Raw genomic sequence first — 54089 nt, 5'->3', positions numbered from 1 at the left:
TCATTTCCTGATCGCCATGCCGCACATGGCCGATCCGAACTTTGCCCACACCTTGACCTACATCGTCGAGCACACGGCGAACGGGGCCATGGGATTGGTGGTCAACCGCCCGCAAGAGCTGAACCTGGCGGACATCCTTGAGCAGTTGCGCCCCGAGGTCGAGCCGCCACTGCTGTGCCAGCATGTGCCGATTTTCATCGGCGGCCCGGTGCAGACCGATCGTGGCTTCGTGCTTCACCCGTCGGGCCCCAAATTCCAGGCCACCGTCGATCTGGATGGCGTATCGCTGTCCACCTCCCAGGACGTGCTGTTCGCCATCGCCGACGGCGTCGGCCCGGAAAAAAGCCTGATTGCCCTCGGCTATGCCGGCTGGGAACCCGGGCAACTGGAAGCCGAACTGGCCGACAACGCCTGGCTGACCTGCCCGTTCGACGCCGACATCCTCTTCAACACCAGCAGCGAACTGCGCCTGGAAGCGGCGGCCAGCCGGCTGGGGGTCAACCTCAGCCTGCTCACCAGCCAGGCAGGACACGCCTGATGGCCCTGCGCTTGCTGCTGGGCTTCGATTACGGCACCAAACAGATCGGCGTGGCGGTCGGCCAGGTCATTACCGGCCAGGCCCGCGAGCTGTGCACCTTGAAGGCGCAGAATGGCGTGCCGGACTGGAACCAGGTCGAGGCACTGATCAAGGAGTGGAAACCCGACGCCGTGGTGGTCGGCCTGCCGCTGAACATGGACGGCACGCCCAGCGACATGTGCCTGCGCGCCGAAAAGTTCGCCCGCCGGCTCAACGGCCGCTACAACCTGCCCTTTTATACCCATGACGAGCGCCTGACCACCTTCGAGGCCAAGGGCGAGCGCCTGGTGCGCGGTGGACAGAAAGGCAGTTACCGCGACAATCCGGTGGACGCCATCGCCGCCGCCCTGCTGCTGCAAGGCTGGCTCGACGCCAACGCCGCCCTGTTCGAAACCTGATTTTTTTGAAAGCGCCGCCAAGGCGCTTTCTTTTAGCGATAAACCGAGTCACGAACACCGACCCGGAAACTGAAGGAGCCAGCATGAGCCTGCCCAATCCTGCCGAACTGATCAGCCAGATGGCGATTCGTCTCACAGCCCACCTGGAACAACGCGGCGTCAGCGAACCGCGCTACATCGGCATCCGCACTGGCGGCGTCTGGGTTGCCCAGGCCTTGCTCGATGAACTGGGCAGCGATTCGCCGCTGGGCACCCTGGACGTGTCCTTCTACCGCGATGACTTCAGCCAGAACGGCCTGCACCCGCAAGTGCGCCCCTCGGCCCTGCCATTCGAGATCGAAGGCCAGCACCTGGTGCTGATCGACGACGTGCTGATGAGCGGCCGGACCATCCGCGCCGCCATGAACGAACTGTTCGACTACGGCCGCCCGGCCAGCGTGACGCTGGTGTGCCTGCTGGACCTGGACGCCGCCGAGCTACCGATCCGGCCGAACGTGGTCGGCGCGACACTGACGCTGGCCGCCCATGAGCGGGTCAAGCTCTCCGGGCCGTCGCCGCTGCAACTCGAACTGCAAGACCTTGCCCTTTAACAGCCCTTGTAAGAGTCCATCGCGATGACGCCTCTCGAAACCAAGCGCCCGCTGCAGCTCAACGATCAGGGCCAGCTGCGGCACTTCCTGTCCCTCGACGGCCTGCGCCGCGAGCTGCTGACGGAAATCCTCGACACCGCCGACTCATTCCTCGAAGTCGGCGCCCGGGCGGTGAAGAAAGTCCCGTTGCTGCGCGGCAAGACCGTGTGCAATGTGTTCTTCGAAAACTCCACCCGCACCCGCACCACCTTCGAACTGGCGGCCCAGCGCCTGTCGGCGGACGTGATCACCCTCAACGTCTCCACGTCCTCGGCGAGCAAGGGTGAAACCCTGCTCGACACCTTGCGCAACCTCGAAGCCATGGCCGCCGACATGTTCGTCGTGCGCCACGGTGATTCCGGCGCCGCACACTTCATTGCCGAACACGTCTGCCCGCAAGTCGCGATCATCAACGGCGGCGACGGCCGGCACGCGCACCCGACCCAGGGCATGCTCGACATGCTGACCATCCGTCGGCACAAAGGCAGCTTCGAGAACCTGTCGGTGGCCATCGTCGGCGACATCCTGCACTCGCGGGTGGCCCGCTCGAACATGCTGGCCCTCAAGACTCTCGGCTGCCCGGACATTCGCGTGATCGCGCCGAAAACCCTGCTGCCCATCGGGGTCGAGCAATACGGCGTGAAGGTCTACACCGACATGACCGAAGGCCTGAAGGATGTGGACGTGGTGATCATGCTGCGCCTGCAACGCGAACGCATGACCGGCGGCCTGCTGCCCAGCGAAGGCGAGTTCTACCGCTTGTTCGGCTTGACCACCGCGCGCCTGGCCGGGGCCAAGCCGGATGCCATCGTCATGCACCCGGGGCCGATCAACCGCGGCGTGGAGATCGAATCCGCGGTGGCCGACGGGCCGCATTCGGTGATCCTCAACCAAGTGACCTACGGCATCGCCATCCGCATGGCCGTGCTGTCCATGGCCATGAGCGGGCAAACGGCCCAGCGCCAATTCGACCAGGAGAACGCCCAGTGAAGCTCAGCATTCTCGGCGCACGCGTGATCGATCCGGCCAGCGGCCTGGATCAAGTGACCGACATTCATATCGATGCCTGCAAGATCGTCGCCCTTGGCGCGGCGCCGGCAGGCTTCGCGGCGGTCGAGACCCTCGACGCCCAAGGCCTGGTCGCCGCCCCTGGCCTGGTCGACCTCAACGTCGCCCTGCGCGAACCGGGCTACAGCCGCAAAGGCAGCATCGCCAGCGAAACCCGCGCCGCCGCCGCCGGCGGTGTGACCAGCCTGTGCTGCCCACCGCAGACCAAACCGGTGCTGGACACCTCGGCCGTGGCCGAACTGATCCTCGACCGCGCCCGCGAAGCCGGCAACACCAAGGTCTTTCCAATCGGTGCACTGAGCAAAGGCCTCGACGGCGAGCAACTGGCCGAGCTGATTGCCCTGCGTGACGCCGGGTGCGTGGCGTTCGGCAATGGCCTGAACAGCTTCCGCAACACCCGTACGCTGTGTCGCGCACTGGAATATGCGGCGACTTTCGGCCTGACCGTCATCTTCAATTCCCAGGATCACGACCTGGCCGAAGGCGGTCTCGCCCATGAAGGGCCGACCGCGAGCTTCCTCGGCCTGCCGGGCATCCCGGAAACGGCCGAGACCGTGGCCCTGGCCCGGGACCTGCTGCTGGTGGAACAAAGCGGCGTGCGCGCGCATTTCAGCCAACTGACCAGCGCCCGTGGTGCGGCGCTGATCGCACAGGCCCAGGCCCGTGGCTTGCCGGTCACCGCCGACGTGGCGCTGTATCAGTTGATCCTGACCGACGAAGCGCTGATTGACTTCAACAGCGTCTATCACGTCCAGCCGCCGCTGCGCACCCGCGCCGACCGCGAGGGCTTGCGCGAGGCGGTGAAGTCCGGGGTGATCTCGGCCATCTCCAGCCATCACCAGCCCCACGAGCGCGACGCCAAGCTGGCACCCTTCGGGGCCACCGAGCCGGGCATCAGCAGTGTCGAACTGCTGTTGCCGCTGGCCATGACGCTGGTGGAAGACGGCCTGCTGGACTTGCCAACCTTGCTGGCGCGCTTGAGCAACGGCCCGGCCCAGGCCTTGCAGTTGCCGGTCGGGAAACTGGCCGTGGGTGCGGCGGCGGACCTGGTGCTGTTCGACCCCGCCGCGTCCACCGTGGCCGGCGAAGCCTGGCGTTCCAAGGGCGACAACTGCCCGTTCCTCGGTCACAGCCTGCCGGGCGTGGTGCGCTATACGCTGATGGATGGGCGGATTACCCACCAGGCCTGAAAAACCGCGCCGCTCCTATCGCGAGCAAGCTCGCTCCCACAGGGGATCTTCGGTGAACACAGGATATGTGAACACCTCCGAGCCAATGTGGGAGCGAGCTTGCTCGCGATGCAGGCGACTCGGTCTGTCTTACTGAAAAGCCCCACGCTTCTGCGCATTACGAATCGACACCTGGTCGTTCAGCGTCCAGAAGTCATACAGCACGCCCAGGAAAAACACCCCGCCGGTCAGCAGGTAGATGATCCCGCTGAGCCACTTTCCTTGATACATGCGATGCACGCCGAAGACACCGAGGAACGTCAGCAGAATCCACGCCACGGTGTATTCGATAGGTCCCGGGGTGAAACGCAGATCCGCTTCGCGGTCCATGGCCGGGATCAGGAACAAGTCGATCAGCCAACCGATGCCCAGCAAACCGAAGGTGAAGAACCAGATCGTGCCGGTCACCGGCTTGCCGTAATAGAAACGGTGCGCACCGGTGAAGCCGAGAATCCAGAGCAGATACCCGACCACTTTGCTGTGCGTGTCGCGGGTTGCGTCCTGCTGATAGCTGTTCATGAATGGCCTCTTTTGCCTCGATAGAAAAATTTGTTCGGACTTTTTGTGACTTTTGCGTGTCTCGCCGACAAGCGGTCCTGAGCGACTCGGACCTGTGAAACGCCCGTGTTACGGGGGTCTTGTCGGACAATCGGGTCAATTGTCGCAATTGTGCGGGGTTCAGGACGGGTTCCGGAACGACAAACGGCCTCAAAACGGCAAAAAAAGCTGTTATAAAGTTGCGCGCTAACCTTTATGAGCCTTGCCTAATGCGTCCATTTTTCAAGACATGGCTGACCATCTGCCTATTATTGCCACTGGCCGCCCACGCCACCAATCGTGAGCAACGTCTTCCCAACGTCAACGGCTACACCCCGAAATCCCATGTTTCTGCTCCAGGGAGCAAAAACAACCCAGGCACACCACGCCTGAGCACGGCCAACAGCAAGCTGGTTCCGCCCATGGCGACCAAAGCGAGCAGCAACGTGTTGAGCCGCGCCGTGAATGTACTGGGCACACCTTACCGCTGGGGCGGCAGTAGCCCAAGCAAAGGTTTCGATTGCAGCGGTTTGGTGAAGTACGCCTTCAACGACGCCACGTTCGACCTGCCTCGCACTTCCAATGCAATGGCTGCCGGTCATGGCGAGAAAGTCGAGCGCAAGGACCTCAAGCCGGGCGACCTGATTTTCTTCAAGCTCAAGAGCCGCCGGGTCAACCACGTGGCGATCTACCTGGGCAACGACCGCTTCATCCACGCGCCACGGCGGGGCAAGTCGGTGACCATCGACACGCTGAACAAGCCGTACTGGGACACCCACTACGTGGTTGCCAAGCGTGTCCTGCCGAAAGAACCGGGCGCGCTGCGCGTGGTTCAGCGCTGATCACCGCCTGTGGCGAGGGAGCTTGCTCCCGCTGGGCCTGTAGGAGCTGCCGAGCGAAGCGAGGCTGCGATCTTTCCTCTGACGCTTGAGTTTCAAGAAGATCGCAGCCTTCGGCAGCTCCTACAGTGCCCACCCTGCGGGAGCAAGCTCCCTCGCTAAAAAAGCGGTACTGCCTCCTGCCCTAGAAATTATCCGGCGTACGCGCCCGTTCCCGCGCATGTTCGCGGCTGATCAGCCCCTTGTTCACCAGGTCCTTCAGGCACATGTCCAGCGTCTGCATCCCCAGCGAGCCGCCGGTCTGGATCGACGAATACATCTGCGCGATCTTGTCTTCCCGAATGAGATTGCGGATCGCCGAGGTGCCGAGCATGATTTCGTGCGCCGCGACCCGCCCGCCGCCGATCTTCTTGACCAGCGTCTGGGAGATCACCGCCTGCAGCGACTCCGACAGCATCGAACGCACCATGGACTTCTCATCGCCCGGGAACACGTCCACCACCCGGTCAATGGTCTTCGCTGCGGAAGTCGTGTGCAGCGTGCCGAATACCAAATGCCCGGTTTCCGCAGCGGTCAGCGCCAGGCGGATGGTTTCCAGGTCACGCATTTCCCCCACCAGGATCACATCCGGGTCTTCCCGCAGGGCCGAGCGCAGGGCCGTTGAGAACCCCTGGGTGTCACGGTGCACCTCGCGTTGGTTGATCAGGCATTTGCGCGGCTCATGGACGAACTCGATCGGGTCCTCGATGGTAAGGATGTGATGGTGCTTGTGGCTATTCAAGTAATCGATCATCGCCGCCAGGGTCGTGGACTTGCCTGAACCTGTAGGCCCGGTCACCAGCACGAGCCCGCGTGGGGCCTCGGTGATCTTGCGGAACACCTCGCCCATGCCCAGGTCTTCCATGGTCAGGACTTTCGACGGGATGGTCCGGAACACCGCCCCGGCGCCGCGATTCTGATTGAAGGCGTTGACCCTGAACCGCGCCACACCCGGCACGTCGAAGGAGAAATCCGTTTCCAGAAATTTCTCGTAATCCACTCGTTGCCGGTCGTTCATGATGTCGTAGATCAGCTCATGAACCTGTTTATGGTCCAGTGCCGGCAGGTTTATCCGGCGCACATCGCCGTCGACACGGATCATCGGCGGCAGCCCGGCGGACAGGTGCAGGTCCGACGCCCCCTGTTTGGCGCTGAAGGCCAACAGTTCAGTGATATCCATAGCGCTCCTCAATTCCAGTAGAATGCCGCGAACCTCAGACCCGCTGGCCTTTCTTTATGACCACGATAGCAGACAACATTGCTCAGGTTAGATCGCGCATCCATGCGGCGGAGCAAGCCGCCCAGCGTGCCGCAGACAGCGTCCAGCTGCTGGCAGTGAGCAAGACCAAGCCCGCCCAGGCCCTGCGCGAAGCCTATGCCGCCGGCCTCAGGGACTTCGGCGAGAACTACCTGCAAGAAGCGCTTGGCAAGCAGGCGGAACTGACCGACCTGCCCTTGATCTGGCACTTCATCGGCCCCATTCAATCGAACAAGACGCGCGCTATTGCCGAACATTTCGACTGGGTGCACTCCGTGGATCGCCTGAAAATTGCCCAACGCCTGTCCGAGCAGCGCCCGGCCGAGCTGCCGCCGCTGAACATCTGCATCCAGGTCAACGTCAGCGGCGAAGCCAGTAAATCCGGTTGCACACCGACGGACCTGCCAGCCCTCGCCAAGGCCATCGCCGCATTGCCACGTCTCACGTTGCGCGGGTTGATGGCCATTCCCGAACCGACCGACGATCGCGCCGAGCAGGATGCGGCGTTTGCGGCCGTCCAGCGCCTGCAAGCCAGCCTGGACCTGCCCCTGGATACGTTATCCATGGGCATGAGCCACGACCTCGAATCCGCCATCACCCAAGGCGCCACCTGGGTGCGCATCGGTACTGCATTGTTTGGCGCTCGCGACTACGGTCAAACACCCAGCTGATCCATTCATCTCTTTATAAGGACCTGTCATGAGCAACACGCGTATTGCCTTTATCGGCGCCGGCAACATGGCCGCCAGCCTGATCGGCGGCCTGCGGGCCAAGGGCCTGGACGCATCCATGATTCGCGCCAGCGATCCGGGTGAAGAGACTCGCAAGCGGGTCAGCGCCGAGCACGGCATCGAAACCTTCGCCGACAATGCCCAGGCCATCGACGGCGTGGACGTCATTGTGCTGGCGGTCAAGCCGCAAGCGATGAAGACCGTCTGCGAAGCCCTTCGCCCGAATCTCAAGCCTCATCAACTGGTGGTGTCGATTGCCGCAGGCATTACCTGCGCGAGCATGAACAACTGGCTCGGTGCCCAGCCGATCGTGCGCTGCATGCCCAACACCCCAGCCCTGCTGCGCCAGGGTGTCAGCGGTCTGTATGCGACCGGCCAAGTGAGCGCCGGACAGCGCCAGCAGGCCGAAGAACTGCTATCGGCCGTCGGCCTGGCGCTGTGGCTGGAGACCGAGCAGCAACTGGATGCCGTCACCGCCGTCTCCGGCTCGGGCCCGGCGTATTTTTTCCTGCTGATCGAAGCCATGACCGCCGCCGGCGAGAAACTCGGCCTGCCCCGCGAGACCGCCGCCCAGCTGACCTTGCAGACGGCCCTCGGCGCTGCCCACATGGCGGTGTCCAGTGACGTCGATGCGGCCGAGCTGCGCCGTCGCGTGACGTCTCCGGCCGGCACCACCGAAGCGGCCATCAAATCGTTCCAGGCCGGGGGCTTCGAAGCCCTGGTGGAAAAAGCACTCGGCGCCGCCGCGCACCGCTCGGCCGAAATGGCCGAACAATTGGGCCAATAAGGAGCCATTCATGATTGGATTGAACACTGCAGCGGTCTATGTCCTGCAAACCCTCGGCAGCCTGTACCTGCTGATCGTGCTGATGCGCTTTGTGCTGCAACTGGTGCGCGCCAACTTCTACAACCCGCTGTGCCAGTTCGTGGTCAAGGCTACCCAGCCGCTGCTCAAGCCGTTGCGCCGGATCATCCCGAGCCTGTTCGGCCTGGACATGTCCTCGCTGGTGTTGGCGATCCTGGTGCAGTTGGCACTGATGGCGCTGACCCTGCTGTTGACCTACGGCACCACCGGCAACCCGCTGCAACTACTGATCTGGTCGATCATCGGCGTCACCGCGCTGTTCCTGAAGATATTCTTCTTCGCCTTGATCATCAGCGTGATCCTGTCCTGGGTCGCACCGGGCAGCCACAACCCGGGCGCCGAACTGGTGAACCAGATCTGCGAGCCGGCCCTGGCGCCGTTCCGTCGCATCGTGCCGAACCTCGGCGGCCTGGATATCTCGCCGATCCTGGCGTTCATGGTGCTCAAGCTGCTCGACATGCTGGTGATCAACAACCTGGCGGCGATGACCATGATGCCGGAGATTCTGCGGGTGCTGATCTAAAGCACGCTGCAGCTTTTCCTGTGGCGAGGGAGCTTGCTCCCGCTGTGCTCTGTAGGAGCTGGCGAAGCCTGCGATCTTTTGATCTTGATCTTGATCTTGATCTTGATCTTGATCTTGATCTTGATCTTGATCTTGATCTTGATCTTAATCTTTCGCTCACGACTCAATTGTCAGGGGAAAGATCGCAGCCTCGTTGCACTCGGCAGCTCCTACGCAGCGCCTACACAGCGCCTACACAGCTCCTACGGGGGGCGCTTCGCGCTGGAGCGCCAGCCCGGCCAGCGGGAGCGAGCTCCCTCGCCACAGATAGATCCAGTCGCCACAGGGTTTGCATCAGCGAACAATCAGCGCGGGCCTTTGCTTGCCGCTAACCCCAGCGGTCTTTAGACTTACGCCTCATTTCAACGCGAGCAGGGTCGATGCCAGCTGCCTTTCCCCCCGATTCCGTTGGTCTGGTGACGCCGCAAATGGCGCATTTCAGCGAGCCCCTGGCCCTGGCCTGCGGCCGTTCGTTGCCAGCCTATGACCTGATCTACGAAACCTACGGCACCCTCAATGCCACGGCGAGCAACGCCGTGCTGATCTGCCACGCCTTGTCGGGGCATCACCACGCCGCCGGCTACCACAGCGTCGATGACCGCAAGCCCGGCTGGTGGGACAGTTGCATCGGCCCCGGCAAGCCCATCGACACCAACCAGTTCTTCGTCGTCAGCCTGAACAACCTCGGCGGTTGCAATGGTTCCACCGGCCCCAGCAGTATCAACCCCGACACCGGCAAGCCTTTCGGCGCCGATTTCCCGGTGTTGACCGTGGAAGACTGGGTCCACAGCCAGGCGCGCCTGGCAGACCGTCTCGGCATCGCCCAATGGGCAGCGGTGATCGGCGGCAGCCTGGGCGGCATGCAGGCGCTGCAATGGACCATCACCTACCCGGACCGCGTACGCCACTGCCTGGCAATTGCCTCGGCACCCAAGCTGTCGGCGCAGAACATCGCCTTCAACGAAGTGGCGCGCCAGGCGATCCTCACCGACCCCGAATTCCACGGCGGTTCGTTCCAGGAACACGGCGTGATCCCCAAGCGCGGGCTGATGCTGGCGCGGATGGTCGGGCACATCACCTACCTGTCCGACGATTCCATGGGCGAGAAATTCGGTCGTGGCCTCAAGAGCGAGAAGCTCAACTACGACTTCCACAGCGTCGAGTTCCAGGTCGAGAGCTACCTGCGCTACCAGGGTGAAGAGTTCTCCGGACGCTTCGACGCCAACACCTACCTGCTGATGACCAAGGCGCTGGACTACTTCGATCCGGCGGCGAACTTCGACGATAACCTGGCGAAAACCTTCGCCAACGCCACCGCCAAGTTCTGCGTGATGTCGTTCACCACCGATTGGCGCTTCTCCCCGGCCCGCTCGCGGGAGCTGGTGGACGCGCTGATGGCCGCGCGCAAGGACGTCTGCTACCTGGAAATCGACGCGCCCCAGGGCCACGATGCCTTTCTGATTCCGATCCCGCGCTACCTGCAGGCGTTCGGCAACTACATGAACCGTATTACGCTGTGAGGACGCCATGAGAGCCGATCTGGACATCATCCAGGAATGGATCCCCGCCGGCAGCCGCGTGCTCGACCTGGGCTGCGGCAACGGCGAATTGCTGACCTGGCTGCGGGACAACAAGCAAGTGACGGGCTACGGGCTGGAAAATGACCCGGACAACATCGCCGAATGCGTGGCCAAGGGCATCAACGTCATCGAGCAGGACCTGGACAAGGGCCTGGGCAACTTCGCCAGCAACAGCTTCGACATCGTGGTCATGACCCAGGCCCTGCAAGCCGTGCATTACCCGGACAAGATCCTCGACGAAATGCTGCGCGTCGGGCGCCAGTGCATCATTACCTTTCCCAACTTCGGTCACTGGCGGTGCCGCTGGTACCTGGCGAGCAAGGGGCGGATGCCGGTGTCGGAATTCCTGCCCTACACCTGGTACAACACGCCGAACATCCATTTCTGCACCTTCGAGGATTTCGAAGAACTGTGCCGCGAGCGTGAAGCCAAGGTCATCGATCGCCTGGCCGTGGATCAGCAGCACCGGCACGGGTGGGCCAGCAAGCTATGGCCTAATCTGTTAGGTGAGATAGGCATTTATCGGGTCAGCAGCCCAGGCCTCGCCGATCATCAGGTCGCGGTGTGAACACCGGCCTTCCCAGGAGCACGACATGAAACGTCTAGGGTTGTTTCTCATCACCGCCTGCCTAAGCGTCGGCGTCATGGCCGCCGATGTCATCAAGGGCGAGCGCAAGGAAGTGTTCGGTGACGTCACCGTACACTACAACACCTTCAACTCCACCTTCCTCACCCCCGACATCGCCAAGGGCGCCGAGCTGATCCGCAGCAAGAACCAGGGCGTGATCAATGTCTCGGTGATCAAGGATGGCAAGCCGCTGATCGTCCAGGTCAGCGGCACGGTCAAGGACCTGACCAGCAAGACGGTCCCGCTCAGCTTCCGCCAGATCACTGAGCCAGGCGCGATTTATTACGTCGCCCAATACCCGGTGGACCAGCAGGAAACCCGCACCTTTGAAATCAAGGTGCAGATCGGCGACAAGATCAACACCCTCAACTTCAACCAGGAACTGTTCCCGGGCCAATGATCAAGCTCACCCAACTCGTGCTGGCCAGCCACAACGCCGGCAAACTCAAGGAACTCCAGGCGATGCTCGGCGGGTCGGTGCAATTGCGTTCGATCGGCGAGTTCAGCCAGGTGGAACCGGAAGAGACCGGCCTGTCGTTCGTCGAGAACGCCATTCTCAAGGCCCGCAACGCCGCGCGCATCTCCGGCCTGCCGGCACTGGCCGACGACTCCGGCCTGGCGGTGGATTTCCTCGGCGGCGCGCCGGGCATCTATTCGGCCCGTTACGCCGATGGCAAGGGTGACGCGGCGAACAACGCCAAGCTGCTCGAAGCCCTCAAGGATGTTCCTGAAGCCGAGCGCGGCGCGCAGTTCGTCTGTGTGCTGGCGCTGGTGCGCCATGCCGATGACCCGCTGCCGATCCTCTGCGAAGGCCTGTGGCATGGACGCATCCTCACCGAAGCCAGCGGCGAGCACGGTTTCGGCTACGACCCATTGTTCTGGGTGCCGGAGCGCAGTTGCTCCAGCGCCGAGCTGGGACCGGTCGAAAAGAACCAACTGAGCCACCGCGCCCGCGCCATGGCCCTGCTGCGCCAACGCCTGGGCCTGCAATGACCATCGACGCCCCCGCACCGCTGATCCACGGCGGCGCGCAAACCCCTCGGGCGCCACTGCCGGTGCTGCCGCCCCTGGCGTTGTACGTCCATATCCCGTGGTGTGTGCGCAAATGTCCGTATTGCGATTTCAACTCCCACACCGCCAGCCCGCAGTTGCCGGAAGAAGCGTATGTCGACGCCTTGCTGGACGATCTCGACCAGGATCTGCACGCGGTTCATGGTCGTGAACTGAGCTCGATATTTTTCGGCGGCGGCACGCCAAGTCTGTTCAGCGCCCAGGCCTTGGGGCGGTTGCTTCAAGGTGTCGAAGCACGCATTCCCTTCGCGTCGGACATTGAAATCACCCTGGAAGCCAACCCCGGTACGTTCGAGCAAGAGAAATTCGTCGCCTACCGGGCGCTGGGTATCAACCGCCTCTCCATAGGCATCCAGAGTTTCCAGCAGGCCAAGCTCGAAGCGCTGGGCCGGATCCACAACGGTGACGAGGCGGTGCGCGCCGCTGGCATGGCCCGTCAGGCCGGGTTCGATAACTTCAACCTCGACTTGATGCACGGCTTGCCTGACCAGTCCCTCGAAGACGCCTTGGGCGATCTGCGCCAGGCCATTGCGCTGAAGCCCACTCATTTGTCCTGGTATCAGCTGACGCTGGAGCCGAATACCGTGTTCTGGAACCAGCCGCCAACCTTGCCGGAAGACGACACGCTGTGGGACATCCAGGAAGCCGGGCAAGCGCTGCTGGCCGAGCACGGCTACGCCCAGTACGAAGTCTCGGCGTATGCCCAGCCCGGTCGAGCGGCGCGGCACAACCTCAACTATTGGAGCTTCGGCGACTTCATCGGCATCGGCGCCGGGGCCCACGGCAAGCTCAGCCATCCGGACGGGCGCATCGTGCGCACCTGGAAGACCCGCCTGCCCAAGGACTACCTCAACCCGGCCAAGCGCTTCCTGGCCGGCGAAAAGAACCTCGCCAACGAAGAACTGCCTTTCGAGTTCCTGATGAACGCCCTGCGGCTCACCGAAGGTGTAGCGGCGCAACTTTATCCGGAGCGCACCGGCCTGCCCCTGGAAAGCCTGGCCGAAGGCCGGCGCGAGGCAGAACAAAGTGGGTTGTTGCAGGTCGAACCGTCACGTCTGGCGGCGACCGAGCGCGGACAGCTGTTTCTCAACGACTTGCTGCAGAAATTTCTGAGCTGATCAACACAAGGAAATCGAATGGATCTGGTACTCGACCTGCTCGCCACCGTGTCCCGCTGGAGCCGCAGTAACTTGTCGGAAATTTCCCTGGCATTGGTAGGCTGCTTGCTGGTGCTGTTTGGTGCCGATATCAAGGGCTGGGTCGAACAACGCCTGGGCAGCATCGCCGGCGCGTTGCGCGTCCCGCTGATTGCCCTGCTGTGCATGATCGGCAGCGGCGCCGCGCTGATCTACGCCACCCCGTGGATCGTCCGGGGCTTGAGCCAGTTCAACAACTACAGCCTGGCGCCGGTGTTGCTGGTGGTGCTGGTGTTGATTGGCGTGGTGGCGGATCGGCGCTGAGCCAGCCGCAACCAAAAACAACTGTGGGAGCGAGCTTGCTCGCGATGGCGGTGTAACAGTCAACATTGATGTTGAATGTCATGCCCTCATCGCGAGCAAGCTCGCTCCCACAGGGGGTCCCATTTCACCATGGGTCTTCTGGTGTTTACGCCAACTTCTCGAACTTCAAATCCCAAACCCCATGCCCAAGCCGTTCGCCACGGCGTTCGAACTTGGTGATCGGCCGTTCGGCCGGGCGCGGTACGCACTTGCCGTCTTCGGCCAGGTTGCGATAACCCGGGGCGACGTTCATCACTTCCAGCATGTATTCGGCGTAGGGCTCCCAGTCGGTGGCCATGTGCAACACACCGCCGACCTTCAATTTGCTGCGCACCAGCTCAGCGAACGACGCCTGGACGATCCGCCGCTTGTGGTGACGACTTTTGTGCCACGGATCCGGGAAAAACAGCATCAGCCGATCGAGGCTGTTGTCGGCGATGCAGCGATTGAGCACTTCAATGGCGTCGCAATCGTAGACCCGCAGGTTGGTCAGGCCTTGGGTCAACACTCCGTTGAGCAATGCTCCGACGCCCGGGCGGTGTACTTCCACCCCGATGAAGTCCTGTTCCGGCGAAGCAGCAGCCATCTCCAGCAACGAATGGCCCATGCCAAAGCCGATTTCCAGCGAGCGCGGCGCCGAACGGCCGAAGACCTGGTCAAAATCCACCGGGGCATCGGCCAAGGGCAGGACGTAAAGCGGCGCGCCCTGCTCCAGGCCGCGTTGCTGGCCTTCAGTCATGCGCCCGGCGCGCATCACGAAACTCTTGATGCGGCGGTGTTGGCGCTCTTCGCCTTCTTCCGGGAGGACAGGCGTGTCGTTCGATTCAGTCATCAATGGCTCTTACTTGATCAGACCATCCAGCGGCGAAGACGCGCTGGCGTAGAGTTTTTTCGGCATGCGGCCCGCGAGGTAGGCCAGGCGGCCGGCGACGATGGCGTGCTTCATGGCTTCGGCCATCAGGATCGGTTGTTGGGCATGGGCGATGGCCGAGTTCATCAGCACCGCTTCGCAACCCAGCTCCATGGCGATAGTGGCGTCGGAGGCGGTACCGACACCGGCATCCACCAACACCGGGATCTTGGCTTCTTCGAGGATGATCTGCAGGTTGTATGGGTTGCAGATCCCCAGGCCGGTGCCAATCAGGCCGGCCAGCGGCATGACCGCGATGCAGCCGATTTCCGCCAGTTGACGGGCGATGATCGGGTCATCGCTGGTGTAGACCATCACATCGAAACCTTCCTTGACCAGCGTCTCCGCAGCCTTGAGGGTTTCGATCACGTTGGGGAACAGGGTTTTCTGGTCCGCCAGCACTTCCAGCTTCACCAGGTTATGACCATCGAGCAGCTCACGGGCCAGGCGGCAGGTGCGCACGGCCTCGACGGCGTCGAAGCAACCGGCGGTGTTCGGCAGGATGGTGTAGCGATCCGGCGGCAGGATATCCAGCAGGTTCGGTTCGCCCGGGTTCTGGCCGATGTTGGTCCGGCGCACGGCGACGGTCACGATCTCGGCGCCCGAGGCTTCGATGGCCAGGCGGGTCTCTTCCATGTCGCGGTACTTGCCGGTGCCTACCAGCAAGCGCGACTGGTAGGTACGACCGGCCAGGACGAAGGGCTTGTCGCTACGAACGATGCTCATGGGAAATCCTCTGTAGGGGTGAGGTTCTTGCGAAATGCTTATCGGCCAAATGCTGTGAAAACGTCGCGAGCGAAGGAAAGACAAGGCAAAAACAGGCGAGGATGCGGGGTTTACGGGTTGTAAATGAGCATTCCGAGCCTGTTTTTAACGCAGTATTTCCGAGCGCAGCAGTTTTCACAGCATTTGGGTTAGCCGCCGCCGATGGCGTGAACCACTTCGACGCTATCACCGTCGTTCAAGGTGGTTTCGGCGTGCTGGCTGCGCGGGACGATATCCAGATTGAGTTCCACCGCGACGCGACGTCCGGCGAGTCCCAGACGGGTCAGCAGGGCCGCAACGGTTTCACCGTCGGGCAGTTCAAGGGGTTCGCCGTTCAACTGAATGCGCATGCCGGATGCCGCCATCACTTTTTAGGGGCTGGCATTCTAGCCCGATCAGTCTGGGTGACCCAAGTCCCTTGGTCAGCTTCAAGCTTCATGCGGCAAGTTGCAGGCGCCAGGCCGCGATGCCCAGGCACAACCAGCCGATCAGGAAGGCCACGCCGCCCAGGGGCGTGATGATGCCCAGCTTGCTGACGCCGGTGAGGGTCAGCAAATAAAGGCTGCCGGAGAACAGCAGGATGCCGATTACAAATGAAACCCCGGCCCAGGTGACGATGCGACCGGGAATGTGCGTGGCCAGCAGCGCAACGCCCAGCAGCGCCAAGGTGTGGATCAATTGGTAGGTGACGCCGGTGTGGAAAATCGCCAGGTAGTCGGCGCTCAGGCGGTTTTTCAGGCCATGGGCGGCAAACGCCCCCAGCGCCACGCCGGTGAAGCCGAAAAAAGCCGCCAGCATCAGAAAGCTACGCAACATGGGAACTCCAATCAGACTCGGTGGGCAGGGTCTGTATAATGGCCCGCTCGACGGGTTCGGCCAAGCCATCTCTATGCTGCGTACATTGTTTCGACGATTCCTAAAAGCCCTGCTCTGGTTCGCCGTCGGCAGCGTTGTGCTGGTGCTGCTGTTTCGCGTGGTGCCGCCGCCGTTCACCGCGCTGATGATCGAACGCAAGGTTGAATCCTGGTTCGATGGCGAACCCATCGACCTGCAGCGCGACTGGCAACCCTGGGACCAGATTTCCGACAACCTCAAGGTGGCGGTGATTGCCGGCGAAGATCAGAAATTCCCCGAGCATTGGGGCTTCGACATCGGCGCGATCCAGGCTGCGTTCGCCCATAACGGACGCGGCGGTTCGATTCGCGGCGCCAGCACCCTCAGCCAGCAAGTCTCCAAGAATCTATTCCTGTGGTCGGGCCGCAGTTGGCTGCGCAAAGGCCTGGAGGCCTGGTTCACCGCGCTGATCGAAGTGTTCTGGCCCAAGCAGCGGATCCTCGAGGTGTACCTAAACAGCGTCGAGTGGGATGACGGTGTGTTCGGTGCGGAAGCGGCGGCGCGGCATCACTTCCGCACCAGCGCCGGCGCCTTGTCCCGGCAACAGGCCAGCTTGTTGGCGGCGGTGCTGCCCAACCCGCGCAAATGGAGCGCCAGCCGACCGAGCCCCTATGTGCTACGGCGGGCGGGTTGGATTCGTCAGCAGATGAGCCAGCTGGGGGGCGACGGTTATTTGCTGGAACTCGATCATGCGCGGCGGGCGCCTTGGGCGCAGTAGCCAAGGCACCCATACTCAACTGTGGGAGCGAGCTTGCTCGCGATGACAATTGAGCACTCAGTAGAGATGTCGACTGACCCACCGCCATCGCGAGCAAGCTCGCTTCCACAAGGGACCCGGGTCGAATCCAACACCGCGCACAAACAAAAAACGCCCCGATCATCACTGGTCGGGGCGTTTTGTTTGTGGCCGTTATCGCAGGTCAAGCCGCAATCGACACCTTGAGCTTGTTCATCGCGCTCTTCTCAAGCTGGCGAATCCGCTCGGCCGACACGTTGTACTTCTGCGCCAGGTCGTGCAGCGTGGCTTTTTCCTCAGCCAGCCAGCGCTGGTAGAGGATGTCGCGGCTGCGCTCGTCCAGCACTTCCAGGGCTTCGTGCAGGTTGGTGTTGGAGTTGTCACTCCAGTCGGCGTCTTCCAGTTGACGCGCCGGGTCGTACCGGTGGTCTTCCAGATAGTTGGCCGGCGATTGGAAAGCACTGTCGTCGTCCGCTTCCGCGGCTGGGTCGAAGGCCATGTCGTGGCCAGTCAGGCGGCTTTCCATTTCGCGCACCTCACGAGGCTCTACGCCAAGGCTTTCGGCTACGCGATGGACTTCCTCGTTGCTCAGCCAGGCCAGGCGCTTCTTCTGGCTGCGCAGGTTGAAGAACAGCTTGCGCTGGGCCTTGGTGGTCGCGACTTTCACGATGCGCCAGTTGCGCAGGATGAATTCGTGGATTTCCGCCTTGATCCAGTGCACCGCAAACGACACCAGGCGTACCCCCATTTCCGGGTTGAAACGCTTGACTGCCTTCATCAGGCCAACGTTGCCTTCCTGGATCAGGTCGGCCTGGGCCAGCCCGTAGCCGGAATAGCTGCGGGCGATATGTACGACAAAACGCAGGTGGGCGAGCACCATCTGCCGAGCCGCCTCAAGATCCTGCTCATAATAGAGACTCTCGGCCAGTTCACGCTCCTGCTCAGGCGACAGCAATGGAATGCTGTTCACCGTGTGCACATAGGCCTCTAGGTTTGCACCCGGGACTAGCGCATAAGCAGGTTGCAAAGAAGTGGTCATACGAAAAAACCTCCGACTCACATAACTCGTGCAGTTCAGCACTGCGAAAATTGACCGGGAACCGTAGGACAAGTTCCCACAAAAACTGAAAGGTCAATACGCGCAAAAAACACTATTTTGGAGCAAGCTCACGCAGGTGGCGTGCTACCGCAATCCATGCACCGATATAACCCAACAGCACCGCGCCAAGCAAGAGCGACAGACCGTCGGCGACTGGCACACCGGCCAGCGAGAAATCGCTGCCGTACAAACCGGCCAGACCCACTACCGCATCGTTCAGCCAATCCAGGCCGAACGCCAATACGCCCCAGGACAGGATCCCGGCACCGAAGCCATACAGCGCCCCCATATAAAGGAAGGGCCTGCGTACATAACTGTCCGTACCGCCGACGAGTTTAATCACTTCTATCTCGGTGCGGCGGTTTTCAATATGAAGACGAATGGTATTGCCTATCACCAAAAGTAATGCGGAAACCAACAGCACCGTCAGGCCGAAGACAAACCGGTCGCCGAGCTTGAGTATCGCCGCAAGACGCTCGACCCAGACTAAATCAAGTTGCGCCTGCTGTACCTTGGGCAATTCGGAAAGTCTTTGTCTTAATGCTTCAAGGGTGGGCTTGTCGACCTCATTCGGCGTTACCAGCACCACGCCCGGCAGCGGGTTTTCCGGCAGTTCCTTGAGGGCTTCGCCCAGGCCGGATTGCTGCTGGAACTCCTCAAGCGCCTGTTCGCGCCCCACGTACTCGGCATCGGCCACGCCCGGCATGGCCTTGATCTGCTCACGCAAAGCCTCGCCTTCGCCTGGCGTCGCATCCAGTTGCAAATAAAGGGAGATCTGCGCCGCACGCTGCCAGGACCCACCCAGGCGTTCGACATTATTCAGCAGTAATGACAGGCCCATGGGCAGGCTCAAGGCCACTGCCATGACCATGCAGGTAAAGAAACTGCCGATGGGCTGTTTGCCCAGGCGCCGAAGGCTATCGAGCAGGCTGGCGCGATGGCTTTCGATCCAGGCATGCAGCAGCGTGGCGAAATCCGGACCGTCGTCATCGTCGCGTTTCTTTTTCGGCGGCTGCGGATCGGAGGCCTTGGGTGCCACACGCTCGGCCACTTTAGGGCTTCGGGTTGCGCTCATACACCTGCCTCCCCGTCACCGATCAGGCGGCCGCGTTGCAAGGTGAGCATGCGATGACGCATGCGTGCGATCAGGGCCAGGTCGTGACTGGCGATCAGTACGCTGGTGCCCAGACGGTTGATGTCTTCGAATACGCCCATGATCTCCGCCGCCAGTCGCGGGTCGAGGTTACCGGTGGGTTCATCCGCCAGCAGCAAGGCCGGACGGTGGACAATGGCGCGGGCGATACCCACGCGCTGCTGCTGGCCGGTGGACAGGTCGCCTGGGTAAAGGTCGGTCTTGTCCGACAGGGCCACACGCTCCAGGGCCGAATCCACGCGCTTGTTGATCTCGGCCTTGGACAACCCAAGGATCTGCAACGGCAGCGCGACGTTGTTGAACACCGTGCGGTCGAACAACAACTGGTGATTCTGGAATACCACGCCGATCTGGCGGCGCAAGAAGGGAATCTGGGCGTTGCTGATGGTGCTCAGGTCCTGACCAGCCAACAGCAGCTTGCCGGTGGTGGGCCGCTCCATCGCCAGCAGCAGGCGAAGCAAGGTGCTTTTACCGGCGCCGGAATGGCCGGTGACAAACAGAAACTCGCCCCGACGGACCCGAAAGCTCAGCTCATGCAAGCCGACGTGACCGTTCGGATAGCGTTTACCGACCTGTTCGAAACGAATCATGAATGCTCCCGCTCGGCAAACAGTGCCTGGACAAAAGGCTCGGCTTCAAAGGTGCGCAAATCGTCAATGCCTTCGCCCACGCCGATGTAGCGAATCGGCAGGCCGAACTGCTTGGCCAGGGCGAAAATCACCCCGCCCTTGGCGGTGCCGTCGAGCTTGGTCAGGGCCAACCCCGTCAGTTCGACGGTCTGGTTGAATTGCTTGGCCTGGCTGATGGCGTTCTGGCCGGTACCGGCGTCGAGCACCAGCAGGACCTCGTGAGGCGCATCGGCGTCGAGCTTGCCGATCACCCGGCGGACCTTCTTCAATTCTTCCATCAGGTTGTCTTTGGTGTGCAGGCGACCGGCCGTGTCGGCGATCAGCACATCGATGCCACGGGCCTTGGCGGCCTGCACGGCGTCGAAGATCACCGAAGCGGAATCGGCACCGGTGTGCTGGGCGATCACGGGGATCTTGTTGCGTTCGCCCCACACTTGCAGCTGTTCGACGGCAGCAGCGCGGAAGGTATCGCCGGCGGCGAGCATGACCTTCTTGCCTTCGAGTTGCAGCTTCTTCGCCAGCTTGCCGATGGTGGTGGTCTTGCCGGCACCGTTGACGCCCACGACCAAAATCACGAACGGCTTGTTCTGCGAGGCCACCACCAGCGGTTTTTCCACTGGCTTGAGCAGGTTGGTCAGTTCGCCTTGCAGGGATTTGTACAGTGCATCGGCATCGGTCAGCTGTTTGCGCGCGACCTTCTGGGTCAGGCTCTGGATGATCACGGAAGTGGCCTCGACGCCGACATCGGCGGTCAACAGGCGGGTCTCGATGTCTTCCAGCAACTCATCATCGATGACTTTCTTGCCCAGGAACAGGCTGGCCATGCCCTCGCCGATGCTGGCGCTGGTCTTGGACAGGCCCTGCTTCAAGCGGGCAAAGAAGCCGACCTTGCTCTCTTCGGCGGGCCGCGGCGGTTCGGCCGGGACCGGAACCTCTGCTGGCTCTGGTACAAGTTCTGGAACCGGAGCCACGACCACGGCGCTCGGTGTTTCCTCCGGTTGCGTCGGGGCGGGAATTGGCGGGGTGACGTGGGGCGCCTGGGCGTCCTCCACCAGCGCGACCGGCTCTTCCGCCACGGGCAGGGTCAGCCAGGGCGTCTGTCCGGCGGGCGGGGTCAAGGGTTGCTCGAGCACCGGCTCAACCACTGGCTCGGCTTCATGCTCGGCCGGCTGCAATACCGGTTCGGCAATCGGCAGGACAATGGGCGCGGCCTCTTCGGCCGCCGGGGCTTCGGCGGGCTCGGGCTGCGGTTGTGGCTGTTCGGCAGCGGTTTCCTGCGGTTTCTTGCGCAGCCATCCGAACAGGCTTTTTTTCTCGCCAGCCGCAGCTGGGGTCTTCTTGTCGTCGTTGGAACCAAACATGGAGGACGGCTATCTCACGGTAGCGACGCGCCACGAGGGCGCCTCGGTGATAAATATTCGATGCTGAACAGACTGCGTTTCATCCAGCTTGTTCACGCGCAACAGATTGTCGAAATGTCGCCAGGACACCTCTTGGTCAATTTTTTCGAAGGACTGGTACGGCATCATCGGCGAAAACGCGGGGATCCACGAAAAAAACCAACGTTAATGCCCAGAACCCAGACAACCTTGGGCCGATAAAAGACCCGATAGGCGTGGCCGCCAGTAAAACGGACCGTTATCCTAGCACCTCCTCGCCTGCTGCGGCTAAGACCCGGCAGGCAGCCCAACAGGTTTAAACACGAATGAATGCTCTTGCCCGCTGCGCCGCTGGCCTGCTGCTCGGCACGGTCTGCCTGCCTTTTCCAGCCTTGGCTGCCGATCCACAACCCACCCACGAATTTACCCTCGACAACGGCCTGAAGGTCGTCGTTCGCGAAGACCATCGCGCGCCGGTGGTGGTATCCCAGGTCTGGTACAAGGTCGGTTCCAGCTACGAAACACCGGGCCAGACCGGTTTGTCCCATGCCCTGGAACACATGATGTTCAAGGGCAGCGAGAAAGTCGGACCCGGCGAGGCGTCGCTGATCCTGCGCGACCTCGGTGCCGAAGAAAATGCCTTCACCAGCGACGATTTCACCGCCTATTACCAAGTACTGGCGCGCGATCGCCTGGGCGTGGCCTTCGAACTGGAAGCCGACCGCATGGCCAGCCTGCGCCTGCCGCCAGAAGAGTTCAGCCGCGAGATCGAAGTCATCAAGGAAGAGCGCCGCATGCGCACCGATGACAAGCCGATGTCCAAGGCCTTCGAACGCTTCAAGGCCATGGCGTACCCGGCCAGCGGCTACCACACGCCGACGATCGGCTGGATGGCCGATCTGGATCGGATGACTGTCGAGGAGCTGCGCCACTGGTACGAGTCCTGGTACACCCCGAACAACGCCACGCTGGTGGTGGTCGGCGACGTGACGCCAGACGAGGTCAAATCCCTGGCCCAGCGTTATTTCGGGCCGATTGCCCGGCGCCCGGTGCCGGTCGCGAAAATCCCCCTGGAGCTGGCCGAACCCGGCGAGCGCCAGATCACCCTGCATGTGCAGACCCAACTGCCGAGCGTGATGCTGGCCTTCAATGTGCCAAGCATCGCCACCGCGACGGACAAGGCATCGGTTAACGCGCTGCGGCTGATCTCGGCCCTGCTGGACGGCGGCTACAGCGGTCGGATCCCGACCCAGCTGGAGCGCGGCGAAGAATTGGTGTCCGGTGGCTCGTCGAACTACGACGCCTTTACCCGCGGCGACACGCTGTTCACCTTGTCGGCAACGCCCAACACGCAGAAAAACAAGACCCTCGCCCAGGCCGAAGCCGGCTTGTGGCGCTTGCTTGAACAGCTGAAAACCACCGCACCGACCGCCGAGGAGCTGGAACGCGTCCGCGCCCAGGTCATCGCCGGCCTGGTGTACGAGCGCGACTCGATCACCAGCCAGGCCACCGCCATCGGCCAGCTGGAAACCGTCGGCTTGTCCTGGAAGCTGATGGACAGCGAACTTGCCGAACTGCAAAGCGTGACCCCGCAGGACATCCAAAAGGCAGCCCAGCTGTATTTCACCCGCTCGCGCCTGAGCGTTGCGCACATCCTGCCCGAGGAGAAAGCTCATGAGTGAGCGCAAATCATCGCGCCTGGTGCTGATCGGCCTGGTCTTGATCGCCCTGGTCGGCGCCCTGGCCTTTTACCTGGCACCTTCAAGCGCCCCCAAGGCCAGCCAGGCATTGGACAAGGCCAAGTCCAGCAGCAAACTGCAATCCCTGGCCGAACTGAACGACAAGGCGCCCAGTCGGCGCCAGCTTGACGTGCAGACCTGGAAAACCGCCGAGGGCGCCAAGGTGCTGTTCGTCGAAGCCCGGGAGCTGCCGATGTTCGACCTGCGCCTGACCTTCGCCGCCGGCAGCAGCCAGGATGGCGACGCCCCCGGCCTCGCCCTGCTGACCAATGCCATGCTCAACGAAGGCGTCGCCGGCAAGGACGTCAGCGCCATTGCCCAAGGGTTCGAAAGCCTGGGTGCGGACTTCGGCAACGGCGCCTACCGGGACATGGCCGTGGCGTCTCTGCGCAGCCTCAGCGCAGCGGACAAGCGTGAGCCGGCCTTGGAGCTGTTCGCCGAAGTGGTCGGCAAACCGACCTTCCCCGCCGACTCCTTCGCCCGGATCAAAAACCAGATGCTCGACGGCTTCGAGTACCAGAAGCAGAATCCCGGCAAATTGGCGGGCCTGGAGCTGATGAAGCGCCTGTACGGCGAGCATCCGTATGCCCATTCCAGCGACGGCACCGCCGACAGCATTCCGCCGATCACCCTGGCCCAGGCCCGGGCCTTCCATGCCAAGGCCTATGCCGCCGGTAACGCCGTGATTGCGCTGGTGGGTGATTTGTCCCGCGCCGAGGCCGAAGCGGTTGCCAGCCAGGTGTCCGCCGCGCTGCCCAAAGGTCCGGCCCTGGCGAAGACCCCGGCACCGGCGGAGCCGAGGGCAAGCATCGGCCATATCGAATTCCCGTCCAAGCAGACCAACCTGATGCTCGCGCAATTGGGCATCGATCGCGACGACCCGGATTATGCGGCCGTTACCCTCGGCAACCAGATCCTCGGTGGGGGTGGTTTCGGTACGCGGTTAATGACGGAGGTGCGCGAGAAGCGCGGCCTGACCTATGGCGTCTACTCCGGCTTCACGGCGATGCAAGCCCGTGGCCCGTTCATGATCAACCTGCAAACCCGTGCGGAGATGAGCGAGGGCACTTTGAAGCTGGTTCAGGACGTGTTCGCCGATTACCTCAAGAATGGCCCGACCCAGAAGGAACTCGAAGACGCCAAGCGCGAACTGGCCGGCAGCTTCCCACTGTCCACCGCCAGCAATGCCGATATTGTCGGCCAGCTCGGCGCCATGGGCTTCTATGACCTGCCGCTGAGCTACCTGGAAGACTTCATGCGTCAGACCCAGGAACTGACGGTCGAGCAGGTGAAGACCGCACTGAACAAACATTTGAGCACCGACAAGATGGTCATCGTCACCGCTGGCCCGAGCGTGCCGCAAAAGCCGTTGCCGGCCCCCACTGACAAACCTGCCGAGCAGCCGCTCGGGGTCCCGGAGCATTAATGGCCCGCCCATCCAATCCCAGCAAGAAACCCGCGCACAACGGCGTGAACCAGTTGCGCATCATTGGCGGCGAATGGCGCAGCCGGCGCCTGAGCTTCCCCGATGCCCCTGGCCTGCGGCCGACCCCGGACCGGGTGCGGGAAACCCTATTCAACTGGCTCGCCCCTTACGTGGCGGGCGCAAAGGTGCTCGACCCGTTTGCCGGCAGCGGCGCGCTGTTTCTCGAGGCGCTGTCCCGTGGCGCCGCCATGGGCCAGGCGCTGGACGCCAGCAACGTGGCGGTTTCCAGCCTGAAGGAACACCTGGGGACCCTGCGTTGCACCGTTGGCCAGGTGCAAACCGCCGATGCGTTGCGCTACCTCGACAGCCAACCGGCGACGGCCTTCGACCTGGTGTTTCTCGACCCGCCTTTCAACCAGAACCTGTTGCCGGCGGTCTGCGCCTTGCTCGAGGAACGTCAGTGGCTGGCCGAGGATGCCTGGATCTACACTGAAAGCGAAACCGCCCCGTCCACCCTGGGCTTGCCGGGCAACTGGCGCTTGCACCGCGAGCAGAAATCCGGACGGGTGTATTACGCCTTGTGGCAGCGTCTGACAAAGGACATTGGCTGAACGGCTGACCAGTGCATCGAGAATAATAATGATGTCCGCCGCATCTGAACGTTTCGCCCCGGCTCCGGGGCTCGGCAATCCACACCTGCAAACCTTGTGGGGCCCCTTGTGGCGCAAGACCACGCACATCGCTCGTCAACGCGAGCGCTTGTGGCTCGAGGATGGCGATTTCCTCGATCTCGACTGGTACGGCCCCCACAGCGCCGAAGCGCCATTGGTACTGGTGCTTCATGGGTTGACGGGCTCTTCCAACTCGCCTTACGTGGCCGGTTTGCAGCAGGCTCTCGATCGCCAGGGCTGGGCCAGTGCAGCCTTGAACTGGCGCGGCTGCTCGGGCGAGCCGAACCTGTTACCCCGCAGCTATCACTCTGGCGTCAGCGAAGACTTGGCAGCCGCCCTTGCTCATCTGCGAGCCCGGCGACCCTTGGCGCCATTGTTTGCAGTGGGTTATTCACTGGGCGGCAATGTGTTGCTCAAGCACTTGGGGGAAACCGGTAGCCGCAGCCAGTTGCAAGGCGCGGCGGCGGTCTCGGTGCCGTTTCGCCTCGACCAGTGCGCCGATCGCATCGGCCAGGGATTTTCCAAGTTCTACCAGGCGCACTTTATGCGGCAAATGGTGGCCTACGTACGCAACAAGCAACGCCAGTTCCTGCACGACGGACGTCATGAGGGCCTGGCAACCCTGGCGGCGCTTGGCCCGCTGGAGAACATGCGCACCTTCTGGGATTTCGATGGCCGGGTAACGGCGCCCCTGCATGGGTTTTCCGACGCCGCGGATTATTACCGTCGCGCCTCCAGCCGTTACTTCCTGGCGGATATCAGCACGCCGACCCTGGTTATCCAGGCCGCCGACGATCCGTTCGTGTTTCCCCACAGCCTGCCCGAACCCGGCGAGTTATCCGCCTCGACCCAATTTGAGCTGCACGCCAGGGGTGGGCATGTGGGGTTTGTCGATGGCACCTTGCGGTGTCCAGGGTATTACCTGGAACGGCGCATTCCGGATTGGCTGGCCAGCCTGGGTCGCGGGTGACTAAGACACGAATCTGCCCAAGGCCCATGTGGGAGTGAGCTTGCTCGCGATAGCGGCGTGGCAGGCGATGCAGATACGGGCTGTCAGGCCGCCTTCGCGAGCAGGCTCGCTCCCACAGGTTTTTGTGGTGTCCATGAATTCGCCACCTGGCGCGGATCCCATGTGGGAGCGAGGTCGCTCGCGATGGCTCTGGACAGCTGCTATTCGCCCTTCGCCACACCGCGCTGGGGATCATTGATCCACTCACTCCACGAGCCCGCGTACAACTGCCCCAAGGGATACCCCGCCAGGCTCAAGGCAAACAGGTTATGGCACGCCGTCACGCCAGAGCCGCAGTAGGCCACCAGCCCGGTCGGCGAGCGATCGCCCAGTTTTTCGGCGAAGCGTTGCTTGAGCTGGTCGACCGGCAGGAACCGCCCATCCGCGCCGAGGTTGTCGGTGAAGGCTGCGCATTGTGCCCCCGGGATGTGTCCGGCCACCGGGTCGATCGGCTCGACTTCCCCCTTGAACCGTGGCAGCGCTCGTGCATCCAGCAAGGTCATGCCAGGCTGGCCAAGGCGTTGCTGCAACGTGCTGGCATCGACCAGCAAATCCGCATCCGGCGTGCCACTGAAGGTCCCGGGCACCGTGGCAGGCGGATCCAGGCTCAGGGGCAAGCCGGCCGCGTGCCAGGCCTTGAGCCCTCCGTCGAGGAGATGGACGCCGTCCCGCTTGCCCAGCCAAGCCAGCAGCCACCAGGCCCGGGCGGCATAGGCACCGGGGCCATCGTCATACAGCACGATGTCACTGTCGTTGTTGATGCCCCAGGCCCGGAGGCGCGCGATCAAGGCGTCAGGACCGGGCAAAGGGTGGCGCCCGGTCACACCCTTGAGGACCGGCCCGCTCAAATCCCGCTCCAGGTCCGCGAACGATGCACCGGCAATATGGCCCTCGGCGTAACTGCGCTGGCCATAGTCCGGATCATCCAGGGCAAAACGACAATCGAGGATGACCAACCCGGGTTGCGACCGCCTCTGTTCAAGGGCCTGGGGGCTGATAAGTTGCGCGATGGGCATGGTGAGCTCCTGTGATTGAAACAAGGGAGGGCCGAACCTACTGCCCCTCCTCAAGGGTCTGGGCCAGCGGGACATAAAACTCTTTGAACAGATCATCCACCGCTTCACGGGCCTCGTCGGTCACAAAACCCGCCTCCAGCACCAGCACTTGATAGACACCGCGCTTGATCGCCTGCTCGCTCAGATGGCTGGAGTTTTCCCGGGTCGTGCAGAGGAAACGTACCCAGGAGGTCAGGATAATCCAGGCATTGAGGGTCAGGGATTCGATCTGCACCCGGTCCATCTTCAGGATACCGGCAGCGACGAAGCCTTCGTAGATCGCGGTGCCATGGATCAGGCAGCGCTGGGAGAACCGTCGATAGCGGGCCGCCAGTTCCGCGTCACTGTCGAGCAGATGCTCCAGGTCCCGATGCAAGAAACGGTAGCGCCACATCGCCGAGAGCAGTTCCTGCAGATAGAAGCGCTTGTCGTCCACCGTGGCCGCGCGGCCCTGGGGCGGGCGCAGGAAGCTGTCCACCAGGTTTTCGTATTCGCTGAACAGCACGGCGATGATCGCCTGCTTGTTGGGGAAATGGTAATAGAGGTTGCCCGGGGACATGTCCATGTGGGCAGCAATGTGATTGGTGCTGACACTGCGCTCGCCCTGCCGATTGAACAACTCCAGGCTGTTCTGCACGATGCGCTCGCTGGTTTTTATTCGTGGGGCCATGGCTTGGGCTTTAATTCAAAAGTCAGTGGGAGGCATCTTACGACCTATCGGTCACGGGATAAAACCCAAGCAATTTTACAGGTCCTCATTTGACTTTCTAGAGCATTAGCTCTAGAAAGCACCGACTCCAATAATAAATCCGGTGCCCACCATGCCCGCCGACGTTGCTTACCTGCACGAGTCCCAACAGCAACTGGAAGAGCTCCGGGCATCGTTCGATGCCCAGCGCCTGGCCTACGCAGCCCATCCGATGCCACCGGCTGGACAGCGCCTGCAATGGCTCAAGGCATTGCGCGAACTGTTGAGCCATGAACGGCAGGCGTTGATCAATGCGATCAGCCAGGACTTCAGCCACCGCAGCCCAGACGAAACGCTGCTCGCCGAGCTGATGCCGAGCCTGCATGGCATCCATTACGCCAGCCGGCACCTGAAGGGCTGGATGAAACCCTCCCGACGCAAGGTCGGCGTGGCGTTCCAGCCGGCGTCGGCCAAGGTCGTCTACCAGCCGCTGGGCGTTGTCGGGGTCATCGTGCCTTGGAACTATCCGCTGTTCCTGGCGATCGGACCGTTGGTGGGGGCGCTGTCGGCGGGCAACCGAGTGATGCTCAAGCTCAGCGAGTCGACGCCTGCCACCGGCTTGCTGCTCAAGCAACTGCTGGCCCGGATCTTTCCCCAGGACCTGGTGTGCGTCGTGCTGGGCGAAGCGGACGTCGGCGTTGCGTTCTCCCGGCTGCCCTTCGACCACCTGTTGTTTACCGGCGCCACCAGCATCGGCAAGCATGTGATGCGTGCCGCTGCTGAAAACCTCACCCCCGTTACCCTTGAGCTGGGTGGCAAGTCCCCCGCCATCGTGTCCGAGGATGTCCCACTCAAGGACGCCGCCCAACGCATCGCCTTCGGCAAGACCCTCAATGCCGGACAGACCTGTGTCGCGCCCGACTACGTGCTGGTGCCGCAGAACCGCGTCGGGGCATTCGTCGAGGCGTATCGTGAGGCGGTCCGTGGTTTTTATCCGACGCTGGCTGACAACCCGGACTACACCGCCATCATCAACGAGCGACAACTGGCACGGCTCAACGGCTACATCAGCGATGCCACCAGCAAAGGCGCCTTGCTGATCGAGCTGTTCGACCAGGGCCAGGGACGACGCATGGCCCATAGTCTGCTGCTCAACGTCACGGATGACATGACCGTCATGCAGGACGAGATCTTCGGCCCGCTGCTGCCGATCGTGCCTTATGCAGATTTGAACCAGGCGTTTGCCTACATCAATCAGCGACCTCGCCCGCTGGCGCTCTACTATTTCGGCTACAACAAGGCCGAGCAGGATCGCGTACTGACCGAAACCCATTCCGGCGGCGTCTGCCTGAACGACACCCTGTTGCACGTGGCCCAGGACGACATGCCTTTCGGCGGCATTGGTGCCTCGGGGATGGGGCACTATCACGGACACGAGGGGTTCCTGACCTTCAGCAAGGCCAAGGGCGTGCTGGTGAAGCAGCGATTCAACGCCGCGAAACTGATCTATCCCCCCTACGGCAAGCCTTTGCAGAAACTGATCCAGAAGCTGTTCATCCGCTGACAGAGCCTCCCAGGGGAATAACAAGAATGAACCCAAGCCTGACCGATACGCCCACCCTGTCGCGGCGGGGCTTGCTGCACTTGAGCCTCGGCGCCGGCGCGTTTCTCGCCACGGTCGGATTGGGGGCCACGTTGAGCGGTTGCTCCACCAGCCAGCCGGCCAGCGGCCTGGTGGCATTGCGTGACAGTGACCTGCCATTTTTGCGTGCGGTCATTGCGGTGATGCTGAACGGCGCCGTGACGGCGCAAACGCTCGACGCCGCCGCCCAAGCCACGTTGCAGAGCCTGGATCGCGGCCTGGCGCACCTGTCCCCGTCCATGCTCAAACTCACGCGCCAGCTCTTCGATGTGCTCACGCTGGGTATCACTCGCGGACCACTGACCGGGATCTGGGGTGCGTGGGAAAACGCCAGCGCCGAGGACATCCAAGCGTTTCTGGCACGGTGGGAAAACAGCTCGCTGAGCTTGTTGCGCCAAGGTCACGGCTCATTGCTGCAAATGGTGATGATGGCTTGGTACAGCTGCCCGGAATCCTGGGGCCATTGCGGATACCCAGGGCCGCCAGTGGTTTGAAAACCAAGCGAATACTGTGGGAGCGAGCCTGCTCGCGATAGCGGTGTGTCAGCTGACACACCGCAACTGATCCGACGCGTTCGCGAGCAGGCTCGCTCCCACCGGGATCTTCCTCGCAATCCATGACAACAAGGGAACCCTGGCATGCCCGTACCCGATCCATTTCGCGAAGGCCTCGCCCGTGGCTGGAACACCTACAACGGCGCGCAACTGGCCGAGGACCTCACGCTGGAAGCCGATGTGGCGATCATCGGCAGCGGCGCCGGCGGCGGTACCACGGCGGAGATTCTCAGTGCTGCCGGCTACAAGGTGCTGCTGATCGAGGAAGGCCCGCTCAAGACCAGCCACGACTTCAAGCTGCGCGAGGACCAGGCCTATACCAGCCTGTACCAGGAGGGCCTCGGGCGCATGAGCAAGGACGGCGCCATTACCATTCTCCAGGGGCGGGCGGTGGGCGGCACGACCCTGGTCAACTGGACATCGAGCTTTCGCACGCCTACGCAAACCCTTGAGCACTGGGCCGCCGAGCACAACGTCAAGGGTCACAGTGCCGCCGAGATGGCGCCTTGGTTCGAACGCATGGAGCAGCGCCTCGGTGTGGCGCCCTGGCTGATGCCACCCAACGCCAACAACGACGTGATTCGCAAGGGCTGCGAGCAATTGGGCTACAGCTGGCACGTCATCCCGCGCAACGTGCGCGGTTGCTGGAACCTGGGTTATTGCGGCATGGGCTGCCCGACCAACGCCAAGCAGTCGATGCTCGTCACCACGATACCGGCCACGCTGGACAAGGGTGGCGCGCTGCTTTACCTGGCGCGAGCCGAGCGTCTGACGATCAAGAACGACACCGTCGTCAGCCTCGAATGCCAGGCCATGGACGAGCGTTGCGTAGCGCCGACCGGGCGACGCATCACCGTCAAGGCCCGGCACTACGTGCTTGCCGGCGGCGGCATCAACAGCCCCGCCCTGTTGCTGCGCTCCGATGCGCCGGACCCTCACGGGCGCCTGGGCAAGCGTACGTTCCTGCATTTGGTGAACATGTCGGCCGGCCAGTTCGATGAAGTCATCAATCCGTTCTACGGCGCGCCCCAATCGATTTACTCCGATCACTTCCAATGGCAGGACGGTATCACCGGCAAAATGTCCTACAAGCTTGAGGTACCTCCCTTGCATCCCGCGCTCGCCGCCACGTTGCTGGGAGGCTTCGGCAAGGAAAATGCCGCGCACATGGCGCACCTGCCCCACACCCACGCCATGCTGGCGCTGCTGCGTGATGGCTTTCATCCCGACAGTCCCGGTGGTGCCGTCGAGCTGCGCAGCGACGGCACGCCGGTGCTCGACTATCAGGTTTCGCCCTATGCCTGGGACGGCCTGCGCCGAGCGTTCCACAGCATGGCCGAGATTCAGTTTGCCGGCGGGGCCAGGGCCGTCATGCCGATGCACAGCGATGCCCACTACGTGAAAAGCCTGGCTGAGGCACGGGTGATGATCGACGGGCTCGACCTCGCCCTCTACCGCACGCGCCTGGGCAGCGCCCATGTCATGGGCGGCTGTGCCATGGGCGAAGATCCAGGCTCAGCCGTGGCCGACAGCCTTGGCCGTCACCACCAACTGGACAACCTGTCGATCCACGACGGCTCGCTGTTCCCCACCAGCATCGGCGCCAATCCACAGTTGTCGGTGTATGGGCTGACGGCGAAACTGGCGTCGAATCTAGCCGAACGCCTGAAAAAGTCATGAAAATATGCATTATTCGCAGCGTCTATAGTTCGTTTCTACGCAACAGCCGACTTGGCCGACCGGGAAGGCTGCGATACCATCCGACTCCCCAACGCACTCCCGCCAGGACGACGCGATGAACCGAGTGTTGTACCCAGGTACCTTCGACCCTATTACCAAGGGCCATGGCGATCTGGTCGAACGCGCCTCGCGCCTGTTCGACCATGTGATCATTGCCGTCGCCGCCAGCCCGAAGAAAAACCCGCTGTTCCCGCTGGAACAACGTGTGGAACTGGCCCGCGAGGTCACCAAGCACCTGCCCAACGTGGAGGTGGTCGGCTTCTCGACGCTGCTGGCGCACTTCGCCAAGGAAAAGAACGCCAACGTGTTCCTGCGCGGCCTGCGCGCGGTCTCGGACTTCGAATACGAATTCCAGCTGGCGAACATGAACCGGCAACTGGCACCGGACGTCGAAAGCCTGTTCCTGACGCCGTCGGAACGCTATTCCTTCATTTCCTCGACGCTGGTTCGGGAAATCGCAGCGTTGGGTGGCGACATTACCAAGTTTGTCCATCCGGCCGTGGCCGACGCGCTGACCCTGCGTTTCAAGAAATAACCTGCCGGCGCTGCGAGTCGCCTCGCAGCAGGGCGCAGTCCATCGCGCCCGCGTGCACTGCGCTCGCCAATGCGGCACAATTGCGCCCATACGTTTTCAGATGCCCGGGCCCAATGCCCCGGCAGGAGCCTGCATGTCCCTGATCATCACCGACGACTGCATCAATTGCGACGTCTGCGAACCCGAATGCCCGAACGAAGCCATTTCCCAAGGCGAAGAGATCTACGTCATCGACCCGAACCTGTGCACCCAATGCGTCGGCCATTACGACGAACCCCAGTGCCAGCAAGTCTGCCCGGTGGATTGCATCCCGTTGGACGAGGCGCATCCGGAGACGGAAGAGCAGTTGATGGCGAAATATCGCAAGATTACTGGCAAGGCTTGAGTTTTTTGGCGGCCCTGCAGGCCCCATCGCGAGCAAGCTCGCTCCCACAAGTGGCCTGCTTCAGCCGCCCAGGGTGCAGACACAGCAGATCCCTGTGGGAGCGAGCTTGCTCGCGATGAGGCCATCAGCCGCGCTGAAGGCATCACTCCTGCCGCTCAAACCCCTCCCCGATACACCCCAGGCACCGCACGAAGGTAGCCTTCGCCGGATCCACCACCAGCGCCTTCCCCGCATCGCCAACCCCACCGCCCAGCGCGGTAAAAGGCAACGACACGACAAACGCCCCGGCACCCATCACGGTGGCAGCCAGCAACAACGGACGTGCTATCAGCAAATCGCCGATCATGGCGTAGGCCGGCGGATTCTGGATGGTGTAGCGCGGGTCACCGCTCTCGGTGTTCGCAAAGGCAGGCAAACTGGCACCCAGCGAGAGCGCCAGAACGATAGGTCGAAACAGATTCATGAGGCCATCCTTCGGCTAAACAGTCTGATAACTGACTATAGACCGTAGGACAAATCATCTCTGGCAGCGTGGACACCAGACACTGGCGCGCTGGCCCAGGCGGATTTCCCGCAGTCCCGTGCCACAGACTTTGCACAACGCCCCACCCCGGCCGTAGACGAACAGCTCCTGCTGGAAATAGCCCGGCTGGCCATCCCCGCCGATGAAGTCCCGCAGCGTGGTGCCGCCGCGCTCGATGGCATGGGCAAGGATGCGCTTGATCTCGATCGCCAGTTTCAAATAGCGCGCCCGCGAGATGCCTCCCGCTTCGCGACGCGGGTCGATCCCGGCGGCGAACAGCGCTTCGGTCGCGTAGATATTGCCCACGCCCACCACCACCGCGTTGTCCATGATGAACGGCTTGACCGCCATCGAACGCCCGCGCGACAGCTGGAAAAGCCGTTCGCCATCGAACAGGTCGGTCAAGGGCTCGGGGCCGAGGCGAATCAACAGCTCATGGTTGAGCGGGTCAAGACTCCAGAGCATCGCGCCGAAACGGCGAGGATCGGTGTAGCGCAAGGCCAGGCCGGACTCCAGCTCGATGTCGACATGCTCGTGCTTGGCGGCCGGCATGCCGACCTCAACCAGGCGCAAGTTGCCGGACATGCCCAGGTGGCTGATCAACGTGCCCACCTCGGCATTGATCAACAAATACTTGGCCCGGCGCTCCACCTGCACGATGCGCTGGCCCGAGAGCCGCACGTCGAGATCTTCCGGGATCGGCCAGCGCAGGCGGCGGTCACGGACCACTACGCGACTGACCCGTTGGCCTTCAAGATGGGGCGCGATGCCTCGGCGGGTGGTTTCGACTTCCGGCAGTTCTGGCATGGGGCTCTCGAATCAGGCGAACAGTGGCACTCAACGAGTGGCCAGGTCGCGGATTTCCTGTTTCTGGGTCTGGAAGTCATATTCCGACAACCCGATGTAATCGAGCACCAGCGGCCCGACGCAGTCCCACTCGTGATCGTCGGCCTGGTTGCCCAACACGCGATGGGAGGCGCAGATGTTCTCCGACATCTTGAGGATCGCCAGCAGGTTCTTCAGCTGGCTGTTATTGCGCGACGTTTCGTCACTGAAGATCGCCAGGGCGTTGTGGTGATTGGCGATGGCCTGGCTGACGTGATCCGGCAGGCGCCAGGATTTGGACGTGTAATAACCGACCACCGCATGGTTGGTGTTGAACACGCGGTTCTCGGTATCGACCACCCGGCACTCGGCGCTGGCATTGGCGTAAGCCTCCTCCAGCACGCTCATGTACGTGGGGAATTGCTTGAGCATCAGCGGTATGCCGCAATCATGGAACAAGCCCAGGGCATAGGCTTCGTCACCGTTCTGCAGGCCGACGCGCTTGGCGAGGGTCAGGCAGGTCATCGCCACATCCTGGGCGGTATCCCAGAAACGATTCAAGGTGACGATCGTGTCATCGTGCAATTCGCCCTTGATGGACTGCGCATTGATCAGGTTGATGATCGAACGGCTGCCCAGCAGGTTCACCGCGCGCTGGATCGAGGTGATCTTGTTGCTCAAGCCGTAATACGGCGAATTGACGATCTTGAGCAAGGCCCCCGAGAGCCCCGGGTCCTGGGAAATCAGCTTGGCGATGGTCTCAAGGTCCGGGTCGGGCATGTACTGCTCCATCTGCAAATCCACCATGATTTGCGGCTGGGGCGGGACACTGATGCCCTGCAGGGACTGTTGGATCTGTTCGGCGGAAAGCTCTTGGGACATGGGTATGCACTCTGGGCCAGGCAGGGATTCTAACGCTTAAAGCGCAATCCGATACACCGCCGGGTAGCTCGGCGGAACTTTCATTAAAGCCTCGGCTTCGGATTCTGTAGAGCCGACAGCCAAGCCTGCATACAGGCTTAGGTCGGCAGCCCACCCACTCAGCTTGAGGGATTTTTCATGCCTGGCTCCCTGAATGACAAACGCGTGGCCATCCTGGTGACAAACGGTTTCGAACAGGCCGAACTGACCGGCCCCAAGCAGGCGCTGGAGCAGGCCGGGGCCAAGGTGGAAATCGTCTCGGCCAGCGAAGGCCAGGTCAAAGGCTGGAACCATGACAAGCCGGCCGACGACTTCAAGGTCGACCTGACCTTCAAGGCCGCCAATATCGACCAATACGATGCCGTGGTGCTGCCCGGCGGCGTGCAGAACTCCGACACCATCCGCATCGACACCGACGCCCAGAACCTGGTCAAGGGCTTCGACGCGGTGGGCAAACCCATCGCGGTAATCTGCCACGGCGGCTGGTTGCTGGTGTCGAGCGGATTGGTCAAGGGCAAGACCATGACCAGCTACAAGACCCTCAAGGACGACCTGGTCAACGCCGGCGCGAACTGGGTCGACCAGGAAGTGGTCAAGGACGGAACCTGGATCAGCAGCCGCCAGCCCGACGACATCCCGGCGTTCAATCGCGAGCTGATCAGCGCGTTGTCCGCGTAAAGCCTGTTGCATCTGTTGCATCTGTTGCATTTGTTGCATCTGTTGCATCTGTTGCATCTGTTGCATCTGTTGCGCTGTAGGAGCTGGCGAAGCCTGCGATCTTTTGATTTTGATTTTTCGCTCGGGACTCAATGGGCAGTGGAAAGATCGCAGCCTCGTTGCACTCGGCAGCTCCTACGCAGCTCCTACGCAGCGCCTATACAGTGCCTGCGGCCAGGGAGAGTGTGCGCCCTCGCCGCATGTCCACCACAAGCCCCGCGATGGTTGCAACACGGTATACTCCCGCTCTTTTTTCCGGAGCGACGTCATGTCCCTGCCTAGCCTGCGCCTCAAAGCCAACGCCGACCGTCGCCTGCGCGCCGGCCACTTGTGGGTCTACAGTAACGAAATCGACGTGGCCGCCACCCCGCTGCACGGCTTCAAGGCCGGCGACCAGGCAATCCTCGAAGCCGCGGGTGGCAAGCCGCTGGGCATCGTCGCGATGAGTCCCAACAACCTGATCTGCGCGCGCCTGCTGTCCCGCGATGCGAAGCTGCCGCTGGACAAGTCCCTGCTGGTGCATCGCCTCAACGTGGCGTTGTCCTTGCGCGAGCGGCTGTTCGACAAGCCTTTCTACCGCCTGGTCTACGGTGACTCCGATCTTCTGCCGGGCCTGGTGGTCGACCGCTTCGGCGATATCCTGGTGGTGCAGATCGCCTCCGCCACCATGGAAACCCACAAAGACGACGTGATCGCCGCGCTGACCCAAGTGCTCAAGCCCAGCGGCATCCTGTTCAAGAACGATTCCGCCGCTCGTGACGCCGAAGGCCTGGAACGCTACGTCGAGACCGTGTTCGGCCTGGTGCCGGAATGGGTCGCCCTCGAAGAGAACGGCGTGAAATTCGAAGCGCCAGTCATTCAAGGCCAGAAAACCGGCTGGTTCTACGACCACCGCATGAACCGCGCACGCCTGGCGCCGTACGCCAAAGGCAAGCGTGTACTGGACCTGTACAGCTACATCGGCGGCTGGGGCGTGCAAGCCGCGGCGTTCGGCGCCAGTGAAGTGTTCTGCGTCGATGCTTCGGCCTTTGCCCTCGACGGTGTCGAGCGCAACGCCGCACTGAATGGTGTCGCCGAAAAAATGACCTGCATCGAAGGTGACGTGTTCGAAGCCCTCAAAGAACTGAAGGCCAGCGAAGAACGCTTCGACGTGATCGTGGCCGACCCGCCGGCGTTCATCAAACGCAAGAAAGACATGAAGAACGGCGAAGGCGCCTACCGCCGCCTGAACGAGCAAGCCATGCGCCTGCTCACCAAGGACGGCATCCTGGTCAGCGCTTCGTGCTCGATGCACCTGCCCGAAGACGACCTGCAGAACATCCTGCTGACCAGCGCCCGTCACCTGGACCGCAACATCCAACTGCTCGAACGCGGCGGCCAGGGACCAGACCATCCGGTGCACCCGGCAATCGCCGAAACCCGCTACATCAAGAGCATCACTTGCCGGTTGTTGCCTAACAGCTGAGGCCGGGCGGGGCCAGTGCCGTAGCGCTGTGCCCCCGACTGGCAACCAGATCGCAGCCTTGGCTGCGATTTTTTTTGCGCGTCCGAATAAGTGTGTAGGAACGCCCCCACGCAATTATCAGAACCGTCCTACTCAATCTCCCCGTAACCGACGGCCACGACGCACTAGGATTGAAAGGCCCTTCAGGTAAGCCTTGGAACGCCTCATGACTGATCCGCAAAACCGCCTGGCGGCCCGCAAGCCGGCCACTGTCGGCTTGTTGCTGACGCTGACACTGCTCGGTGTCTTTCCAATCGATGTCGTGCTGCCTTCGTTCCCTGCCCTGTCCGAGCATTTTGAACGTCCATCGTCGGACATTGCCCTGTCCGTCAGCCTGTTCGCGGTGGGTATCGCCCTTTCGCAACTGCTGGTCGGTCCGCTTTCCGACGTCATGGGGCGAAAAAAACTGCTGCTGATCGGGATTACCGTTTCAGCCGCTGGAGCAACAGGTTGCGTGCTTGCCGACGGTTACTGGTCTTTTTTGCTGTCCCGTATTGTCCAGGCCTTGGGGTGTGGCTTTTTCGTGCTGTCCCAAGCGCTGATCCAGGACCTCTTCACCGGCCAGGAACAGCAGCGATTGCGGATCTTCCTGGTCACCTGCGGGGGGATTTTCATTTCCGTTTCGCCACTGGCCGGCACCGGGTTGCAAAGCTGGATGGGCTGGCGTGGCAGTTTCCTGGTGTTCATCGCCTTGGCAATCGGCGCATTCATCGGCGCCAGTCGTTTACTTCAACGCTCTGTGGCAGGCAGCCCGCCCAGGCGCCTGGATTTCATCGCCGCCTATCGAAAGGTCTGCTGCGACTTCAATTTCATGGCCTATTGGTTAACCTCGGCGCTGGCTTTTGCCTGTCATTTTTCGTTTATCGTCATTTCACCGCTGGTCCTGATCGACCAGTTGCACCTCTCTCCCGAGGCTTTTTCCCTGGCGCTGCTGGGCTATGGGCTGGCCTATATCGGCGGGGGCGCGGTGGCGTCCGTGCTGAGCAATCGAATCGATCCACAGGCGCAGATCATCACGGGCCTGGGCCTGATCCTCGTCGCAGGCCTGCTGATGCTGGGACTCGCCAATCACCTGGGCTTGTCAGTCACTACTCTGTTGCTGCCCATGATCGTCTGTACCACCGGAACGACCATTGCCCGCGCCGCCGCCCACACCCAAGCCATGAATAGATTTCCCGGGCAGGCCGGCACATCCGCTTCGGCCGGCAGCGTGCTGATCTTCATCGTCGGCGGCCTGGCCAGCGCCGCGATCAGCCTCACCCCGCTGGACCTCCAGCTCACCCTGGCCCTGTGCCTGGTCCTGCTCAGCCTGCTGGGGCTGGCCCTCAATGCCCTGGTGCGGCAGCGTGGCAAGGCGTTGTTGGCCCGCTGAACCCTGCCAGTCGTCATCCCGCGCACGACATTGGCGCCCGATCAGCGCTTTGCGTCATTTCATCCTGACGCCAGCGGTGTAGAATCGTGGCATTCATCGCCATTCATCCCCGGCGGGTTTATGAGCTCATGCCGAGGCGCGCAGCGATCCTGCAAAGTCATCGGCCACTTCCGGACACACCGCCAATCCCGAGTGTTCCAGAGGTCAACAGAAGCTCACTTCCCCTTTGATATTTTGATTAGCCGCCCGGAGTGCTCCATGCCTGATTACCGCTCGAAAACATCCACCCATGGCCGCAACATGGCCGGCGCCCGTGCCTTGTGGCGCGCCACGGGGATGAAGGATGACGACTTCAAGAAGCCGATCATCGCCATTGCCAACTCCTTCACCCAGTTCGTACCGGGCCACGTCCACCTCAAGGACCTCGGCCAACTGGTTGCCCGTGAAATCGAACGTGTCGGCGGCGTTGCCAAGGAATTCAACACCATTGCCGTGGACGACGGCATCGCCATGGGCCACGACGGCATGCTCTATTCGCTGCCGAGCCGCGAGATCATCGCCGACTCCGTGGAATACATGGTCAACGCCCACTGCGCCGACGCCATCGTGTGCATTTCCAACTGCGACAAGATCACCCCAGGCATGCTCATGGCCGCCCTGCGCCTGAACATCCCGGTGATCTTCGTCTCCGGCGGCCCGATGGAAGCCGGCAAGACCAAGCTCGCCAGCCACGGCCTGGACCTGGTCGATGCCATGGTGATCGCCGCCGACTCCAGCGCCTCCGACGAGAAGGTTGCCGAGTACGAGCGCAGCGCGTGCCCGACCTGCGGTTCGTGCTCCGGCATGTTCACCGCCAACTCGATGAACTGCCTGACCGAAGCCCTGGGCCTGGCATTGCCAGGCAACGGTTCGACCCTCGCCACCCACAGCGATCGCGAACAGCTGTTCCTGCAGGCTGGCCGGACCATCGTCGAGCTGTGCAAGCGCTACTACGGCGAGAACGACGAGTCGGTGTTGCCGCGCAACATCGCCAACTTCCAGGCGTTCGAAAACGCCATGACCCTGGACATCGCCATGGGCGGTTCCACCAACACCATCCTGCACTTGCTCGCCGCTGCCCAGGAAGCCGAGATCGATTTCGACCTGCGCGACATCGACCGCCTGTCCCGTCACGTGCCGCAACTGTGCAAGGTCGCGCCGAACATCCAGAAGTACCACATGGAAGACGTGCACCGTGCCGGCGGGATCTTCAGCATCCTCGGCTCCCTGGCCCGTGGCGGCCTGTTGCACACCGACCTGCCGACCGTGCACAGCAAGACCATGGCCGAGGCCATCGTCAAATGGGACATCACCCAGACCACCGATGAAGCCGTGCATCACTTCTTCAAGGCCGGCCCGGCAGGCATCCCGACGCAAACCGCGTTCAGCCAGTCGACCCGCTGGGAGACCCTGGACGACGACCGTGAAAACGGCTGCATCCGCAGCGTCGAGCACGCCTACTCCAAGGAAGGCGGCCTGGCCGTGCTGTACGGCAACATCGCCCTGGACGGCTGCGTGGTGAAAACCGCCGGCGTCGACGAGTCGATCCATGTATTCGAAGGCAACGCCAAGATCTTCGAAAGCCAGGACAGCGCCGTGCGCGGCATCCTGGCCGATGAAGTGAAGGCCGGCGATATCGTGATCATCCGTTATGAAGGTCCGAAGGGCGGCCCGGGCATGCAGGAAATGCTCTACCCAACCTCCTACCTGAAATCCAAGGGCCTGGGCAAAGCCTGCGCCCTGCTGACCGACGGGCGTTTCTCCGGCGGCACCTCGGGCCTGTCCATCGGCCACGCCTCGCCGGAAGCGGCGGCTGGCGGCGCCATTGGCCTGGTGCGCGATGGCGACAAGGTCCTGATCGACATTCCAAACCGCTCGATCAACCTGCTGATCAGCGACGAGGAACTGGCCGAACGCCGCATCGAACAGGACAAGAAAGGCTGGAAACCGGTGGAAGTGCGTCCGCGCAAAGTCACCACGGCCCTGAAGGCCTACGCCTTGCTGGCCACCAGCGCCGACAAGGGCGCGGTGCGCAACAAGGCGATGCTTGACGGGTTGTAAGCGCCCCGAGCCGCAAACAAAAATGCCCCGCCAAGTGCGGGGCATTTTTTTGGGCTTCAGTTCGGCCCGTTGAGCCAAGTGATCTTCGTGGCGAGGGAGCTTGCTCCCGCTGGACTCTGTAGGAGCTGGCGAAGGCTCGGGCCGCGTTCGGACGATCTTTTGATTTTGATCTTTCGCGTGGAACTCAAGTGTCTTGGGAAAGATCGCAGCCTCGTTGCACTCGTCAGCTCCTACAGGGCAGCCCAGCGGGAGCAAGCGCCCTCGCCACGGGGTTCCTTGGTATGACCGTGGGGACAGGGTTTATTGGATATCTTCGGGCTTGACGATCACCCAGTTCTTGTCCGCCGTCACTGGCAATCCTTCCTTGGCCTGGGCCGCGGCGTGCTTGGCCATCATGCCGTTGATCTGAGTCATGTACTTGTCCTTGCGGTTGACCCACAAGTGGATGCCGCCCTTGGCCACGTCCACATCGTGGAACAGCATGTAGCCGTCGCTGCTCGGCGTATCGCCAGCCACCAGAACCGGTTTTTTCCATTCGTCGATGTAGGTCAGGATCGCGGCATGCTTGCCAGCCATCCAGGTCGCCGGGGTCCATAGATAGGGCGTGTATTCCAAGCCCAGGTTGGCCTTTTCGTCATACTTGCCGGCAGTGATCTGCTTGCGTGCCGTGGTCAGTTCACCGGTCTTGCGGTCCTTGAGCAGCGTGGTCACGCCGATCACGTTCTGCGGCTTGAGGTTGTAGCCGTACTTAGGATCCGAGGCGACCATGCGCACCAGTTCCTCGGAAGCGGCGGTCATGACATAGACCTCGATGCCGTTTTCCATCAGCTTGTTGTACAGCTCGGCCTGGCCGGTGAAGACTTTCGGTGGGTTGACGTTGTATTGGACTACCTTGTCGCCATCGTAATAGGTGGTCGGCACCGGCTTGCCGGAAGCCATCAATTCGTCGACGTAGCCCTTAAGCTCCTTGAGCGTGAACCCGGAGAACACCTGTGCCACCCACGGGTAGCAGACCATGTCGTCCACTTCGCACAGGCGATAGTAATAGCTGAACAGGCTTTCCTTGTGATCCGCGGTGTCCTTGAACGGCATCAGCTTCAAGGATGGATCGAGTTTTTCCCGAGTAATGAGCCCCTTGTTCTCCATGAACGGCAACAACGACTCTTCGAGGTCATAGCGGTAACTGGTGTTGTCCATGTCGAACACCGCGTAGTTACCCTTGTTGGCATTGGCCGCAATCATGGCCTCCAAGGCCTTGGCCTGTTCCGCCGGCCAGTGCTTGAGATCGGTGGCGAGCGCTTGGCCGGCGAGGCTCAGGCCTAAAGCGACAGCGAGCAAGTGAGGTACGAGCTTCATCGGCATTACTCCCATTTGATAAGAGTTCGACGCTAACAAATGCCTGTGACAGATCTCGCCTGTGGGCGACCGCTTGCGTCTCGATAACGGCAGCGGCATGTCCCTGAGCGCCAGTGGCTTATTCCAAAAGCGACAGTCAACATTCTTTTTTAGTATTAATTCTTTAGTTTTCAGACTGTTAGGCTTTTCGGCTCACAGTCGCGGCGCTTGGCGGCTGGCAAAGTCTTATCGGAGCTATTTCATGAATGTGCCGCTGATACTCAATCTGTTGGTGTTCATTGGGCTGCTGTTCGGCCTGGCGCAAACCCGCCACGGCACCTGGAGCCTGGCAAAAAAGGTATTGCTGGCGCTGGTGCTGGGCGTGGTGTTCGGCATCGCCTTGCATACGATCTACGGCGCAGGCAACCCGGTGCTCAAGGCCTCGATCGGCTGGTTCGACCTGGTGGGCAACGGCTACGTGCAGTTGCTGCAAATGATCGTGATCCCGCTGGTCTTCGCCTCGATCCTCAGCGCCGTGGCGCGACTGCATGACGCCTCGTCCCTGGGCAAGATCAGCGTCCTGACAATCGGCACGCTGCTGTTCACCACCGCCATCGCGGCACTGATCGGCATCGGCCTGACCAACCTGTTCGGCCTGACCGCCGAGGGCCTGGTGGCCGGCACCCAGGAACTGGCGCGCCTGCAAGTGATCCAGAGCGACTATGCCGGCAAGGTCGCCGACCTGAATATCCCGCAACTGTTGCTTTCGTTCATTCCGCAGAACCCGTTTGCCGACCTGGCACGAGCGAAGCCGACGTCGATCATCAGCGTGGTGATTTTCGCCGCGTTCCTGGGTGTCGCGGCGTTGCAGTTGCTCAAGGATGACGCCGAGAAAGGCCAGAAAGTGATCAATGCCATCGACACCTTGCAAGGCTGGGTGACGCGCCTGGTGCGCCTGGTGATGAAACTGACGCCGTACGGCGTATTGGCATTGATGACCAAAGTGGTCGCCGGCTCCAACCTGCAGGACATCATCAAGCTCGGCAGCTTCGTAGTGGTGTCGTACCTGGGGCTGGGCTTGATGTTCGTGGTCCATGGCCTGCTGGTATCGGCCGCCGGGATCAATCCGTTGCGCTTCTTCCGCAAGATCTGGCCGGTGCTGACGTTCGCCTTCACCAGCCGCTCCAGCGCCGCGACCATTCCGTTGAGCATCGAAGTTCAGACCAGCCGCCTCGGCATTCCCCGTGCGATCGCCAGCTTCAGCGCCTCGTTCGGCGCCACCATCGGCCAGAACGGCTGCGCCGGGCTCTATCCGGCGATGTTGGCGGTGATGGTCGCGCCGACGGTGGGCATCAACCCGCTGGACCCCGTGTGGATCGCAACGCTGGTCGCCATCGTGACGTTGAGCTCGGCCGGGGTGGCCGGGGTCGGTGGCGGCGCGACGTTTGCCGCGCTGATCGTGCTTCCGGCCATGGGCCTGCCGGTCTCGCTGGTGGCGCTGCTGATCTCGGTGGAGCCGCTGATCGACATGGGCCGCACCGCGTTGAACGTCAGTGGTTCGATCACCGCCGGGGCGATCACCAGCCAGGCGATGCAGCAGACTGACAAGGCGCTGCTCGATGCGCAGGAGCATGGGGAGTTGGTGCACGCTTGATTCGGCGGCGCCAGATAGATTGCCTTCGCGAGCGAGCTCGCTCCCACAGGGATCAGCACTGAACACAAATTTCATGTTCGCCAAAAATCCAATGTGGGAGCGAGCTTGCCCGCGATGCTTTTAGCGCTTTTCCCAGACTTCGAAACTGTAGGCCGGCTTGTCCCCTTCGGCCGGGTTCGGCTGGTTCGACACCCGCGTCCATTGGCTCGAATCGAATGCCGGGAACCACGCATCCCCTTCCGGGCTCAGCGCCACGCGGGTCAGGTACAGTCGATCGGCCTGGTCCAGCGCCTGCGCATAGAGCTGGGCCCCGCCGATCAGCATCAACTCATCCACACCCTGTTCCAACGCCCAGGCTTCGGCCCGTTCAACGGCGGCCTCAAGCGTGGAATAAACCTCCGCGCCGTCCAACACCAGGCCGGGCTGGCGGCTGACCACGATGTTCAAGCGACCCGGCAGCGGCCGACCCAGGGAATCCCAGGTCTTGCGGCCCATGATGATCGGCTTGCCCAGGGTGGTGGCCTTGAAGTATTTGAAATCCCCCGGCAAGTGCCAGGGCATGCTGTTGTCGACGCCGATCACGCGGTTTTCACCGAGGGCTGCGATCAGGCTTAGGGGAAGTGTTTTTTTCATGACCGCGAGGATACCAGAGGCCCGGACCGGCGCCACAGCGGTTATGCTCTTTGCTCATTCGAGCAACGGAAGCCCCCGTGACAGAACTGCAGAACCTCTGGTTGACCGAGACGATACGCCTGCGTGAAGAACACGCCGGCCCGCTCGAGGACCAGGAAGCCAATCGCCTGGCCCGCGCGGCAGGAGGCGATTTATCCACCCGCATCCGCCACCGCGCCCGCTGGCTGGCCGACCGCGATGGCCTTACCCAAGCCCTGCGCCATTGGCTGCAAGGGGCGCGCCTGGCACTGGTGGTATTGGCGGTGCTCGCCATCATCAGTGGCGCCGGCCTGGGGTTTGCCGCGCTCGGCGATGGGCGTGCGCCGGTCAATGTCTTCTGGGCCTTGGGCAGTCTGTTGGGGCTGAATCTGATTCTGCTCATCGGCTGGGCCCTGGGCTTGATATTCACCGGGGAACAAGGCGCCACGCTGGGACGCCTTTGGCTGTGGCTCAGCGAAAAACTCGCCCGCGATGCCAAGGCAGCCCAACTGGCGCCAGCCTTGTTGCTGCTGTTGCAACGGCACCGGCTCAACCGCTGGGCACTCGGCGCGCTGGTCAACGGTTTATGGCTGTTGGCGATGCTCAGCGCGTTGGTCATCGTCTTGCTGCTGATGGCGACCCGGCGCTATGGCTTCGTCTGGGAGACCACGATTCTCGGTGGCGAGACCTTTGTCGCCATGACCCAGGCCCTTGGTGCACTGCCGACCCTGCTGGGCTTCAGCGTGCCGACCGTCGAGATGATCCGCGCCAGCGGCGACGCCGCGTTGAATATCGAGAGCGCCCGCCAGGCCTGGGCCGGCTGGTTGGTCGGCGTCCTGCTGGTCTACGGCGGACTGCCACGCCTATGCCTGGCGCTGCTGTGCCTGTGGCGTTGGCGTCGTGGCCGCGCCAGCCTTCACCTGGACTTGAACCTGCCTGGCTACGCGCAGCTGCGCGAGCGGTTGATGCCCAGCAGCGAACGCCTGGGGGTCAACGATGCCGCGCCCGCGCAACTGCACCGAATCGACAGCCCCCTCGGCGCAATGGAAAGTAACGGCGCGTTGCTGGTGGCGATCGAGTTGGACGAACGGCCCTGGCCGCCGAAGCTGCCCGATTCCGTTAAAAACGCCGGCATCCTCGACAGTCGCGAGTCTCGCCACAAACTCCTGGAACAACTGTCGCGCTTTCCTCCCGCGCGCCTGGCGATTGCCTGTGATCCACGGCGCTCGCCAGACCGCGGCAGCCTGGCGTTGATTGCCGAACTGGCCCGCAGCGCCAGCGCCACCCGCGTCTGGCTGCTGCAGGCGCCGCCCGGCGAAGCCCTGGATGCCGAGCGCCTGGGGGACTGGCACAACGCGCTGCAACAACTGCAACTGCCGTTCGCCGACTGCGCCCCGATGAACTGGCTGGAGACCGGCCATGACTGAATCCTTCAAGCCTCTGAAGCTCGCGGTGGTCGGCCACACCAATGTCGGCAAGACCTCCTTGCTGCGGACCTTGACCCGCGACGTCGGCTTCGGCGAGGTTTCCCACCGCCCGAGCACCACCCGTCATGTCGAAGGCGCTCGCCTGTCGGTGGATGGGCAGGCGCTGTTGGAACTGTACGACACGCCGGGGCTGGAAGACGCCATCGCCCTGCTCGATTACCTCGAACGTCTCGAACGTCCCGGTGAACGCCTGGACGGCCCGGCGCGGCTTGCGCGCTTCCTCGACGGCAGCGAGGCTCGGCAACGCTTCGAACAGGAAGCCAAGGTGTTGCGGCAACTGCTCGCCAGCGATGCCGGGCTCTACGTGATCGATGCCCGCGAACCGGTGCTGGCCAAATATCGCGATGAACTGGAAGTGCTCGCCAGTTGCGGCAAACCGTTGCTGCCGGTGCTCAACTTCGTCAGCAGCGCCCATCATCGCGAGCCTGAGTGGCGCGAAGCCCTGGCGCGATTGGGATTGCATGCGCTGGTGCGCTTTGACAGCGTTGCCCCGCCCGAAGATGGCGAACGGCGCCTGTATGAAAGCCTGGCACTGCTGCTGGAAAACGCGCGCGAACAACTGGAGCGCCTGATCGCCGATCAACAGGCCCAGCGCCAGGCGCGCCAGCAGAGTGCAAAGCGCCTGATCGCTGAACTGCTGATCGACTGCGCCGCCTGCCGACGCAGCGTGGCCAGCGATGCCGATGTGGAACGCCAGGCCATCAGCCAATTGCGCGACGCTGTTCGCCAGCGCGAGCAACGCTGCGTCGAAGCTTTGCTCAAGCTCTACGCCTTTCGCCCCCAGGACGCAGCCGCCAGCGATCTGCCACTGCTGGACGGCCGCTGGGGTGATGATCTGTTCAACCCCGACACACTCAGGCAATTGGGCGTGCGGGTCGGTGGCGGGATCGCGGCCGGCGCGGCGGCAGGTGCCGGCGTGGACCTGCTGGTCGGGGGCCTGACCCTTGGTGCCGCCGCCTTGGCAGGGGCGATTGCCGGCGGCGCGCTGCAAACGGCCCGCAGCTATGGCAATCGGCTGATGGGCAAGCTCAAGGGCCAGCGTGAATTGACGGTGGACGACAGCGTGCTGCGACTGCTGGCCCTGCGCCAACGGCAGCTGTTGCAAGCCATCAACCAGCGCGGCCACGCGGCGATGGACAGCATCCGCATCGACTCGCCCCAGGACAAGACCTGGCGCGAAGGCAAGCTGCCCGAGGCGTTGGGCAAGGCCCGGGCGTATCCGCAGTGGTCCTCGCTCAATCCTGATCCACGACTGAGCCAAGCCGAACGACAGGAACAGATCCTGACCCTGGCGTCCCAGCTCTAGTCGTCCTGGCCGATCACTTCCAGTTGAATTGAAGGAAGGTATCAGCCAGACGCTGGACCAATCGATCATCTACACGGTCGATCACCCCGTCCTGGTTCACATCGTGGTGTATGTTCCACTCCAGCTTGCCGTCATTGTCGAAATCATAGGCGGCGTGCCAGGACACGAGACTGCGCTCGCTGGTGACGGCGCCGCCCTCGTGGAGCTCCAGACGCACGGTATCTGGCGTACCGTCGGCGTAGAAATCCTTGCAGAAGACCCGCAGGTAACGCCTCCAGACCGCGCCACGATTGAACCAGTTCAGCAGGAGGTAATGATTGGCGAAGCTTTCCAGCAAGCGTTCGTCGACTGTGTTTTCTTGTCCGTTGTTGGTGACGTCGCCCATTTTGTAATCAACCTTGCCGTCACCGTCGATATCCAGGGCGAAGGCTGTGTTGGAAAGTGTGGGGCGCACGCCAGGCTCGACTGCCTGGGAGAAATGCAGGAAAACAGTATCGGCCTTACCGTTGCGCAGACGATCCTGAGCGGTGACTTGTAGATAACGCATGGAGAATTCCCTTTCCGATTGAGGTCCGCAGACGCTACCGGGGAAACAAGGGAACCACCACGGAACCTTTCACCCAGACTCGTAGGATTCTTCGCTCTCAAAGGATGGAAAAATTAGTAGGTGGCCGTTATTCGCGTATCAACGCTTCAAAGGTTGCCAAGGCTGCCGCGGCTTCGGCCAACTCCAACTCGCTGAACACCTGAACGCCATTACGCCTGAGCAACGCCGCCGTCACGCCTTCGCCCGGCACCTTCACACCACTGAACGTGCCGTCATAAGTCAGCAGGTTGCCGCAAGACGGGCTGTTGGCCTTGAGCACAGCGATCCGGATGCCGTGTTCGCGCACCAGATCCAATGCCTGATGCGCACCGGACAGAAACTGCACGGTCACGTCCTCGCCGTCGGTGGTAATCACCGTCGCGTCGCCATCGAGCACTTGCGCGCCTTGCCCGCCAGGAATCTCCGCCGCCGCCCGGGGCGTGGGCAAGCCGCCGGCGACTTCCGGGCACAGGGGCACGATCCGGCCCTCGTCGAGCCATTGCTGGAGCTGATCGAACGGACCACTGGCGCCACCGTCGTAGCGTACGCGGTGACCGAGCAGGCAGCGACTGACGAGGATCTTTTCCATGATCAGAACAACTCGTTGCCGCGACGTCGGAACCAACCGGTCAACGACAGGCGATCACGGGTGGCCGGCAGGACTTCATGGGGGATGTCCCCGGAGAGAAACACCACCAGGCAGCCGCCCGTGGGCACCACGTCATGCTCCACGCCGTCATCCAGGTACATGCGCAATTGACCGCCGTGTTCCGGCAACCAGGCGTCGTTGAGATAGAGCACCGCCGAGACCATGCGCCGGTCATCATCGCGGAATCGGTCGACGTGCTTGAGATAGAACGCACCCGGCGGATACAGGGCAAAGTGGCTTTCAAAATCCTCCAGCCCCAGGAACAGCCCACGGTTCAAGGCCTCGCGCAGGCTGTCCATCAGCGCCAGGTACCGATCGCAGGCATCGACCTGGCCAGGCTCGATCCACTGGATGCGATCACCCCGGATACCCTCTCGAATCTCGGAAAAAGGCCCACGCCCGACGGCGGCCGGGGCCAGTTCACCTTCAACGGCACGCTGGCGGCATTCAGCCGCCAGGGCACGCGTCAGCGCATCCGGCAGGAAGATGTTCTGCTGCGACCAGCCGCGCTCGGCCAGGTCGTCGACGATACGTAACAGCAACGGATGATCAGAAGGTATTTGCATGGCGCGCATAGTATTCCTGTGCCTGCAAAACCGACAGCGCCGCGCAGCAGTTCAGCCACGCCAGATAGCACCGCCGTACGAACTTGATACGAATTCTCGACAAGTTCCCGTACCCCACGGAGAATAGTCCGCTGCTGACAGGAGTCCCTATGCGCCGTTTGCTTTTCTCACTGTTGATGTTCTGCGTTTTGCCCGCCTGGGCAGACAGCTACGACCAGTTGTACAAGGTCGCCGGCTGGCCGGAACAGCGGGCGCATTTCAATGACGCCTTGAGCGCCGCGCAGCAGCGGTACCAGAGCAGCCTGCCGCCGGCGGTGTTCCAGGCGCTGGTGAACAACAGCAATCAACGCTTCGCGCCCCAGGCCATGGATCAACGGGCCGAGGCCCAACTGCGCAAGGCACTTGCCGATCCGAACCCTGCCCTGAGCTTTTTCCAGACGCCGCTGGGCCGCAAAGTCGTCGCCGCCGAACTGCTTGCCACCCGCCGCGATCAATTGGCGAAAAACGCCAAGGGCCTGCCGAAGATGCAAGCCAGCGACAATCGCCTGCTGCTCATCGGCCACCTGGCCCAGGCCCTGCCCGCCCGTGAAGCGGGCGCCGAAGTCAGCCTGGCGATCGCCGGCGTGGCCGCCGACAGCCTGAGCTCGATGATTCCCGGCCTGCTCGGCGGTGGCCAGGCCCAAGGCATGCTCAACGGCCAACGCCAGCGCCTGATGGACCAGATTGGCGCGGACCTGAACAACACGCTGCTGTACGTCTACCGCGACCTGAGCGACACCGAGCTGGAAGAGTTTTCCACCTTCGCCGAGTCGGCCGAGGGGCGGGCGTATTACCAGGCCGCCTTGGCGGCGATTCGGGCGGGGTTGGCGGTGGGGCAGAACCTGGGGCAGTAGGGATTCAAAATCGCTATCGCGAGCAAGCTCGCTCCCACAGGGACTGAATGCACAGTTCCATTGTGGGAGCGAGCTTGCTCGCGATTGACTGTAGCCCAATCACCGCCGGATCCGGCTCATCCGCTTGGTCAAGAACGCAAACAACTCCTGCCGAATCTCCAGCGCCTCGTTCGCCAGGTGATGCCGTCCTTCGGGCAGCATCAAGACTTGCGGTCGATCGAACTTACCGCGCAACACCTGCAGGTTGTGCCGCCAATCCACCGTCATGTCTGCCTGCCCCTGCACGATCAGCGGCTGGCGCGAGCTGCTCGGCGCCGCCTCGATACGTTTGATCCATTGCGCCAATGCGCCGACCCATGCGGTGGGCAGGCGCAGCGGTTGCAGCGGGTCAGCCTGCAGGAATGGCAGGAAATCCGGATCGGTGGAGTTCTCGCTGAAGCGCCGGGCAATGCCGGTCACGAACGGCTTGAGCAGGTAATAACTGAGGCGTGACCAGCCCCAGGCCCGAGGCCGCACCAGGGGCGACAACAGGATGACCTGGCCCTGGGCCGGACTTTGCGCGCCCTGGTTGAGCACATGGTCCACCACGATCGCCCCGCCAGTGCTTTGTCCGCACAGGTGCCAGGGTTGCGGCAAATCCAGCGTTCCGGCTTCGGCCAGCAGGCCTTGCAGCGTCGCCTGGTAGTCAGCGAAATCGCCGATGCTGGCGCGCTCTCCACCTGACAGGCCATGGCCCGGCAAGTCGCAACTGATGACGACGAATTGCTGATCCAGTGCCCACTCGATCAGGTGCCGATACAGCCCCATATGGTCGTAATAGCCGTGGAAGAGGAACAAGGTCGCCACGGCTTTTTCCGGCCACCACACTTGCCCCACCAGTTCATACCCGGCGCGCTCGAAGCGCCCCAGGCCTCGGCGCAAGGTACGTGTCGGGAAATCCAGCCCATAGAAGCGCTGATAAGCCTGCGCTTGCGCAGAAAGGGGCTGCCATTGCGCCAGCGGTTGCAGGCTGGCGCGCAGCTGATCGGGGTCGAAAGAGGCAGGCATCAAGAGTCCAGGCAAAAGCGCATCGCGCGAAACAGGCTTTCTGAGCCTGCGATATTCATCTGTCGCGCCAGGCATGGCAAGCTACGCCGCTTCAGAGGATCGACTCCATGCGCTCGTCCCACCGCACGACCTTGCTTGCCAGCCTCATCGCCCTCGGGTGCGCCGCCGTGCTGTGGTTCGCCTACGACTGGTTCCAGGGGCGCTTCCTCAGGGCATTCAGCCAACATACTGCGGTGTTTTCCGGCGATCCTCTGCGCCTGCCGCCCGACCTGGCCGGCCCCGGCGCGATCCGCCTGGTGCATTTCTGGGATCCGGCCTGCCCGTGCAACGTCGGCAACCAGCAGCACCTTTCCGAGCTGATCGACAAATACGCCCCTCAAGGGGTCGAGTTCTATGCGGTTCAGAAAACCGGTAGCCAAGGCCACCTACCCACCCACCTGACCCACCTCAAGCCCCTGGCCGCGTTGCCCGGTTCGGGGCAGATTCCCGCCAGTCCCGCGGTGGCGATCTGGGACCGCGCTGGCAAGCTGGCGTATTTCGGCCCTTACAGCGAGGGCCTGACGTGCAACTCAAGCAACAGTTTTATCGAACCGATTCTCGAAGCACTAAGTGTTAACCGGGAAGTTAACGCGACGCATACCCTCGCGGTCGGCTGTTATTGCCCGTGGTCGACTTCGCATTGATCTAATCAAACTACGATACGTATTGACAATAGCCCACCCTCGCCGCGCAAAGTTGAGCGTTTACTCTGTTTTAGAGCGCTTGCTCAAAGTGACGGTTTCAGCTGAACCGTTTGTCGGATCCAATTTCTCCCAGCGCGCCCGATGCGCCTCATTTTTGCCTTCAAGCCCCAGGCCAGCCGGGTTGATCAGGGGTTTTCGAGGCCTTCGGACCGTTGAGCTGAATCGTTTAACAACCGCCGCCGCAACGTGAACTTTTCTTTAAACGCTTCTCTAAACCCGTACAGCAGATTGTTGATCACCTAGTCGGTTGCGCGGCGGCGCTATATATCGAGGAAGTTGTACACGCCTTTTCATCGTTTTACTTGTCGACCCTCCTAAACCAAACAAAAAATGGAATCGTCAGTGATGCAAAAGTTGCTATGCGCTGCACTTTCCACTTCCACCAAAGAGGATGCTCTCAACCTTGAGGCGTTTGCCCAGTGCGTGGCCCCGCTAGGGGTCGATGTGCTGTTGCGCGGCGAAACCGGCACTGGCAAGGACACCCTGGCGGAAAAGATCCACAGCCTGTCCGGCCGTTCCGGAAAATTCGTCGCCATCAATTGCGCCGCCATCCCCGAATCCCTGGCGGAGAGCCAGCTCTTCGGGGCCAATACCGGGGCATTCACCGGGGCCAGCCAGAATCGCGCCGGGTTCGTCGAAGCCGCGCACAACGGCACCCTGTACCTGGATGAAATCGACAGCATGCCGCTGGGGCTGCAAGCCAAGCTGCTGCGTGTCCTGGAGTCGAGGACGGTGCAGCGGCTGGGCTCGACCCAGAACATCCCGGTGGACATGCGGGTGATCGCCTCGGCCCAAAGCCCATTGGCGGACATGGTCGAACGCGGCGAATTTCGCCGGGATCTCTATTTCCGCCTGAACATCATCAGCCTCAAGTTGCCGCCGCTGCGCAGCCGCAAGGAGCGCATCGTGCCGCTGTTCCAGACACTTGTGCGCCGCGAAGCCCAAGCGCTTGACCGCCCCTATGTCGCGCCGTCACCCGCACTGTTGCGCCAGTTGCTCGGCTACGCCTGGCCCGGAAACATTCGCGAGCTGCAATCGGCCGCCAAGCGCTACGTACTCGGCCTCCCGGCACTGCCCCGCGCCGAGCAGCTGGAGCACAACAGCTCGACGCTCAAGCTGAAGGAACACCTGCAGCAGTTCGAAAAGATCCTCATCGAAGACTGCATGCGCCGTCACCATCACTGCATCGACAAAGTCATCGCCGAACTGGGCATCGCCCGGCGCACGCTGTATTACCGGATGAAGTGCCTGCAAATCTCGTCGAGTTGAGTGGATCGGTGGAACCGTTTGCGCAGCGGTCGCCACTTAACCGTCGAGACGTTCACGATCGTCTCGCCATTCCACAATCCGGAGATACGACTATGAGTTTCGGTGGAGCTTCTCTCGCCGCCTCCATGGCTGCCATGCAGCAGATGGACGCCACGTCGGCGGCGATGACGACCATGAAATCCCAATTCGACCAGAAGAAACTGGTCGCCGACACCATGAATGCCATTTCAGCGGAGTCGATGGACAGCGCGACCAAGGCCATCACCGCCATGGGGGAGGCGTCGAAAAACATACGATTCTGACCCTCTCGCTCCAGCCCCGCTCCGGCGGGGAACCTCACGTGCGATGAGAGGAGGCCCTATGCAGATCCATTCGCCCGACAGCCTTCACGTTCCCAGGGACTTGCCCCGCGACGACACGACGCAGCGCCCCACCTCGACTTCGGCGGGCCTGGCGAATCTGCTCGCCGAACATCTGGCGCTTCCGGGGGCGGGCAACCGGCTGCGCGAATCGCTCGTGCAATGGGGCAACGAGCACGGCTCGACAGGCGGCCAGTCCCGGCCAGGCCTGCCCAGCCCACAGGACAGACTGGCGGCAGAGACCGAAGCGCCTCTGCACCTGGTGCTCGAAGACATTCTTGAAGAGATCAACGGCGGCACCGGCTCCACGCTCGACGTGGACATCGATGACGCCTATTCCAACGAAGACCTGTTCAACGACCTGGCGCAGATGCTTGCCCATCGCCGGCAGCCCATCGGCGACAACGATGTCGACAGCCAGAGCGATTTCGGCAACGCCAACAACCCGTTCTGTGGCGCGCTGTTCGGCGCCTGGGAAATGGAGGGCGACCACGCCACGCGGCGCAGTCGGCATGACACGAGCCTGGCGCTGCTGCTCAAGATCATCGCGGTGCTGGGCCGCAGGAAACTGCTGACGCTGCTGGACGTCGACGAAGACGAAGGCCTGGCGCGTTATGAGCAAGACGACCTGGACCTGTTGTTCGAGGTCGCGGCATTCATGGACCAGCATCCGGGACGATATCCGCCACCGGCGAGCCTCGATGCACAGAAGTGGACGTGGACCGAACGTATTGCCTGTGGCGCATGGCTGGACGCCGGCGAGACGCGGTTGTTCCAACTCGCCCTGGAAGAACTGGACCTCGCCCTGGCCCGCCTGGCCGGCCAGCATGCCCCGCTGCAGCGCCGTGGTCGACGCAGCCGGGAAGAAATCGAGTTTCACCTGAGCGTCACCGGTAGCGCTCGCAATGTCTTGAAGCTGATGTACGCCTGAAGCCCACCCTGAAATTGGAGAAAATCCATGACCATCCAAGCCATCGACACGACCAGCGTTGCCTCCACCGCTGCCAAGCCTGGCAGCAGCCCCCACGCGCGAGCCGAGACCAGCGATGTCAGCTGGTTCAAC

The 54089-nt window shown here is 62.4% G+C and carries 59 protein-coding genes (2 of these 59 only partly in view); 38 read left to right on the top strand and 21 right to left on the bottom strand.

Annotation, left to right across the window (positions count from 1 at the left end; all coding sequences use genetic code 11):
• From M8Q45_RS26820 to M8Q45_RS26800, 5 genes are all read left to right on the top strand, one after another.
• Positions 1-538 carry the 3' portion of a YqgE/AlgH family protein gene (locus M8Q45_RS26820; RefSeq protein WP_249877060.1) on the top strand. It extends 32 nt beyond the left edge of the window, so only the last 538 of its 570 coding nucleotides appear in the window; the start codon falls outside the window, past its left edge; its stop codon occupies positions 536-538.
• Positions 538-975 (top strand): Holliday junction resolvase RuvX, encoded by a 438-nt coding sequence (gene ruvX, locus M8Q45_RS26815; protein WP_003177497.1) that lies wholly within the window; start codon positions 538-540, stop codon positions 973-975. The genes M8Q45_RS26820 and ruvX overlap by 1 nt, the downstream gene beginning before the upstream one ends.
• An 83-nt stretch (positions 976-1058) precedes the next feature.
• Positions 1059-1565 (top strand): bifunctional pyr operon transcriptional regulator/uracil phosphoribosyltransferase PyrR, encoded by a 507-nt coding sequence (gene pyrR, locus M8Q45_RS26810; RefSeq protein ID WP_249877059.1) that lies wholly within the window; start codon positions 1059-1061, stop codon positions 1563-1565.
• Between the two features lie 24 nt (positions 1566-1589).
• Positions 1590-2594, top strand: coding sequence for an aspartate carbamoyltransferase catalytic subunit (locus M8Q45_RS26805; RefSeq protein WP_003177495.1), 1005 nt, complete (start codon positions 1590-1592; stop codon positions 2592-2594).
• On the top strand, positions 2591-3862 hold the full coding sequence (locus M8Q45_RS26800; protein WP_249877058.1) for a dihydroorotase: 1272 nt from the start codon (positions 2591-2593) through the stop codon (positions 3860-3862). The genes M8Q45_RS26805 and M8Q45_RS26800 overlap by 4 nt, the downstream gene beginning before the upstream one ends.
• A 129-nt stretch (positions 3863-3991) precedes the next feature.
• Here the strand turns inward: M8Q45_RS26800 and M8Q45_RS26795 are convergent, their stop codons facing one another.
• A complete protein-coding gene (locus tag M8Q45_RS26795) occupies positions 3992-4420 on the bottom strand; it encodes an NINE protein (RefSeq protein ID WP_249877057.1) in 429 nt (142 codons plus the stop codon).
• A gap of 248 nt (positions 4421-4668) precedes the next feature.
• On the opposite strand from M8Q45_RS26795, the gene M8Q45_RS26790 reads away from it, so the two are divergent.
• Positions 4669-5280 (top strand): C40 family peptidase, encoded by a 612-nt coding sequence (locus M8Q45_RS26790; protein WP_249877056.1) that lies wholly within the window; start codon positions 4669-4671, stop codon positions 5278-5280.
• A 181-nt stretch (positions 5281-5461) separates the two neighbouring features.
• Here M8Q45_RS26790 and M8Q45_RS26785 read toward each other — a convergent pair whose 3' ends face one another.
• Complete coding sequence (locus M8Q45_RS26785; RefSeq protein WP_030137909.1) at positions 5462-6496, bottom strand: type IV pilus twitching motility protein PilT; 1035 nt, start codon at positions 6494-6496, stop codon at positions 5462-5464.
• 56 nt (positions 6497-6552) lie between these two features.
• Here M8Q45_RS26785 and M8Q45_RS26780 point away from each other — a divergent pair, with 56 nt between their 5' ends.
• The 9 genes from M8Q45_RS26780 to M8Q45_RS26740 all read left to right on the top strand — a co-directional run bounded on the left by M8Q45_RS26780 (position 6553) and on the right by M8Q45_RS26740 (position 13471).
• On the top strand, positions 6553-7245 hold the full coding sequence (locus M8Q45_RS26780; protein WP_249877055.1) for a YggS family pyridoxal phosphate-dependent enzyme: 693 nt from the start codon (positions 6553-6555) through the stop codon (positions 7243-7245).
• 28 nt (positions 7246-7273) lie between these two features.
• A complete protein-coding gene (proC, locus tag M8Q45_RS26775; RefSeq protein WP_030137911.1) occupies positions 7274-8092 on the top strand; it encodes a pyrroline-5-carboxylate reductase in 819 nt (272 codons plus the stop codon).
• Between the two features lie 10 nt (positions 8093-8102).
• A complete protein-coding gene (locus tag M8Q45_RS26770) occupies positions 8103-8693 on the top strand; it encodes a YggT family protein (RefSeq protein WP_030137912.1) in 591 nt (196 codons plus the stop codon).
• A gap of 419 nt (positions 8694-9112) precedes the next feature.
• On the top strand, positions 9113-10252 hold the full coding sequence (metX, locus tag M8Q45_RS26765) for a homoserine O-succinyltransferase MetX (RefSeq protein WP_249877054.1): 1140 nt from the start codon (positions 9113-9115) through the stop codon (positions 10250-10252).
• Between the two features lie 7 nt (positions 10253-10259).
• Positions 10260-10880: a methionine biosynthesis protein MetW gene (gene metW / locus M8Q45_RS26760; RefSeq protein ID WP_198796881.1), complete on the top strand. Its 621-nt coding sequence runs from the start codon at positions 10260-10262 to the stop codon at positions 10878-10880.
• A 25-nt stretch (positions 10881-10905) separates the two neighbouring features.
• Positions 10906-11340: a DUF4426 domain-containing protein gene (locus M8Q45_RS26755; RefSeq protein ID WP_249877053.1), complete on the top strand. Its 435-nt coding sequence runs from the start codon at positions 10906-10908 to the stop codon at positions 11338-11340.
• Complete coding sequence (gene rdgB / locus M8Q45_RS26750) at positions 11337-11933, top strand: RdgB/HAM1 family non-canonical purine NTP pyrophosphatase (protein ID WP_030137916.1); 597 nt, start codon at positions 11337-11339, stop codon at positions 11931-11933. The genes M8Q45_RS26755 and rdgB overlap by 4 nt, the downstream gene beginning before the upstream one ends.
• Positions 11930-13129, top strand: coding sequence for a radical SAM family heme chaperone HemW (gene hemW / locus M8Q45_RS26745; RefSeq protein WP_249877052.1), 1200 nt, complete (start codon positions 11930-11932; stop codon positions 13127-13129). The genes rdgB and hemW overlap by 4 nt, the downstream gene beginning before the upstream one ends.
• Before the next feature lie 18 nt (positions 13130-13147).
• Complete coding sequence (locus tag M8Q45_RS26740) at positions 13148-13471, top strand: DUF3392 domain-containing protein (protein WP_014340681.1); 324 nt, start codon at positions 13148-13150, stop codon at positions 13469-13471.
• 145 nt (positions 13472-13616) lie between these two features.
• On the opposite strand, the gene trmB is transcribed toward M8Q45_RS26740, so the two are convergent.
• The 4 genes from trmB to M8Q45_RS26720 all read right to left on the bottom strand — a co-directional run bounded on the left by trmB (position 13617) and on the right by M8Q45_RS26720 (position 16001).
• On the bottom strand, positions 13617-14342 hold the full coding sequence (trmB, locus tag M8Q45_RS26735) for a tRNA (guanosine(46)-N7)-methyltransferase TrmB (RefSeq protein ID WP_030137918.1): 726 nt from the start codon (positions 14340-14342) through the stop codon (positions 13617-13619).
• 9 nt (positions 14343-14351) lie between these two features.
• Positions 14352-15146, bottom strand: coding sequence for a thiazole synthase (locus tag M8Q45_RS26730; protein ID WP_249877051.1), 795 nt, complete (start codon positions 15144-15146; stop codon positions 14352-14354).
• 188 nt (positions 15147-15334) lie between these two features.
• A complete protein-coding gene (gene thiS / locus M8Q45_RS26725) occupies positions 15335-15535 on the bottom strand; it encodes a sulfur carrier protein ThiS (RefSeq protein WP_249877050.1) in 201 nt (66 codons plus the stop codon).
• A gap of 85 nt (positions 15536-15620) precedes the next feature.
• The gene (locus M8Q45_RS26720; RefSeq protein ID WP_249877049.1) at positions 15621-16001 is read right to left on the bottom strand and encodes a DUF423 domain-containing protein; all 381 of its coding nucleotides are present in this window, start codon (positions 15999-16001) and stop codon (positions 15621-15623) included.
• Between the two features lie 73 nt (positions 16002-16074).
• Here M8Q45_RS26720 and mtgA point away from each other — a divergent pair, with 73 nt between their 5' ends.
• Positions 16075-16797 (top strand): monofunctional biosynthetic peptidoglycan transglycosylase, encoded by a 723-nt coding sequence (gene mtgA / locus M8Q45_RS26715; protein ID WP_249877048.1) that lies wholly within the window; start codon positions 16075-16077, stop codon positions 16795-16797.
• Between the two features lie 202 nt (positions 16798-16999).
• Here the strand turns inward: mtgA and rpoH are convergent, their stop codons facing one another.
• The 4 genes from rpoH to ftsY all read right to left on the bottom strand — a co-directional run bounded on the left by rpoH (position 17000) and on the right by ftsY (position 21057).
• On the bottom strand, positions 17000-17854 hold the full coding sequence (gene rpoH / locus M8Q45_RS26710) for an RNA polymerase sigma factor RpoH (protein ID WP_030137921.1): 855 nt from the start codon (positions 17852-17854) through the stop codon (positions 17000-17002).
• 112 nt (positions 17855-17966) lie between these two features.
• Entirely contained in the window at positions 17967-18989 is a 1023-nt protein-coding gene (gene ftsX, locus M8Q45_RS26705) for a permease-like cell division protein FtsX (RefSeq protein WP_030137922.1), read from the bottom strand.
• On the bottom strand, positions 18986-19657 hold the full coding sequence (gene ftsE / locus M8Q45_RS26700) for a cell division ATP-binding protein FtsE (RefSeq protein WP_030137923.1): 672 nt from the start codon (positions 19655-19657) through the stop codon (positions 18986-18988). The genes ftsX and ftsE overlap by 4 nt, the downstream gene beginning before the upstream one ends.
• Positions 19654-21057 (bottom strand): signal recognition particle-docking protein FtsY, encoded by a 1404-nt coding sequence (ftsY, locus tag M8Q45_RS26695; protein ID WP_249877047.1) that lies wholly within the window; start codon positions 21055-21057, stop codon positions 19654-19656. Before ftsY ends, ftsE begins: the two co-directional genes overlap by 4 nt.
• 344 nt (positions 21058-21401) lie before the next feature.
• Between ftsY and M8Q45_RS26690 the strand changes: the two genes are divergently transcribed.
• Genes M8Q45_RS26690 through M8Q45_RS26675 form a run of 4 tightly spaced genes read left to right on the top strand, consistent with a single transcriptional unit; the run spans position 21402 to position 25881 of the window.
• A complete protein-coding gene (locus M8Q45_RS26690; protein ID WP_249877046.1) occupies positions 21402-22757 on the top strand; it encodes a M16 family metallopeptidase in 1356 nt (451 codons plus the stop codon).
• Positions 22750-24240 (top strand): M16 family metallopeptidase, encoded by a 1491-nt coding sequence (locus M8Q45_RS26685; protein ID WP_249877045.1) that lies wholly within the window; start codon positions 22750-22752, stop codon positions 24238-24240. Before M8Q45_RS26690 ends, M8Q45_RS26685 begins: the two co-directional genes overlap by 8 nt.
• The gene (gene rsmD / locus M8Q45_RS26680; protein ID WP_249877044.1) at positions 24240-24851 is read left to right on the top strand and encodes a 16S rRNA (guanine(966)-N(2))-methyltransferase RsmD; all 612 of its coding nucleotides are present in this window, start codon (positions 24240-24242) and stop codon (positions 24849-24851) included. Before M8Q45_RS26685 ends, rsmD begins: the two co-directional genes overlap by 1 nt.
• Positions 24852-24882: 31 nt before the next feature.
• A complete protein-coding gene (locus M8Q45_RS26675) occupies positions 24883-25881 on the top strand; it encodes a hydrolase (protein WP_249877043.1) in 999 nt (332 codons plus the stop codon).
• Between the two features lie 200 nt (positions 25882-26081).
• Here M8Q45_RS26675 and M8Q45_RS26670 read toward each other — a convergent pair whose 3' ends face one another.
• Entirely contained in the window at positions 26082-26936 is an 855-nt protein-coding gene (locus M8Q45_RS26670) for a sulfurtransferase (RefSeq protein WP_249877042.1), read from the bottom strand.
• Positions 26937-26973: 37 nt separating this feature from the next.
• The gene (locus tag M8Q45_RS26665; RefSeq protein ID WP_030137930.1) at positions 26974-27645 is read right to left on the bottom strand and encodes a TetR/AcrR family transcriptional regulator; all 672 of its coding nucleotides are present in this window, start codon (positions 27643-27645) and stop codon (positions 26974-26976) included.
• A gap of 151 nt (positions 27646-27796) precedes the next feature.
• On the opposite strand from M8Q45_RS26665, the gene M8Q45_RS26660 reads away from it, so the two are divergent.
• The 5 genes from M8Q45_RS26660 (at position 27797) to M8Q45_RS26640 (ending at position 32519) form a co-directional block, all read left to right on the top strand.
• Positions 27797-29227 (top strand): coniferyl aldehyde dehydrogenase, encoded by a 1431-nt coding sequence (locus tag M8Q45_RS26660; RefSeq protein WP_249877041.1) that lies wholly within the window; start codon positions 27797-27799, stop codon positions 29225-29227.
• 26 nt (positions 29228-29253) lie between these two features.
• Positions 29254-29799 (top strand): twin-arginine translocation pathway signal protein, encoded by a 546-nt coding sequence (locus tag M8Q45_RS26655; RefSeq protein WP_249877040.1) that lies wholly within the window; start codon positions 29254-29256, stop codon positions 29797-29799.
• A 144-nt stretch (positions 29800-29943) separates the two neighbouring features.
• Positions 29944-31539, top strand: a complete 1596-nt coding sequence (locus M8Q45_RS26650; protein ID WP_249877039.1) for a GMC family oxidoreductase — start codon at positions 29944-29946, stop codon at positions 31537-31539.
• Between the two features lie 115 nt (positions 31540-31654).
• Entirely contained in the window at positions 31655-32134 is a 480-nt protein-coding gene (coaD, locus tag M8Q45_RS26645) for a pantetheine-phosphate adenylyltransferase (RefSeq protein ID WP_007897855.1), read from the top strand.
• A 133-nt stretch (positions 32135-32267) separates the two neighbouring features.
• Entirely contained in the window at positions 32268-32519 is a 252-nt protein-coding gene (locus M8Q45_RS26640) for a YfhL family 4Fe-4S dicluster ferredoxin (protein ID WP_003206534.1), read from the top strand.
• Positions 32520-32661: 142 nt separating this feature from the next.
• Here the strand turns inward: M8Q45_RS26640 and M8Q45_RS26635 are convergent, their stop codons facing one another.
• The 3 genes from M8Q45_RS26635 to M8Q45_RS26625 are packed head-to-tail and all read right to left on the bottom strand — an operon-like array spanning position 32662 to position 34749.
• Positions 32662-32982 carry a multidrug transporter gene (locus tag M8Q45_RS26635; RefSeq protein WP_249877038.1) on the bottom strand — a complete coding sequence of 107 codons (321 nt, stop codon included), beginning with the start codon at positions 32980-32982 and terminating at the stop codon, positions 32662-32664.
• A 54-nt stretch (positions 32983-33036) separates the two neighbouring features.
• Positions 33037-33849, bottom strand: a complete 813-nt coding sequence (gene mutM / locus M8Q45_RS26630) for a bifunctional DNA-formamidopyrimidine glycosylase/DNA-(apurinic or apyrimidinic site) lyase (RefSeq protein WP_249877037.1) — start codon at positions 33847-33849, stop codon at positions 33037-33039.
• 30 nt (positions 33850-33879) lie between these two features.
• Entirely contained in the window at positions 33880-34749 is an 870-nt protein-coding gene (locus M8Q45_RS26625) for an HDOD domain-containing protein (RefSeq protein WP_249877036.1), read from the bottom strand.
• A 177-nt stretch (positions 34750-34926) separates the two neighbouring features.
• Between M8Q45_RS26625 and M8Q45_RS26620 the strand changes: the two genes are divergently transcribed.
• The 4 genes from M8Q45_RS26620 to ilvD all read left to right on the top strand — a co-directional run bounded on the left by M8Q45_RS26620 (position 34927) and on the right by ilvD (position 40481).
• Positions 34927-35466: a type 1 glutamine amidotransferase domain-containing protein gene (locus tag M8Q45_RS26620; RefSeq protein ID WP_249877035.1), complete on the top strand. Its 540-nt coding sequence runs from the start codon at positions 34927-34929 to the stop codon at positions 35464-35466.
• A 307-nt stretch (positions 35467-35773) separates the two neighbouring features.
• Complete coding sequence (locus tag M8Q45_RS26615; RefSeq protein WP_249877034.1) at positions 35774-36970, top strand: class I SAM-dependent rRNA methyltransferase; 1197 nt, start codon at positions 35774-35776, stop codon at positions 36968-36970.
• 205 nt (positions 36971-37175) lie between these two features.
• Positions 37176-38381: an MFS transporter gene (locus M8Q45_RS26610; RefSeq protein ID WP_249877033.1), complete on the top strand. Its 1206-nt coding sequence runs from the start codon at positions 37176-37178 to the stop codon at positions 38379-38381.
• A 258-nt stretch (positions 38382-38639) separates the two neighbouring features.
• Positions 38640-40481: a dihydroxy-acid dehydratase gene (gene ilvD, locus M8Q45_RS26605; RefSeq protein WP_249877032.1), complete on the top strand. Its 1842-nt coding sequence runs from the start codon at positions 38640-38642 to the stop codon at positions 40479-40481.
• Between the two features lie 300 nt (positions 40482-40781).
• On the opposite strand, the gene M8Q45_RS26600 is transcribed toward ilvD, so the two are convergent.
• A complete protein-coding gene (locus tag M8Q45_RS26600) occupies positions 40782-41837 on the bottom strand; it encodes an HAD family hydrolase (RefSeq protein WP_249877031.1) in 1056 nt (351 codons plus the stop codon).
• A 241-nt stretch (positions 41838-42078) separates the two neighbouring features.
• Between M8Q45_RS26600 and M8Q45_RS26595 the strand changes: the two genes are divergently transcribed.
• Entirely contained in the window at positions 42079-43470 is a 1392-nt protein-coding gene (locus tag M8Q45_RS26595; RefSeq protein WP_249877030.1) for an L-cystine transporter, read from the top strand.
• A gap of 120 nt (positions 43471-43590) precedes the next feature.
• Here M8Q45_RS26595 and M8Q45_RS26590 read toward each other — a convergent pair whose 3' ends face one another.
• Complete coding sequence (locus M8Q45_RS26590) at positions 43591-44103, bottom strand: dihydrofolate reductase (protein WP_249877029.1); 513 nt, start codon at positions 44101-44103, stop codon at positions 43591-43593.
• Positions 44104-44180: 77 nt separating this feature from the next.
• On the opposite strand from M8Q45_RS26590, the gene M8Q45_RS26585 reads away from it, so the two are divergent.
• Positions 44181-45548, top strand: a complete 1368-nt coding sequence (locus tag M8Q45_RS26585; protein WP_249877028.1) for a DUF2868 domain-containing protein — start codon at positions 44181-44183, stop codon at positions 45546-45548.
• The gene (locus tag M8Q45_RS26580; RefSeq protein ID WP_249877027.1) at positions 45541-46914 is read left to right on the top strand and encodes a GTPase/DUF3482 domain-containing protein; all 1374 of its coding nucleotides are present in this window, start codon (positions 45541-45543) and stop codon (positions 46912-46914) included. The genes M8Q45_RS26585 and M8Q45_RS26580 overlap by 8 nt, the downstream gene beginning before the upstream one ends.
• A 13-nt stretch (positions 46915-46927) precedes the next feature.
• Here the strand turns inward: M8Q45_RS26580 and M8Q45_RS26575 are convergent, their stop codons facing one another.
• The 3 genes from M8Q45_RS26575 to M8Q45_RS26565 form a co-directional block, all read right to left on the bottom strand.
• Positions 46928-47461 carry a hypothetical protein gene (locus M8Q45_RS26575; RefSeq protein ID WP_249877026.1) on the bottom strand — a complete coding sequence of 178 codons (534 nt, stop codon included), beginning with the start codon at positions 47459-47461 and terminating at the stop codon, positions 46928-46930.
• Positions 47462-47588: 127 nt separating this feature from the next.
• Positions 47589-48089 carry a 2-thiouracil desulfurase family protein gene (locus M8Q45_RS26570; RefSeq protein ID WP_249877025.1) on the bottom strand — a complete coding sequence of 167 codons (501 nt, stop codon included), beginning with the start codon at positions 48087-48089 and terminating at the stop codon, positions 47589-47591.
• Positions 48090-48091: 2 nt separating this feature from the next.
• Complete coding sequence (locus M8Q45_RS26565) at positions 48092-48724, bottom strand: 2OG-Fe(II) oxygenase (RefSeq protein WP_030138385.1); 633 nt, start codon at positions 48722-48724, stop codon at positions 48092-48094.
• Between the two features lie 140 nt (positions 48725-48864).
• On the opposite strand from M8Q45_RS26565, the gene M8Q45_RS26560 reads away from it, so the two are divergent.
• Positions 48865-49608 carry a DUF2059 domain-containing protein gene (locus tag M8Q45_RS26560; protein WP_249877024.1) on the top strand — a complete coding sequence of 248 codons (744 nt, stop codon included), beginning with the start codon at positions 48865-48867 and terminating at the stop codon, positions 49606-49608.
• 99 nt (positions 49609-49707) lie between these two features.
• Here M8Q45_RS26560 and bipL read toward each other — a convergent pair whose 3' ends face one another.
• Positions 49708-50655: a phospholipase BipL gene (gene bipL / locus M8Q45_RS26555; protein WP_249877023.1), complete on the bottom strand. Its 948-nt coding sequence runs from the start codon at positions 50653-50655 to the stop codon at positions 49708-49710.
• A gap of 107 nt (positions 50656-50762) precedes the next feature.
• Here bipL and M8Q45_RS26550 point away from each other — a divergent pair, with 107 nt between their 5' ends.
• From M8Q45_RS26550 to sctI, 5 genes are all read left to right on the top strand, one after another.
• Positions 50763-51338 carry a DUF6436 domain-containing protein gene (locus M8Q45_RS26550; protein WP_249877022.1) on the top strand — a complete coding sequence of 192 codons (576 nt, stop codon included), beginning with the start codon at positions 50763-50765 and terminating at the stop codon, positions 51336-51338.
• A 405-nt stretch (positions 51339-51743) separates the two neighbouring features.
• Positions 51744-52667 carry a sigma-54-dependent Fis family transcriptional regulator gene (locus M8Q45_RS26545; RefSeq protein ID WP_030138389.1) on the top strand — a complete coding sequence of 308 codons (924 nt, stop codon included), beginning with the start codon at positions 51744-51746 and terminating at the stop codon, positions 52665-52667.
• Positions 52643-52969, top strand: a complete 327-nt coding sequence (locus M8Q45_RS28705) for a type III secretion system major pilin HrpA (protein ID WP_502940484.1) — start codon at positions 52643-52645, stop codon at positions 52967-52969. Before M8Q45_RS26545 ends, M8Q45_RS28705 begins: the two co-directional genes overlap by 25 nt.
• A 58-nt stretch (positions 52970-53027) precedes the next feature.
• A complete protein-coding gene (locus tag M8Q45_RS26535; protein WP_249877021.1) occupies positions 53028-53957 on the top strand; it encodes a harpin HrpZ family protein in 930 nt (309 codons plus the stop codon).
• A gap of 27 nt (positions 53958-53984) precedes the next feature.
• A protein-coding gene (gene sctI, locus M8Q45_RS26530; RefSeq protein ID WP_249877020.1) for a type III secretion system inner rod subunit SctI crosses the window boundary here: on the top strand, positions 53985-54089 show its 5' end (the start). Its footprint extends 270 nt past the window's final position; the window shows 105 of its 375 coding nt (coding positions 1-105); the start codon lies at positions 53985-53987; its stop codon lies beyond the right edge, outside the window.

Source organism: Pseudomonas sp. T1.Ur (genome assembly GCF_023516725.1).
In the GTDB taxonomy this organism is placed as follows: Bacteria; Pseudomonadota; Gammaproteobacteria; order Pseudomonadales; family Pseudomonadaceae; genus Aquipseudomonas; species Aquipseudomonas alvandae.
Note: the sequence above shows the minus strand (reverse complement) of the source record. Positions and strands in the feature narration are given on the sequence as shown.

Bases quoted from the DNA above. Each gene is read 5' to 3' on its own strand.
- ruvX (WP_003177497.1), top strand. From the start codon at position 538: ATGGCCCTGCGCTTGCTGCTGGGCTTCGATTACGGCACCAAACAGATC.
- pyrR (WP_249877059.1), top strand. From the start codon at position 1,059: ATGAGCCTGCCCAATCCTGCCGAACTGATCAGCCAGATGGCGATTCGT.
- M8Q45_RS26805 (WP_003177495.1), top strand. From the start codon at position 1,590: ATGACGCCTCTCGAAACCAAGCGCCCGCTGCAGCTCAACGATCAGGGC.
- M8Q45_RS26795 (WP_249877057.1), bottom strand. From the start codon at position 4,420: ATGAACAGCTATCAGCAGGACGCAACCCGCGACACGCACAGCAAAGTG.
- M8Q45_RS26790 (WP_249877056.1), top strand. From the start codon at position 4,669: ATGCGTCCATTTTTCAAGACATGGCTGACCATCTGCCTATTATTGCCA.
- M8Q45_RS26785 (WP_030137909.1), bottom strand. From the start codon at position 6,496: ATGGATATCACTGAACTGTTGGCCTTCAGCGCCAAACAGGGGGCGTCG.
- M8Q45_RS26780 (WP_249877055.1), top strand. From the start codon at position 6,553: ATGACCACGATAGCAGACAACATTGCTCAGGTTAGATCGCGCATCCAT.
- proC (WP_030137911.1), top strand. From the start codon at position 7,274: ATGAGCAACACGCGTATTGCCTTTATCGGCGCCGGCAACATGGCCGCC.
- M8Q45_RS26770 (WP_030137912.1), top strand. From the start codon at position 8,103: ATGATTGGATTGAACACTGCAGCGGTCTATGTCCTGCAAACCCTCGGC.
- metX (WP_249877054.1), top strand. From the start codon at position 9,113: ATGCCAGCTGCCTTTCCCCCCGATTCCGTTGGTCTGGTGACGCCGCAA.
- metW (WP_198796881.1), top strand. From the start codon at position 10,260: ATGAGAGCCGATCTGGACATCATCCAGGAATGGATCCCCGCCGGCAGC.
- M8Q45_RS26755 (WP_249877053.1), top strand. From the start codon at position 10,906: ATGAAACGTCTAGGGTTGTTTCTCATCACCGCCTGCCTAAGCGTCGGC.
- rdgB (WP_030137916.1), top strand. From the start codon at position 11,337: ATGATCAAGCTCACCCAACTCGTGCTGGCCAGCCACAACGCCGGCAAA.
- hemW (WP_249877052.1), top strand. From the start codon at position 11,930: ATGACCATCGACGCCCCCGCACCGCTGATCCACGGCGGCGCGCAAACC.
- M8Q45_RS26740 (WP_014340681.1), top strand. From the start codon at position 13,148: ATGGATCTGGTACTCGACCTGCTCGCCACCGTGTCCCGCTGGAGCCGC.
- trmB (WP_030137918.1), bottom strand. From the start codon at position 14,342: ATGACTGAATCGAACGACACGCCTGTCCTCCCGGAAGAAGGCGAAGAG.
- M8Q45_RS26730 (WP_249877051.1), bottom strand. From the start codon at position 15,146: ATGAGCATCGTTCGTAGCGACAAGCCCTTCGTCCTGGCCGGTCGTACC.
- thiS (WP_249877050.1), bottom strand. From the start codon at position 15,535: ATGCGCATTCAGTTGAACGGCGAACCCCTTGAACTGCCCGACGGTGAA.
- M8Q45_RS26720 (WP_249877049.1), bottom strand. From the start codon at position 16,001: ATGTTGCGTAGCTTTCTGATGCTGGCGGCTTTTTTCGGCTTCACCGGC.
- mtgA (WP_249877048.1), top strand. From the start codon at position 16,075: ATGCTGCGTACATTGTTTCGACGATTCCTAAAAGCCCTGCTCTGGTTC.
- rpoH (WP_030137921.1), bottom strand. From the start codon at position 17,854: ATGACCACTTCTTTGCAACCTGCTTATGCGCTAGTCCCGGGTGCAAAC.
- ftsX (WP_030137922.1), bottom strand. From the start codon at position 18,989: ATGAGCGCAACCCGAAGCCCTAAAGTGGCCGAGCGTGTGGCACCCAAG.
- ftsE (WP_030137923.1), bottom strand. From the start codon at position 19,657: ATGATTCGTTTCGAACAGGTCGGTAAACGCTATCCGAACGGTCACGTC.
- ftsY (WP_249877047.1), bottom strand. From the start codon at position 21,057: ATGTTTGGTTCCAACGACGACAAGAAGACCCCAGCTGCGGCTGGCGAG.
- M8Q45_RS26690 (WP_249877046.1), top strand. From the start codon at position 21,402: ATGAATGCTCTTGCCCGCTGCGCCGCTGGCCTGCTGCTCGGCACGGTC.
- M8Q45_RS26685 (WP_249877045.1), top strand. From the start codon at position 22,750: ATGAGTGAGCGCAAATCATCGCGCCTGGTGCTGATCGGCCTGGTCTTG.
- rsmD (WP_249877044.1), top strand. From the start codon at position 24,240: ATGGCCCGCCCATCCAATCCCAGCAAGAAACCCGCGCACAACGGCGTG.
- M8Q45_RS26675 (WP_249877043.1), top strand. From the start codon at position 24,883: ATGTCCGCCGCATCTGAACGTTTCGCCCCGGCTCCGGGGCTCGGCAAT.
- M8Q45_RS26670 (WP_249877042.1), bottom strand. From the start codon at position 26,936: ATGCCCATCGCGCAACTTATCAGCCCCCAGGCCCTTGAACAGAGGCGG.
- M8Q45_RS26665 (WP_030137930.1), bottom strand. From the start codon at position 27,645: ATGGCCCCACGAATAAAAACCAGCGAGCGCATCGTGCAGAACAGCCTG.
- M8Q45_RS26660 (WP_249877041.1), top strand. From the start codon at position 27,797: ATGCCCGCCGACGTTGCTTACCTGCACGAGTCCCAACAGCAACTGGAA.
- M8Q45_RS26655 (WP_249877040.1), top strand. From the start codon at position 29,254: ATGAACCCAAGCCTGACCGATACGCCCACCCTGTCGCGGCGGGGCTTG.
- M8Q45_RS26650 (WP_249877039.1), top strand. From the start codon at position 29,944: ATGCCCGTACCCGATCCATTTCGCGAAGGCCTCGCCCGTGGCTGGAAC.
- coaD (WP_007897855.1), top strand. From the start codon at position 31,655: ATGAACCGAGTGTTGTACCCAGGTACCTTCGACCCTATTACCAAGGGC.
- M8Q45_RS26640 (WP_003206534.1), top strand. From the start codon at position 32,268: ATGTCCCTGATCATCACCGACGACTGCATCAATTGCGACGTCTGCGAA.
- M8Q45_RS26635 (WP_249877038.1), bottom strand. From the start codon at position 32,982: ATGAATCTGTTTCGACCTATCGTTCTGGCGCTCTCGCTGGGTGCCAGT.
- mutM (WP_249877037.1), bottom strand. From the start codon at position 33,849: ATGCCAGAACTGCCGGAAGTCGAAACCACCCGCCGAGGCATCGCGCCC.
- M8Q45_RS26625 (WP_249877036.1), bottom strand. From the start codon at position 34,749: ATGTCCCAAGAGCTTTCCGCCGAACAGATCCAACAGTCCCTGCAGGGC.
- M8Q45_RS26620 (WP_249877035.1), top strand. From the start codon at position 34,927: ATGCCTGGCTCCCTGAATGACAAACGCGTGGCCATCCTGGTGACAAAC.
- M8Q45_RS26615 (WP_249877034.1), top strand. From the start codon at position 35,774: ATGTCCCTGCCTAGCCTGCGCCTCAAAGCCAACGCCGACCGTCGCCTG.
- M8Q45_RS26610 (WP_249877033.1), top strand. From the start codon at position 37,176: ATGACTGATCCGCAAAACCGCCTGGCGGCCCGCAAGCCGGCCACTGTC.
- ilvD (WP_249877032.1), top strand. From the start codon at position 38,640: ATGCCTGATTACCGCTCGAAAACATCCACCCATGGCCGCAACATGGCC.
- M8Q45_RS26600 (WP_249877031.1), bottom strand. From the start codon at position 41,837: ATGAAGCTCGTACCTCACTTGCTCGCTGTCGCTTTAGGCCTGAGCCTC.
- M8Q45_RS26595 (WP_249877030.1), top strand. From the start codon at position 42,079: ATGAATGTGCCGCTGATACTCAATCTGTTGGTGTTCATTGGGCTGCTG.
- M8Q45_RS26590 (WP_249877029.1), bottom strand. From the start codon at position 44,103: ATGAAAAAAACACTTCCCCTAAGCCTGATCGCAGCCCTCGGTGAAAAC.
- M8Q45_RS26580 (WP_249877027.1), top strand. From the start codon at position 45,541: ATGACTGAATCCTTCAAGCCTCTGAAGCTCGCGGTGGTCGGCCACACC.
- M8Q45_RS26575 (WP_249877026.1), bottom strand. From the start codon at position 47,461: ATGCGTTATCTACAAGTCACCGCTCAGGATCGTCTGCGCAACGGTAAG.
- M8Q45_RS26570 (WP_249877025.1), bottom strand. From the start codon at position 48,089: ATGGAAAAGATCCTCGTCAGTCGCTGCCTGCTCGGTCACCGCGTACGC.
- M8Q45_RS26565 (WP_030138385.1), bottom strand. From the start codon at position 48,724: ATGCGCGCCATGCAAATACCTTCTGATCATCCGTTGCTGTTACGTATC.
- M8Q45_RS26560 (WP_249877024.1), top strand. From the start codon at position 48,865: ATGCGCCGTTTGCTTTTCTCACTGTTGATGTTCTGCGTTTTGCCCGCC.
- bipL (WP_249877023.1), bottom strand. From the start codon at position 50,655: ATGCCTGCCTCTTTCGACCCCGATCAGCTGCGCGCCAGCCTGCAACCG.
- M8Q45_RS26550 (WP_249877022.1), top strand. From the start codon at position 50,763: ATGCGCTCGTCCCACCGCACGACCTTGCTTGCCAGCCTCATCGCCCTC.
- M8Q45_RS26545 (WP_030138389.1), top strand. From the start codon at position 51,744: ATGCAAAAGTTGCTATGCGCTGCACTTTCCACTTCCACCAAAGAGGAT.
- M8Q45_RS26535 (WP_249877021.1), top strand. From the start codon at position 53,028: ATGCAGATCCATTCGCCCGACAGCCTTCACGTTCCCAGGGACTTGCCC.